At 38.1% G+C, this 57,671-nt stretch carries 47 protein-coding genes and 1 tRNA gene (2 of these 48 cut by a window edge); 26 read left to right on the top strand and 22 right to left on the bottom strand.

From position 1 onward, the window contains the following. Nucleotides 1-685, top strand: the 3' portion of a protein-coding gene (locus HDC90_RS00715) for an NAD(P)/FAD-dependent oxidoreductase (RefSeq protein WP_184462840.1). 224 nt of this gene lie to the left of the window's left edge; only the last 685 of its 909 coding nucleotides appear in the window; the start codon falls outside the window, past its left edge; it ends in the stop codon at nucleotides 683-685. 523 nt (nucleotides 686-1,208) lie between these two features. Here HDC90_RS00715 and HDC90_RS00710 read toward each other — a convergent pair. The 4 genes from HDC90_RS00710 to HDC90_RS00695 form a co-directional block, all read right to left on the bottom strand. Beyond that, nucleotides 1,209-1,293: transfer RNA gene (locus tag HDC90_RS00710), tRNA-Ser, on the bottom strand. A gap of 172 nt (nucleotides 1,294-1,465) precedes the next feature. Beyond that, on the bottom strand, nucleotides 1,466-1,912 hold the full coding sequence (locus HDC90_RS00705; RefSeq protein ID WP_184462838.1) for a DoxX family protein: 447 nt from the start codon (nucleotides 1,910-1,912) through the stop codon (nucleotides 1,466-1,468). A 68-nt stretch (nucleotides 1,913-1,980) separates the two neighbouring features. Next, nucleotides 1,981-2,805 carry a response regulator gene (locus HDC90_RS00700; RefSeq protein ID WP_184462836.1) on the bottom strand — a complete coding sequence of 275 codons (825 nt, stop codon included), beginning with the start codon at nucleotides 2,803-2,805 and terminating at the stop codon, nucleotides 1,981-1,983. Next, nucleotides 2,790-5,960, bottom strand: a complete 3,171-nt coding sequence (locus HDC90_RS00695) for a two-component regulator propeller domain-containing protein (RefSeq protein WP_184462834.1) — start codon at nucleotides 5,958-5,960, stop codon at nucleotides 2,790-2,792. The genes HDC90_RS00700 and HDC90_RS00695 overlap by 16 nt, the downstream gene beginning before the upstream one ends. Before the next feature lie 709 nt (nucleotides 5,961-6,669). Here HDC90_RS00695 and HDC90_RS00690 point away from each other — a divergent pair. The 18 genes from HDC90_RS00690 to HDC90_RS00605 all read left to right on the top strand — a co-directional run bounded on the left by HDC90_RS00690 (nucleotide 6,670) and on the right by HDC90_RS00605 (nucleotide 31,957). Next, nucleotides 6,670-8,199 carry a transglutaminase domain-containing protein gene (locus tag HDC90_RS00690; RefSeq protein WP_184462832.1) on the top strand — a complete coding sequence of 510 codons (1,530 nt, stop codon included), beginning with the start codon at nucleotides 6,670-6,672 and terminating at the stop codon, nucleotides 8,197-8,199. Nucleotides 8,200-8,238: 39 nt separating this feature from the next. Then, entirely contained in the window at nucleotides 8,239-9,243 is a 1,005-nt protein-coding gene (locus HDC90_RS00685) for a hypothetical protein (RefSeq protein WP_184462830.1), read from the top strand. Nucleotides 9,244-9,287: 44 nt separating this feature from the next. Further along, a complete protein-coding gene (locus HDC90_RS25635; RefSeq protein WP_184462828.1) occupies nucleotides 9,288-9,521 on the top strand; it encodes a helix-turn-helix domain-containing protein in 234 nt (77 codons plus the stop codon). Between the two features lie 125 nt (nucleotides 9,522-9,646). After that, complete coding sequence (locus HDC90_RS00675) at nucleotides 9,647-9,883, top strand: hypothetical protein (RefSeq protein ID WP_184462826.1); 237 nt, start codon at nucleotides 9,647-9,649, stop codon at nucleotides 9,881-9,883. A gap of 286 nt (nucleotides 9,884-10,169) precedes the next feature. Continuing rightward, entirely contained in the window at nucleotides 10,170-11,303 is a 1,134-nt protein-coding gene (locus tag HDC90_RS00670) for a DUF4221 family protein (RefSeq protein ID WP_184462824.1), read from the top strand. Continuing rightward, entirely contained in the window at nucleotides 11,300-11,707 is a 408-nt protein-coding gene (locus tag HDC90_RS00665) for a hypothetical protein (RefSeq protein WP_184462822.1), read from the top strand. Before HDC90_RS00670 ends, HDC90_RS00665 begins: the two co-directional genes overlap by 4 nt. Before the next feature lie 11 nt (nucleotides 11,708-11,718). Beyond that, on the top strand, nucleotides 11,719-12,963 hold the full coding sequence (locus tag HDC90_RS00660; protein WP_184462819.1) for a 6-bladed beta-propeller: 1,245 nt from the start codon (nucleotides 11,719-11,721) through the stop codon (nucleotides 12,961-12,963). Between the two features lie 104 nt (nucleotides 12,964-13,067). Beyond that, on the top strand, nucleotides 13,068-14,810 hold the full coding sequence (locus HDC90_RS00655) for an O-antigen ligase (protein WP_184462817.1): 1,743 nt from the start codon (nucleotides 13,068-13,070) through the stop codon (nucleotides 14,808-14,810). A 79-nt stretch (nucleotides 14,811-14,889) separates the two neighbouring features. After that, on the top strand, nucleotides 14,890-18,111 hold the full coding sequence (locus tag HDC90_RS00650) for an outer membrane beta-barrel protein (RefSeq protein ID WP_184462815.1): 3,222 nt from the start codon (nucleotides 14,890-14,892) through the stop codon (nucleotides 18,109-18,111). Between the two features lie 442 nt (nucleotides 18,112-18,553). Further along, nucleotides 18,554-18,826, top strand: coding sequence for a hypothetical protein (locus tag HDC90_RS00645; protein WP_184462813.1), 273 nt, complete (start codon nucleotides 18,554-18,556; stop codon nucleotides 18,824-18,826). 777 nt (nucleotides 18,827-19,603) lie between these two features. Continuing rightward, a complete protein-coding gene (locus HDC90_RS00640) occupies nucleotides 19,604-22,807 on the top strand; it encodes a TonB-dependent receptor (protein WP_255497427.1) in 3,204 nt (1,067 codons plus the stop codon). Nucleotide 22,808: 1 nt separating this feature from the next. Next, on the top strand, nucleotides 22,809-24,731 hold the full coding sequence (locus HDC90_RS00635) for a RagB/SusD family nutrient uptake outer membrane protein (RefSeq protein ID WP_255497426.1): 1,923 nt from the start codon (nucleotides 22,809-22,811) through the stop codon (nucleotides 24,729-24,731). Between the two features lie 19 nt (nucleotides 24,732-24,750). After that, a complete protein-coding gene (locus HDC90_RS00630) occupies nucleotides 24,751-25,452 on the top strand; it encodes a DUF3823 domain-containing protein (protein ID WP_184462811.1) in 702 nt (233 codons plus the stop codon). Between the two features lie 220 nt (nucleotides 25,453-25,672). Further along, nucleotides 25,673-26,650: a glycoside hydrolase family 43 protein gene (locus HDC90_RS00625; RefSeq protein ID WP_184462809.1), complete on the top strand. Its 978-nt coding sequence runs from the start codon at nucleotides 25,673-25,675 to the stop codon at nucleotides 26,648-26,650. A 124-nt stretch (nucleotides 26,651-26,774) separates the two neighbouring features. Continuing rightward, nucleotides 26,775-27,815, top strand: coding sequence for a family 43 glycosylhydrolase (locus HDC90_RS00620; protein ID WP_184462807.1), 1,041 nt, complete (start codon nucleotides 26,775-26,777; stop codon nucleotides 27,813-27,815). Between the two features lie 16 nt (nucleotides 27,816-27,831). After that, entirely contained in the window at nucleotides 27,832-28,911 is a 1,080-nt protein-coding gene (locus HDC90_RS00615; RefSeq protein ID WP_255497425.1) for a cellulase family glycosylhydrolase, read from the top strand. Between the two features lie 214 nt (nucleotides 28,912-29,125). Next, nucleotides 29,126-30,979: a glycoside hydrolase family 2 protein gene (locus HDC90_RS00610; RefSeq protein ID WP_184462805.1), complete on the top strand. Its 1,854-nt coding sequence runs from the start codon at nucleotides 29,126-29,128 to the stop codon at nucleotides 30,977-30,979. Between the two features lie 432 nt (nucleotides 30,980-31,411). Further along, nucleotides 31,412-31,957, top strand: coding sequence for a GNAT family N-acetyltransferase (locus HDC90_RS00605; RefSeq protein ID WP_184462803.1), 546 nt, complete (start codon nucleotides 31,412-31,414; stop codon nucleotides 31,955-31,957). Nucleotides 31,958-31,976: 19 nt separating this feature from the next. On the opposite strand, the gene HDC90_RS00600 is transcribed toward HDC90_RS00605, so the two are convergent. From HDC90_RS00600 to HDC90_RS00585, 4 genes are all read right to left on the bottom strand, one after another. Next, nucleotides 31,977-32,798: an MOSC domain-containing protein gene (locus HDC90_RS00600; protein WP_184462801.1), complete on the bottom strand. Its 822-nt coding sequence runs from the start codon at nucleotides 32,796-32,798 to the stop codon at nucleotides 31,977-31,979. Nucleotides 32,799-32,908: 110 nt separating this feature from the next. Beyond that, complete coding sequence (locus tag HDC90_RS00595; protein WP_184462799.1) at nucleotides 32,909-34,021, bottom strand: Fic family protein; 1,113 nt, start codon at nucleotides 34,019-34,021, stop codon at nucleotides 32,909-32,911. A gap of 203 nt (nucleotides 34,022-34,224) precedes the next feature. Continuing rightward, nucleotides 34,225-36,585, bottom strand: coding sequence for a mechanosensitive ion channel family protein (locus HDC90_RS00590; protein ID WP_184462797.1), 2,361 nt, complete (start codon nucleotides 36,583-36,585; stop codon nucleotides 34,225-34,227). A 287-nt stretch (nucleotides 36,586-36,872) separates the two neighbouring features. Beyond that, nucleotides 36,873-37,472, bottom strand: coding sequence for a GIN domain-containing protein (locus tag HDC90_RS00585; RefSeq protein WP_184462795.1), 600 nt, complete (start codon nucleotides 37,470-37,472; stop codon nucleotides 36,873-36,875). Nucleotides 37,473-37,918: 446 nt separating this feature from the next. Between HDC90_RS00585 and kaiC the strand changes: the two genes are divergently transcribed. Genes kaiC through HDC90_RS00565 form a run of 4 tightly spaced genes read left to right on the top strand, consistent with a single transcriptional unit; the run spans nucleotide 37,919 to nucleotide 42,047 of the window. Continuing rightward, nucleotides 37,919-39,670 carry a circadian clock protein KaiC gene (gene kaiC, locus HDC90_RS00580; RefSeq protein ID WP_184462793.1) on the top strand — a complete coding sequence of 584 codons (1,752 nt, stop codon included), beginning with the start codon at nucleotides 37,919-37,921 and terminating at the stop codon, nucleotides 39,668-39,670. Further along, nucleotides 39,670-39,957: a circadian clock protein KaiB gene (kaiB, locus tag HDC90_RS00575; protein ID WP_221451765.1), complete on the top strand. Its 288-nt coding sequence runs from the start codon at nucleotides 39,670-39,672 to the stop codon at nucleotides 39,955-39,957. Before kaiC ends, kaiB begins: the two co-directional genes overlap by 1 nt. 2 nt (nucleotides 39,958-39,959) lie before the next feature. Continuing rightward, complete coding sequence (locus HDC90_RS00570) at nucleotides 39,960-40,274, top strand: circadian clock KaiB family protein (protein ID WP_184462791.1); 315 nt, start codon at nucleotides 39,960-39,962, stop codon at nucleotides 40,272-40,274. A 3-nt stretch (nucleotides 40,275-40,277) separates the two neighbouring features. Further along, a complete protein-coding gene (locus HDC90_RS00565) occupies nucleotides 40,278-42,047 on the top strand; it encodes an ATP-binding protein (protein WP_184462789.1) in 1,770 nt (589 codons plus the stop codon). A gap of 128 nt (nucleotides 42,048-42,175) precedes the next feature. Here HDC90_RS00565 and HDC90_RS00560 read toward each other — a convergent pair whose 3' ends face one another. Beyond that, entirely contained in the window at nucleotides 42,176-42,925 is a 750-nt protein-coding gene (locus HDC90_RS00560) for a hypothetical protein (RefSeq protein WP_184462787.1), read from the bottom strand. A gap of 253 nt (nucleotides 42,926-43,178) precedes the next feature. On the opposite strand from HDC90_RS00560, the gene HDC90_RS00555 reads away from it, so the two are divergent. Both HDC90_RS00555 and HDC90_RS00550 read left to right on the top strand, forming a co-directional pair. Further along, on the top strand, nucleotides 43,179-43,355 hold the full coding sequence (locus tag HDC90_RS00555) for a hypothetical protein (RefSeq protein WP_184462785.1): 177 nt from the start codon (nucleotides 43,179-43,181) through the stop codon (nucleotides 43,353-43,355). A 10-nt stretch (nucleotides 43,356-43,365) separates the two neighbouring features. After that, nucleotides 43,366-44,634, top strand: a complete 1,269-nt coding sequence (locus HDC90_RS00550; protein ID WP_184462783.1) for a sugar MFS transporter — start codon at nucleotides 43,366-43,368, stop codon at nucleotides 44,632-44,634. Nucleotides 44,635-44,762: 128 nt separating this feature from the next. On the opposite strand, the gene pepE is transcribed toward HDC90_RS00550, so the two are convergent. Continuing rightward, a complete protein-coding gene (pepE, locus tag HDC90_RS00545) occupies nucleotides 44,763-45,458 on the bottom strand; it encodes a dipeptidase PepE (RefSeq protein WP_184462781.1) in 696 nt (231 codons plus the stop codon). A 222-nt stretch (nucleotides 45,459-45,680) separates the two neighbouring features. Here pepE and HDC90_RS00540 point away from each other — a divergent pair, with 222 nt between their 5' ends. Then, entirely contained in the window at nucleotides 45,681-46,307 is a 627-nt protein-coding gene (locus HDC90_RS00540) for a bifunctional 2-polyprenyl-6-hydroxyphenol methylase/3-demethylubiquinol 3-O-methyltransferase UbiG (RefSeq protein WP_184462779.1), read from the top strand. A 125-nt stretch (nucleotides 46,308-46,432) separates the two neighbouring features. Here the strand turns inward: HDC90_RS00540 and HDC90_RS00535 are convergent, their stop codons facing one another. The 12 genes from HDC90_RS00535 to HDC90_RS00480 form a co-directional block, all read right to left on the bottom strand. Next, nucleotides 46,433-47,041 (bottom strand): polysaccharide deacetylase family protein, encoded by a 609-nt coding sequence (locus HDC90_RS00535; RefSeq protein ID WP_184462777.1) that lies wholly within the window; start codon nucleotides 47,039-47,041, stop codon nucleotides 46,433-46,435. A gap of 2 nt (nucleotides 47,042-47,043) precedes the next feature. Next, nucleotides 47,044-47,595, bottom strand: a complete 552-nt coding sequence (locus HDC90_RS00530) for a WcaF family extracellular polysaccharide biosynthesis acetyltransferase (RefSeq protein WP_184462775.1) — start codon at nucleotides 47,593-47,595, stop codon at nucleotides 47,044-47,046. 7 nt (nucleotides 47,596-47,602) lie between these two features. Continuing rightward, entirely contained in the window at nucleotides 47,603-48,223 is a 621-nt protein-coding gene (gene xrtY / locus HDC90_RS00525) for an exosortase Y (RefSeq protein WP_184462773.1), read from the bottom strand. 79 nt (nucleotides 48,224-48,302) lie between these two features. Then, nucleotides 48,303-49,160 (bottom strand): glycosyltransferase family 2 protein, encoded by an 858-nt coding sequence (locus HDC90_RS00520; protein ID WP_184462771.1) that lies wholly within the window; start codon nucleotides 49,158-49,160, stop codon nucleotides 48,303-48,305. Continuing rightward, a complete protein-coding gene (locus tag HDC90_RS00515; protein WP_184462769.1) occupies nucleotides 49,160-50,356 on the bottom strand; it encodes an XrtY-associated glycosyltransferase XYAG1 in 1,197 nt (398 codons plus the stop codon). Before HDC90_RS00515 ends, HDC90_RS00520 begins: the two co-directional genes overlap by 1 nt. Further along, nucleotides 50,357-51,751, bottom strand: coding sequence for a hypothetical protein (locus HDC90_RS00510; protein ID WP_184462767.1), 1,395 nt, complete (start codon nucleotides 51,749-51,751; stop codon nucleotides 50,357-50,359). Then, nucleotides 51,752-52,726 carry a glycosyltransferase family 2 protein gene (locus tag HDC90_RS00505; protein ID WP_184462765.1) on the bottom strand — a complete coding sequence of 325 codons (975 nt, stop codon included), beginning with the start codon at nucleotides 52,724-52,726 and terminating at the stop codon, nucleotides 51,752-51,754. Beyond that, nucleotides 52,717-53,382: a class I SAM-dependent methyltransferase gene (locus HDC90_RS00500; RefSeq protein WP_184462762.1), complete on the bottom strand. Its 666-nt coding sequence runs from the start codon at nucleotides 53,380-53,382 to the stop codon at nucleotides 52,717-52,719. The genes HDC90_RS00505 and HDC90_RS00500 overlap by 10 nt, the downstream gene beginning before the upstream one ends. Further along, nucleotides 53,369-54,127, bottom strand: a complete 759-nt coding sequence (locus tag HDC90_RS00495) for a glycosyltransferase family 4 protein (RefSeq protein ID WP_255497422.1) — start codon at nucleotides 54,125-54,127, stop codon at nucleotides 53,369-53,371. The genes HDC90_RS00500 and HDC90_RS00495 overlap by 14 nt, the downstream gene beginning before the upstream one ends. A gap of 391 nt (nucleotides 54,128-54,518) precedes the next feature. After that, on the bottom strand, nucleotides 54,519-55,811 hold the full coding sequence (locus HDC90_RS00490; RefSeq protein ID WP_255497421.1) for a glycosyltransferase: 1,293 nt from the start codon (nucleotides 55,809-55,811) through the stop codon (nucleotides 54,519-54,521). A 4-nt stretch (nucleotides 55,812-55,815) separates the two neighbouring features. Next, nucleotides 55,816-56,544: a glycosyltransferase gene (locus HDC90_RS00485; RefSeq protein WP_184462758.1), complete on the bottom strand. Its 729-nt coding sequence runs from the start codon at nucleotides 56,542-56,544 to the stop codon at nucleotides 55,816-55,818. Continuing rightward, on the bottom strand, nucleotides 56,541-57,671 hold the 3' portion of the coding sequence (locus HDC90_RS00480; RefSeq protein WP_184462756.1) for a hypothetical protein. The gene runs 111 nt beyond the window's last position; 1,131 of the gene's 1,242 nt are visible here — the last part of the coding sequence; its start codon lies beyond the right edge, outside the window; its stop codon occupies nucleotides 56,541-56,543. Before HDC90_RS00480 ends, HDC90_RS00485 begins: the two co-directional genes overlap by 4 nt.

The raw sequence follows: 57,671 nt of genomic DNA, 5'->3' as shown, positions 1-57,671 counted from the left end.
CGTAAAATTCTTAACTGATCTTGCCGTTAATGGAACGAAAACCGATAGAGGTTTCGAGATCACAACTCAGTCAGGAAAAATATTTTCGGCTAAAAAACTCGTTTTTGCAACAGGATTAAAAGATAAAATGCTAAACATTAAGGGGTTTTCTGAATGTTGGGGAATTTCAGTTCTTCATTGCCCATATTGCCACGGATATGAAGTAAAGAATGAAAAAACAGGGGTTCTGGCAAATGGGTATGGTGCATTTCATTTGGCTCGACTCATTAATAACTGGACAAACGATTTAACCATATTTACCAATGGAAAATCTCAATTGACACAGGAGCAAACCGATGAAGTCAAAAGACACAATATTTCAATAGTTGAAAAGGAAATTAACTCATTGAAACACAAAGACGGAGTGGTTCAAGAGATAGTTTTCTCAGACAATTCAACTTTTCAATTAAATGTTATCTATTCAAGACCTCCTTTTGAACAACACTGTAAAATCCCTGAGTCATTGGGCTGTGAATTGACAGAACAAGGACTTATTAAAGTAGATGCTTTACAGAAAACAACAGTGGATAATTTATACGCTTGCGGAGACAATACCAATCCTTTACGTTCAGTGCCGTATTCTGTATCAGCAGGGAGTATTGCAGGAGTAGCCATAAATAACGCAATGACAGAAGAAGAATTTTAAAATGGCAGAATTGCACTTACGTGCAAATCCATGAGAAATAGTTAGTGCTAAAGGCAGAACGAAATGGGTTTGCACTATGCCTCGGAATGTGGTGTAATTTGTTCGGAATAATCAGGATGACAGTTTAAAAGAGAAACGCGCCGCCATTTTCCCCGAAATACCACGAAATCCTCATATACATGTCTTTACTGTTGGGTAGTGTTATCCGACGAAGTAAAAAATATTTTCGTACGTTTTATTTAATGCGTTGTTAAGCAAGTATAAAGACGCATGAAAAGACGCTATTAAACTGAATGGAATAGGCATCGGGATAGATGTTCGGGTTAAGGTTTTTTTTGTAATATTTTGATTTACAGTGTGTTGATTTTTTTTTCTGAAGGTTGGAAATCCCTAGGTTCGAATCTTTTCGTGATTTTGCCCAAATCATGGTTGGAAAATTAACTTAAAATTCAATGAATATCAGCTATTTATCTATTTGTTTGCTGCAAAAAAAAAGCATCCTTTTGGGATGCTTTTTTTTTCGCGGAGAGCGAGGGATTCGAACCCCCGGACCTGTTACAGTCAACAGTTTTCAAGACTGCCGCATTCGACCACTCTGCCAGCTCTCCGCTGCAAAAGTACGAACTTGGCGCAAATCTGCAAATGATTTCCAATCAAATATTTGCATAAATATTTTAAGCGTTGCTAATCATTTAGTTAGCACGCGTAAAAACTTTAAAAAAAGCAAATAAATGGCCAATAATAGCCATTTTAGGTGCAATTTTGGCTTTCGGGGTTACGCTAAAGCGCCTCTTCAGGGTAAATTTTTTCCCGATCTACCGATAATACGCCATTTCCTTCGATTGCAAAACAAACGAGTCCGATGAGTACGGAGACCGAAAACCAAAATTCTGAATAGGGTTTAAAAATGCCACCAGAAATATTCACAAAAAATACTGCCCCAATCAGTATCGGTAAATTAATAAGGCAGAACAGGCGGGTATACGTACCCAAAGCAATGGCCATACCGCCAATAATGTGCATTAAGATAATTAAATGTGCCAGTAAACTGATGCTGATGGCAGTACCTAAAAAGGCACCTCGCATAAGGTTGCTAAACGCCTGCATGTTGATATAAAAATCAACGCCCTTCCAAATTAAAATGAGGCCTAATAAGATTCTAAAATAGTCTAACCATTTTGGGTGATGGTGATCGCCCCAGTTTTGGATTTTCTTAAGCATGTTCATAACTTCTATATTTTGGTTAGAACAATTTACAAAATAAATAAGAGAATAACAAAGTTAACTGTTTGATTTTAAGGCTTTTTTTTATCTGTATTTTTACTGTTTACATAGTCGGTTGGCGACATGCCGAACTGCTTGGCAAAGTTTCTTCCAAAGTGCGATTGAGAGCTATACCCAACCATTTCTGAGATTTCATAGATTTTTAATACCCCTTCATTTAAAAGTTCAGCAGCTTTTTTTAGTCTGGTTAAATTAATCAGTTCATTCGGGCTCAGGTTAGAGATAGATTTGATTTTCCGGTATAAAGTTGGCCGGCTCATGTTCATCTTTTCTGCCAGGTGTTCTACATCCAGATCCTGATCGCTGATGTTTTTATTAATGGTATTCTGTAATTTCTCCAAAAACAACTCATCTGCCTTAGAATAGGCAATGCTTTTAAGGTGAACGAGGGGAGAATTGGAGAAATACTCCTTAATCTTGTTCCTGTTTTTTATCAGGCTGGAAATCTGTACCTGGAGAAATTCGGGCGAAAAGGGTTTTTCTACATAGGCATCGGCACCCAGTTCTAAACCTTCAATTTTAGATTGCAACGAATTTTTTGCGGTAAGCAGGATAACGGGGATGTGGCTGAACTCCAGGGTAGATTTAACTTTTGCACAAAATTCGAAACCGTCCATTTCAGGCATCATTACGTCGCTAATAATGAGTTGAACAATTTCGCGTTGCAATATTTCTAAGGCTTCTATACCATTTCTGGCCTGTAAAACATGGTATTTTTCTTCCAGATCATCTGAAATGAAATCAAGGATATCTTTGTTGTCATCAACCAATAACACTACAGACCTTTCCATATCTTCAGTATCTTTGATGGTAAACGTGCCTACAATTTTTTCCATTTTCCGTTCAGGTTAAATTCTATAAGTTGATGGATAGGCAGTTCTAATACAAATATATTAAAATCATGATCACTAAAATCTAAATAAAGCTCCCCGCTATGCAGTTGCGCAAGCGATTTCGAAATCGATAAACCTATTCCGGTTCCTGCCTTTATTTCTGTTTCTTTGCCCCTAAAAAAAGGTTCAAATATCTTGTCCTTAATTTCTACGGGGATCCTGTTCCCATCATTTTTTACTGTTACGGCAAACTGATCACCTTCCTGCAATGATAAGTGAATCTGTACGGTGGTTTTCCCGTATTTAATGGCGTTGTCTACCAAATTGCTGATCATTTTGTAAAAAGCCTCCACATCGATATAAGCATGGAGTTTTTTCTCAGGTAAATGGAGTGTATAGGTAATATCTTGCTGCTCTGCAGCAGGCTGGAACTGAAGAAATACATCTTTTAATATTTCAGAAATATCGGCTTTTACAAAGTTTAACGAAAACTCGCTGGTTTCGGTTTTTCTGAAATCCAATAACTGGTTGGTTAGTTTGAGCAATCTATCGGTGTTTCGCCCCATAATCCGTAAATTCTTTTCTATTGCAGGTACGGCATCGGCCTGTTTAAGCAGTTTCTCCATCGGCCCGATAATCAAGGTGAGCGGTGTTCTGATTTCATGGGCAACATTGGTAAAAAATTCGATCTTCGCCTGGTAAATTTCTTTTTGTTTTTCATGCTCAAAAACTTCCATCCTCCTGCTGTTTTTTAACGCAATTTTTCGGTGATACCTTCGCACCAAAAAGAAAACAATTCCTACTGCAGCAATTAAATAAAGCAGATAAGCCAAGGGACTGAGGTAAAAAGGGGGATGTATTTTGATCAGCAGTTTAACATTTTTGCTGCTCCAGTTGCTGCTTCCTTCTACCAAAGCTTTTACCTCAAAAGTATAATTGCCCGGAGCAAGTTTGGTAAAATAAACCTTCCTGTTGGTTTTTAAGTATTCCCAGTTTTTATAAAGCCCCGTCATTTTATAAGCATACTCTGTCATTTCGGGCGATAGATAGCTTAAGGCAGCAAAATCGATACTAAAAGAGGATTGGTTGTAGTTAAGTTCGATGGTATCGGCATAAACGATCGATTTATTAGCTACAGAATCGGCGCCGTTTAAACCCATTTCTAAACTATTGATCTGAAATCCGGTTAAAAATACGGGAGCCTCGTAGTTAGTTGCCTTTAAGTTGGCCGGATTAAAGCTTACCAACCCTTTTACGCTCCCAAAATAGGTTCGGCCATCCTCATCCTGATAGGCAGAACTGTAATTAAACTGATCGGTAAGTAATCCGTTGGCTTTAGTATAGGTTTTGCTTAAACCTGTGGCGGGATCAAAATGGATAAGGCCCCTGGTACTGCTAATCCAGAACTTATTGGCCGCATCTTCTTCAATACGGAAAAGGTAATTGCTGGGAAAGCCGTTTTTTATGCCGTAACGCTTAAATTGATGTGTTTTCTGATCAAAGCTGCAAAGTCCGCCGCCATCAGTGGTTACCCAAATATGCTGTTTGCTATCTTCAAAAATGCTGTTTACAGTGTTGTGGCTTAAACTTTTTGCATCCGTTAGAATATTACGGTAATTTACATAACCTGGTTTAGATAAGTTAAACTGAAATAAACCATCGTTAAAGCTCCCTGCCCAGATATTGCTCTTACTATCTTCCATAACCGAATCGTAAAAAATAAAGGGGAGGCCTGCAACAGGGTCGAAATCATCTTTTTTGCGGTTATAACGGTAAATCCCATTAATGGTTCCAACTAAAATTTCACCCGATCGGGTTTTACAAAAAGTAACAATAAAGTTGGTGCGTAAAGCATTTCCAACACCTGCCTGGTAATGTTTAATTACCTTTTCTGTTTTCAGGTCTAAAACGTCCAGTCCATGTTCGAAAGTGCCAACCCAGAGTTTGTCGCCATCAACCAATAAACCGTGTATATTGGAATAGGCAATGCTTCCCGGTTTTCCGTCGGGTAGAAAGTGTTTAAAAACGCCTGTTTTTACGTCGAGTTTGTTCAGTCCCGCATCTTCCGTACCGATCCAGAAATTTCCGTTACCATCTCTGGTAATTTCCCTTACATCACTTCCACTAATCGAATTTGTACCTTTTTGAGGAAAGTATTTGGTAAACAGTGAAGTATGGCTCGAATAGTAATTTACACCTCCAAAATAGGTGCCCGTCCAAACCCCACCTTCACGATCAAGGCAAATGGTATAAACCGCATTATCGCTTAAAGAATAATCATTGTTATATTGTTTTTTGATGTGGATAATTGCGCCGTTTTCATCATTATAAATGTAAATGCCCGATTCGGTGGCAATCCAAAATTCATGAGGCCCTGTTTTTTTGATATCCCGAACAAAAATTGGTGTTTGGTCGTCGTTTAACCTGATTATATTTTTTGATGCTAAAGTAACCGGATTAAAGAGTTTAACGCCCTGATTGGTAGTACCGACCAATAAATTACCGCTTTCGGTTTCTGCAATTCTCGATACCCAGCCATATTCGGTTTTGGCGTTTTTGCCATTAATATTAAATTGCTCAAAATGATTTGCTTTGGGATTATATTTTTCCAGCGTTCCCTTTCCAGTACTGATCCATACACTACCATCTTTTAAAACAGTTACCAAAGATGCATCGAAAGGTGCATTATGGGTAAAAGCCTGTATTTTCTTAGTTCGCTTTTGATATAAATATATTTTGAATGAAGATAAGATCCATAAATTTCCACGCTGGTCGCTGGCCAGGTCGATAATCCGCATCCCTTTGGTTTCTTTAATAATGGCAAAGCTTTCTTTTGCAGGATTGTACTGGTATACACCGCTGTTGGTACCTACCCAAAGGTTTTGTTCCTGATCGTGGTGGAGCGCATAAATTAAATCGTTACCTAAACTGCCCGCCTGATCCGGATCGTGGCGATAGGTTTTAAAAGAATAGCCATCAAAGCGGTTTAAACCATCTTTTGTACCAAACCACATAAAACCGTTTCCATCCTGCACACTACAAAATGCCGTATTGTTAGAAAGCCCGTTTTCTACCTGATAATGCCTAAAATAATAAGGCTGTGCCCAAAGCAGGTGGACCGAAAACAACAAACATAAAAGGATAAAGAGTTTTTTCAAGATATTTTGGTCAGCTGCATCAAATATATTAAAGAAATGCTTTGCTTTCAGGCTAATTTAAATTTGAGCAGATAAGTAGAAAGATTGAGACAGATTCTGTTTAAGAAACTCAGTTTTATAGACCTGAGAACTATAAATCACCAACTGTAAACTGATAATTGTCAACTACTAACTGATCAGGGCGTTACCTAAGCTGCGAAGGTAGGGCTTAATAGTACAACAGGCTCATGTTAAATAAACCTGATCGTACGAAAAGCCCGGATCCCGATTTTTTCTATCGGGAGAGGACTTGTAGGAATAGCAGGACTGCTGTAACCGAAATGAGCCAAGCCCCCGTTTCCAAAAAAAATAAAGACCATCTAAGTAATGTGTCATATATATAAGTGATGCGGTTAGCGGTGTCGATAAAACCTGAAAATTATAAATCGTAAACTGTCAACTGATCAGGGCGTTACCTAAGCTGCGCAAAGGTCGGGCTTTTCAGGGCTGCGCTTCGCTCCGGTACCGATGAAGGATCGGTACTGAACCCTTACAATCCCTAACGCAAAACCCGGCGTAAAAAAATGAGGTTTGATCTAATAGCACTACAATCTCATGTTAAATTTATAAAAATATCAGAGTATGTAACCATCCCAATTGTGTCTTGTACAATATAATAGGTGTATCTGTTAATTACAAATTATACCTGTCATATACAATTATCAGACAAATGGGAAAACAATTATTTTTTATCTTTTTACTAACACCTTTATTAAGTTTTTCTCAATCGAGCAAGTCATATCCTGCTGAAGTGGAAGCTGTTTTAAAGAAAGCTGGTAAAAATAGGATCGAACTGGAGAAAGTGATCACTCACTGTAAAAAAAATAGGGATCCATTAAAACTAAAAGCTGCTTACTTTTTAATAGCAAATATGGATATCCATTATTCCATTGATTATTGCCTCACCGATGGTGCCGATAAAAAAATTGAGTACAATGAATTTGCCTATCCTAATTATGATAAAGCGGTGCAGGCGTTGGAAGACATTAAGCATAAAACACCCGATATTAATGTTAAACAGGTTGTATTACCCGATATTCATCATATCAAAGCAGATTATTTAATCGATAACATTGAAAGATCTTTTCGGGCCTGGCGCAGTTCGATTGCAAAAAATATACCTTTTGCCGATTTTTGCGAATACATTTTGCCATACCGCACAAGTGTTGAGCCTTTACAAGACTGGCGCTTCAAGTATCAGGAAAAGTATAAATGGGTAGATGATAGTGTTAAAGTGCTCGGAATTAATAAGGTCTTATCCTATGTTGCTGCTGACTATGCCAACTGGTTTACCGATACTTATGGCAAAGAACAGCGCTTTGAGCCTTTGCCTAGGCTTGGACCTATGCAATTACTGTTTAGGAAAAAGGGGGCTTGCGAGGATATTGTAGATCTCCAGGTTTTTATCCTTCGTTCCCAGGGATTGCCTTCTTCCATGAATTTTATTTCTGATTGGGCTACTTCAACTGGACGGCATTTTTTGAATAGTGCTTTCGATGAGCAGATGCGAACCATTCCTTTGGATGTGACCAGTCCGATGGCTGTAGATAATAAACTGTACCGTGAGCCAGCTAAAGTATTGAGAACCACTTATTCTAAACAGCCCGGTACATTGGCTCGTTTTGAAGAGATTGAGGATATCCCCGAGGGCTACATGCAGACCCAAAATTACATAGATATCACTAAAGAATTGTGGGAGACAGCTGATATAAAATGCAAGTTATTTCCATCACAAAATAGTCCTAAGGTGGCATATGCCTGTGTTTACAATGGCGGTAACTGGACACCTACGTGGTGGGGGAAGATTAAAAAAGATTCTGTAAATTTTAGTGCAATGGGCAAAGGCGCCGTATACCTTCCTGCTTACTATATTAATAACGATATTGTTCCTGCTGGTTATCCTGTTGTTCAAGGCTTTAATCAAGAAGTGACTTTGATTCCCGATACAGTGAACAAAAGAACAATAACAATTAACGAACAAGCTAAGTATCTAATCTTCAGGCCTGGTAAAAGCTACCGGCTATATTATTGGGATAACGACTGGGAATTGGTAGATGAACAAATTGCAGCTTCAGATGCACATATTTTATCATTTGAAGACGCTCCTAAAAATGCGCTTTTCCTACTGGTTCCTGAATATTCCCAGGGGAAAGAAAGGCCCTTTATAATTACTGATGATGGAAAAAGACAATGGCTGTAATGTAAAATCAACTTATAAAAGCTAGCGAAATCTAATTTTATGAATAAGAGAATCATTGTCCGGATTTTGATGTGGTGGCTATTATTATTTCCCACATTGCTTATGGGGCAGGTACCATCCAAGCTTACAATCTTATTTAGGTATGAACAGCAGCTTAACCTTACAAAGGAACAGATTGCTGATTTGAAAACTCAAGTCATGAGATTGGATTCTTTAAAGACGGTTTCAAATCCTGATACCAATAAATTTATAAAAGAGCAATTGGTTGGCATCCTTAATCCCAGGCAATATCAAGAGTGGGGTCAGATTGTTCGCATGGCTGAAGCATCTTATTGGACCAAACTTAACTGGCAATTATTAAAAGAATCTGGCCTGGTCCAAAATACAGATAGTGCGAAACTGTATTTGCAAAATTTTAGGTATGAAATAAATAAAGCAAGTGCATTAGAAAGAGCAGTTAAAAGTAAACCAGAGTATGCCGGCTTAATTAGAGACAGTATTTTAACGATAAGACCATTAATACTTTTGAAGTTAGATGCCTATAGAAACAGACTGCCAAAATGGTCGCCCTTTGTGAATGTTTTTATGTTTCGTAAAGAGCTGGATCTCCGTGATGACCAAATAGATAGCCTGATCAGTCAGTTTAATAAGGTTCAGATCATCAAGTTATTTAATAAAGTTAGCCATCAATATGATAATGCCTATTTTAAAAAAACTGAATTTGAGCGCATTTTGAATATACTGGGGATTGAAAAAATTGAAAGGTATTTATTTGTTAAGGCCCAAAATCAAGTAATGGATAAATCTAAAGCAGATTGGCAAAGTCTTCAGAAATATGGATTATCGAAAGGTTTAGATAGTGTTAAGGTCTTTAAAGAAATTCAGGAATACGAGCTTAAATTGCTAATAGCCCAAGAGCGTTTGGCCCTCAATAATACGCAGAAAAATGTTTTTGATAAGAAAGACATTGAAGATAACCGGCCCCGAATACTAAAAGATCTGGAGCAGGCCATTGCAACCAAAAATATGAGTGAAAAATTTTAACAACATAATATATTTATAAACCACAATCAAATTAACATTCTCGCATGAAAGACGACTTTTTATATCAACTTGAAAGGATTGATTCTTTAATCCGTATGAAATCTACAGGCCATCCTCAGGTTTTAGCAGAAAAACTTCATTTGTCAGAAAGATCAATATATAATTACATCACTATTCTAAAAAAGCGTGGAGCACCAATAAAATATTGCAGAACCAGAAAGAGTTATTATTACAGTTGCGCTGGCAAGTTTTGCTTTGAGTTTATGGAAATTAAATAATATAAAAAATAAAACTTTCTTTACTGCAGGCTGCTTGCATTGAAGGTTTTTATTTTAGTGGAGTTTTGTAAGAGAGAATCTTCTGACTACAAATTCATTATTTATTTACTTAAAAAAATCAAATTATGTTAAAACAAAAATTAAAATGGTCGTTTTTGCCTGTAGTAGCAATCGCATTGATTACTGGTTTAAGTGCATTTACAAGCAGTTCAGAGGAGGAAGTAGATTGTGTTCATGCAAAATGTATTGAAGGAAATTCAAGACATTGTAATTATCGTGACTGTACTACTCCAAAATGTAAAAAGAAGGTGGAATCTTGTGATGTTGCTGGTTTTTGGGATAGTAAAAACTGCAAGTCTTAAATGATTTTTAGACCATCTGCCCATAGGTTCGGCAGATGGTTTATGATTACTTGTATGCTCTGACCATAAACCAATCAATTGATAATATTTAACATAAATTGGAGCTAGTCATTCTATACCTGCCTTATTCTCTTCAATAATTAGAATAAAACAAGTTTAAAATTGGATCAGTTAATACAAAAACCGAACTGTAACCAGTTATGATAACTTACATACACCCTAAAACCCAGTTCAAATTTAAAAACACCATTCAAATTTAGGTTTGGTTAGAAATAGTCATTAGAAAATGTTCAATAAAAAAATACTCTTTGCTCTATGTTTGTTATCTATTTTCTTATCATGTAAGAAAACAAGATACGAATATCATTTAACATTTGATGATAATTCAAAATTCATAATATCGCTAGATTCGCTAACTCCGCCGGATACGCGGATGATCCAATTCTTTGATTCTGGGCGGAACTCCTCCCTCCGACTTGCGATGTTAAACTTTGATAATCAAGTTATAAACTTACACGATGTAAATGGAAAAAAAATCAACGAACTAGACTTGTTCAAGCTTGATTCAACATCATCGAAAATATCGGGATTCCATTTCATCAATGATGATTCTTTACTCATCTATAGTGAGAATTCTAGAAATATGAAACTTATCAGTTGCAGAAAAAATTTTAGACCTGTCCTATTATTCAATCTTGATAGCCTTCAAAATAACAAAATTGGACAGCTTGACATCAGAGTGACGAGCAAGACCCCAATTATTTATGAAAATGGCATCATTTATTTGACTGGAAGAGCTATGCTACATAATGCATTAACATCTCCTCAGTCGAAATTGGTTGTTTCTGCATTCTCATTTGATCTGCACACTAAAAAGGTAGATTTCATTCCAATGTTCAATAAAGTATGGGAGGAAAGGTATTGGCATCATGAACAGTATTTTGTGAACCACACTTTCATACCAAAGCAGCATAAGATAATATACAGTCTTGCGATGAAAGATTCGATTATAATGTATGATACACAAAATAATAGGCAAAGTAAAGCAGGCATAATCAGTGAAGAATTAGGTAGTGAGAATGATATGGTTCCGAAAAAAATCTCAAATCCATCAACTATTGGATCATATGATGATTTAGTACATTACCTGGATAAGCCGAGGTATGGAGAAATCATTTTTGATAAATATCGTGAAATATATTATCGTTTTGTAACGTCTGGAAATGAAAAGAGAGACACCTACCTAATTATTTACAATAAAAATTTGAAAAAGATTGGAGAGACTAAATTACCTGAAAACTATCTTTCTGGCGCCGGCTTTTTCTTAGTTAAGGACGGATTGTTTTTGAGAAAAAGTGAGGTTGAGGGACAGGACGAAGATAAAATTGTTTTTAAATTATTTAAGCTGATGAAATCATGAAAACAAAATATTTGATATTCTCAATTGCATTTATCCTGATTCTTAGTTGTCAGAGAAAAAATGATCAACTTAATGAATTCATCATCAATACATTTCCGGATATAGAAAGCGGAAACGTTTTGGTACTACCAGGATCTGGTTGTAGTGGATGCATTTCTGATGCGGAAAATTCAATTGATTCATTATTAAAGACAAATAATTATAAAATTATTTTCTGTAAGATACAATCTCTCAAAACACTCAAAAATAGATTACGTGATAAGCGGATAAGTTTTGATGATCCAAATATATTAATTGATACTGCTGATAACTACATAAAAAATTCAGTTAAGTACAAGGACTTTTGGTCCTATCCGACACATATTGTTGTAAAGAATAGAGTGATAACTGAAATTACAAAATAGCAATCTACAAAATGAAAATTCTTATACGCTTCTTTTTCTTGTTTTGTGCCTGCTTAGGGTTTTCGACTTCATTCTCTCAGGAACCAGCTAAACTAAGAATTGATTTAGATAGGTCTTACGGCGGAGCATTTTCCGAATATCTAACCAAACTAGAATACATCCCACTTGAAAACACAAAGATTTCTCGATTTGGTCAAATTTCGAATCTAATTCTAACCGATTCTAGTTTTGTCATTACAGATAGAGATACCAAAAGTATACTCTTTTTTTCACCTTCCGGGAAATTCTTAAATAAGGTTTCAAAAAGGGGAACATTGTATCCTACCGGGGCAATATTTAATTCACAAAAAAATACCATTGATGTAGTATTTCAAGATATTGAGAAAACTAAGCTAGCATTTGAGAACTATAGTTTAGTTGGAATGTTCGTTTCCAAAGCGAACATTAATGATGTTAACATTGATTTTGTCCGTAATGGGTTATTCATTGACAAAAATAATTTTTGGCTTAGATATCAATTTTCTGAAAAAGAAACATTTCCTACGCATTACTTCACTCAATATAGGAATAATAAAAAAGTTGGCTCTGCTGTTCCCTACGATAGTTCGAATGCATTTGCACTATTCTATCTTACAAAGGAACTAGGACATTTTAATCTGCCAGTAACACGGTCTGGTAAATTCTATTTTGCAACACCTTTGACCAATAAGATTTATGAAGTCAGTTCATTGACAGGAAATACAATACCATTATTTCAAGTGATATTTCCTGCAAAATTTTCTATACAAAACTCCTTGTTAGCCATTCAGGATAAGAAAAAAATTGATAGTGCTATCCATACCAAATGGTTTAATGATCAGACTGTTTTGGGGTTAGAAAACATCATTTGCGATGAGAATAAACTAATCTTTAAAACGCACACCGGGCTTGTCAGCAGATATGGTGCAGATGGGGCTGTGATTCCGAGAAATTTCTTCTACAGATTTAAAGATAACAGACTTGTCGCATTCGAAAAAGTCAGCCCTGACCCATCTACCTATTTTTTACCATTTCATTCGCAAGGGACTATTTCAACAGAGGGCTTTTATTTCAAAAATGATTATTTGTACACCCATCTTTCATCATTAGAAATGTTTGGAGCCCGTGAAGCAACAAAAAGTAAAAAAGCCCTATATCCTGTGGCCTTACAAAATTATTTCTTAACACAAAACCGCAAAAGTAATCCGGTTATAGTTCGAATGAGATTAAAAGAGTAATGACCGGCTGCACTATGATAAATAAATTAAATCTAAAGTCAATTGTCGTAAAATCGATCTCCACAATCTTCTGTGTGGGTCTTTTGTTGCTTATAATTTACTTAATGTTTTATAATACATTTTCATTCAACTACGAAACATTTAGCAATCAGCAATACTTACTAGTGTTTTTTTTGCCTTTTTTAATTTTAGCCCTGATTTTAGCCTTAACTGCTAAGCAACAATATAGGCGGAATTTATTCCCTGGCTTAATCTTTATTGCCTTAGTTTTATCTGCACCAATTTTCACGGACTACTATAGTTTCAGTAATGAGTATTTCTTTAATTTAACTATTATTGGTCTTGCTTCTTATTGTATCTTCTTATTAAATCATAATCATTTTGTAGACAGTATAGTTGCCTGTTTTCTAATACTATTTTTAATTCAGTTATATCTCGGGTTAGACCAAGCCTTCTCGGGTGGAGATCAACAAGGATTATCAATTAAAGGGTCAATGAAAAATTCTGGTGTCTATGCGTTTTATCTGGTGTCTAATCTGCCAGTTTTTTATTTCAAATGCCTGAGATTTCAAAACACAAAAATTTTAGGAATAAAAACTTATGTCACAGCTATTTGCTCATGGAGCATTTTCATATCTGTCTTTGTAGCTGTATGCTATGTAATCGTCCTTACCCAAAGTAGAACAGCAACGGTCTGTTTGATAGGCACATCTTTCTACATTTTAGGTCAGAAGTACGCCAATGAGATAAAAACAAGCTTCGCAAGAATATCTAAAACCACCTTCCGGGCACTCGTCATGGTTAATATATTTGGTTTGATTGGATTTTGTGTTTGGCTGTTTAGATTGAAGAAATTATCTTCATTTGGAAGAATTATGGGGTTTGATATTACGATTCAACACATTCGTGAGAATTTTTGGCTTGGAACGGGAATAGGTAGGTTTACATGGTACTATCCACAGTGGCAAGCTGGTTATTTTGCAAATCACTCAAAGCCAGATTTAATATATTTTATAAGTGCCAGTGAGAGCTATATCATTTTTAACGAATATTTACAGCTTTTTATTACAGTTGGATTTGTTGGATTTACTTTATGCGGCTATGGACTCGTGTGTTTCTTCAGGTTAAAAACACAAAAAAATAGTGATTTGTTGATTGCAATTAAAGGCACCGTTGTCGCAATATTGATTAGTGGCTTCACCTCCTATCCTTTGCATGTTAATATCATGATGATGATGGTGGGCACCTATATCGCATTGGCATTTTCATTTGATATTAAGCATACCGAAAATAAAATACAACAACCTATATACTACAAAAATGCTGTAATTCTGATCTGTATTGTTTTTAGTTGTTGTGCCTTCCGTAAGGGATACTTTATATATTGTGCTAGCATAAAATGGAGTTCCCTACGCAATAGTTTTGGGGCCAAAAATCTTGTTGAATATAAAAGAATACACCCATTACTTAAAAATGACGGCAAATTCCTGATTGAGTATGGTAATCAATTAATCTCCGATAGCTCAAATATCTTTGATGCCATCGCAACGTTGGAAAAAGCAAAGAAGATTCTGATAACCCGTCAGGGAATTGAGGCTTTAACGAATGCTTACCGTACCGCAAAAAAATACGAGCTAGCAATTATCAATCAAAGATTTTTGATAAACTATTTACCTAATAGATTTCAACCAAAGTATGATTTGCTACAGTTGTATGCCTTAAATAGGGATACAGTTCATCTTTTCGAGCTTGGAAACAATATACTGTCAATGCCTGTAAAGATTCCCTCACATAGTGTGGCTAAGATCAAACAAAATACAATAAAGATGCTAAAACAACACCAGTGATATCTTAAAAGTCGGGTTAATATTGAAATACTGACTTTTTATCTGATGTTGACAGGCAAGGGTAATAAATAATTAAGGAATGATTTTTCGAAAAATTCAATTATTGTTAATATTCGTTTTTTGGGCGGCATTCCTTTATGGGCAGACGCATCCGCAAGACAAAAAACTATCAACGGCTAACGGAAGCATCGCCGGTTTCGTCGTAGACAGTATATCGAAAAATGCCTTAGAAAAAGGGGAAATTAGCGTATATAACACTATAAGTGGCAAGTTAATAAAACGTGTACAGATCAATTCGACGGGACACTATTCCGTACAAAATCTGCCTGTTTCTAAACCGCTATTTTTAATTGTTGACATTGAAAGATATAAACTACAAAAGATAAAATTCGAATTGAGCTTAGAAAACAGGAACAATAAACTTGATATCATGCTTAGTCCTGTTTTGAATAATATGGGTGTGCCCAAAGACGTAAAAACGGGAATTTCCAAAACTAACCAAAATATCATTCAAGGAGCTATACATGGAAAAGTGAAAGACAGTACCTATAGAAATGTATTGACAACAGCAACAGTTTCAGTATATAGTAATCTAGATTCAAAGCTGCTTAGTTTTCGTCTTCCTAATGAGTTAGGAGAATTTGTTATTAATAAACTTCCATTAAATACGCCGATCAAATTATTAATTACTCATATTGGTTTCACTCCGGTTCAAAGGATTTTCACATTAACTGAGGCTAAACATACGTTAGACTTCAACTGGATCCTGATGCAGCAGAATACTGAAAAAGAAAATACACTTGAGGAAATTAGGATTACGAGCGTCGCACCTGTGAGAATGAACGGTGATACCCTTGAATTTAATCCCCGTGCATTCAAAATGGATGTAAACGCTACTGCTGAAGATTTGATGAGGATACTCCCTGGTATCGTCATTTGGGGTGATGGTGATATTACTTTTAACGGTAAGAAAATTAGTTCACTTTTAGTTGATGGTAAACCTTTTATGGGAGGAGGTGACTTTACGACGGCAACGCAAAATTTACCAAAAGAAATCCTTGATAAGGTCCAGATCTATCGTCAAAGGAATGATGTTAACCCGTTAGATTCAACATTAAGTGCTAATCTTAAACTAAAGGACGATAAAAAGATTGGATTTTTTGGGAAAATTGGAGCTGGATATGGTACGGGAAATAGGTTTTCCTCAGATGCCATGCTTAATGGATTCACCAAAACGTTACAGTTAAGCACGGTCGGTGCTTTTAATAATATAAACAAGTTAGCTAATAATATAACAACTCTGATACGCAATAACAGTTTTAAAGGGGAAGGTAATACTTTAGATTATCAACCTGATTTCAGAAGAGCCGGCGTTAATACCAGTACAACCGCGGGCGCAAAATTCCAATATGATTTTCTCCCAGATTTAAAAAACAAGAAGAGTAGGAGGTTTATTGCTGATTATTTCATGAAGCGGAATAATGAGGTTATAAATGGTTTAAGATTTATAAATACTATCCTTAAAACTGACAGTATTCTAAGTAGTAATACTTCGAATCAAAGTGTCAACATAAATGCAAACAATAACTTCAGTTTAAAATATACTCAGCAGAATGAAAATTTCAATTTCGCCATTTCGGCTGACGCAACTATTAATGAAAATAGTTATTCTGGTGAAAGTACTGGCGAGCAATACCGTACCGGGACTGCTGGAAAGTTAAGCACAAGTAATGCAATGAATACTAGTCAAAGCAATTACAAGCGTTTCGTATTAGATGCAAAATTTAACTATCAAAGACAGAGAGAGGATGATGAGGTTACCGGAAAGTGGGTACGCCGGCCTTTTTCTAATTATTCTTTGAACTACAAGCTTGATTACCAACAAACAGTTGCAGAAAAAAATAATAAATCATCATTAGTTTCTGGGTTTGATCCCGGCGCAAATAAATTTTATGATAGGAGATATATGATAAATGATGATCGCACCATACATCTTCTAGATATTAATTATCCTCTTTTAAAAGAACTCTTATTTGGAACAAGGGATCTTGGAGGTCTCAATTTGGAATTAGGAAGTAATCTAACATTTAATCAAGGTGACATTATTGAAAATGTTTTTGATATTGATCCTGCCACTTTTAAATTGAACAATAACGAGATTTTAACTAATTCGAGAATAGAAAATATTCAGGATATACAACCTAGACTGAGTATTAAAAAAAGCATTATAAAGGGACTTACGAATCGGTACAGTGAAAGGTTTGATTTCGCGATTACGCCAACAATTCAGTATTTCAGCATGTCGAATCGTTCTAGCCAACTTAAGCAAAACTTCAACTATCAATATCATAAATTCATCCCCAATGCATTCATTAAATATAATAATCATCAATATGGGGATTTTGAAGTCGGTAGTAGTTTAGATTTTATTACCCAGGTTAAATATCCGACATTAGAAGATATTGCACCATTAGTTGACAGTGCGAGAGTTTGGTATATACCAAAGGGTAACCTCAATATTAAACCGGAGTATACAACTACTGTTTCCCTCAAACTCAATTTTGAAAGTAGATTGCCCAAAAACCCATATCAGATTAATATAAACATTGATGGTAATTTTACGAAAAACAAGATAGCAGACAGTACGAATTATGATGAGTTGGGAAGGAGAATAAATTCGAGTATAAATCTAAACGGAAGCAGATATTGGCATTTTGGAGGCTTCTACAGAAAAGCTTACAGTCCAAATAAAAATCATACTTTTCGTTTTAACATATGGTATGATCACTATGCTTATCTAATTCCACAATATTTAAATTCTTACTTAGTAATGTCAAGAAATAACACTAATGATTTTGATATTGAGTTAACGTATAGCTTTTCTGATATAGTTAATGTAAATGCTAAGCAAGGGTTTGGTTTTTATAAAAATTCACAGACGTCTTTTAACGATCAATATAGAGGACAAAATAATTATACCCGCTTCAGTGGAACCTTACAGTTTCCTAAGAATCTAACCTGGAGTTCTAATATAAATATCAATGCGAACAAGGCTTTAAACCAAGCTACAATTAATTATACCATTTGGAACGCCAGTTTAGCTTATCGGTTTTTACAAGGGAATCAAGCTGAGATAAAGCTTTCTGCATTAGATCTGTTGAAGCAGAACAAAGCGGTCATAAACACCACGAATAGGAACATCAGTACATTTGGATTTAATAATGTACTTCAACAATATTTTATGTTAAGTCTGTCGTATTATCCACGTAAGTTTGGTAAAAATAATACAGTTTCTGAATAATGAAGACAATATAGTATTTAACAGTTAATTAAACCAACAATTTAGCTTTAGTATGAGGGGCTTCGAAATTTTTTGTAATGAAAAAAAATCGCTATAGGCGTAAACAATGGAACTATCATTGTTAGCTGTTCAACCGATAGCCTTCAGGTAACTGGTTTTGATGATGATAAATTTACAAGGGTAGAATGGCTAAATATTCCGTTAGATATTAATGATTCCATACGGATTGTTGCATCTGAAAGTATTAAGGAAAGCGTTGAGCCGTATTTTAAGGAAGCGCGTGATTACCAAAGTTTACTAAATATATACTTATCTATGAAAAATGACTTATTAGCTGAAGGATTATTGAAATGAAAGCATTAGAAATTATTTTTAGAGGCAAAAAGAATGTAATTGCTTTAAGCCCAGATACTGGTCCTGAGCATTTTTAATCCATTATGGAATGGGGAAGTTTGAAATTGAATTAAGTCACCTTGACCGCAATGACATATGTTCGACATGGATAATAGAGAAAATTAAGACAGGCGAACACGTAGATATTGAGGTGAAAGATCTTGATTATACTACCGAACCAATAAGCAAAAAGAAAGCTTTCTCTGACCTGTACATTCCTTTTGAATATAGCAATGCTGAAATTGATGAACATAATAAGCAGAGATTAGAATACTTCTTCCTATTGCAAAAGTTTCTTAAGGATAAAGGGTTGATAGCATAAAAATCATTTCACTTTTCTCAGATTTGCCGTAGTAAAATTTTTTTACAAGTAGCAATGTTGTTTTCAATTGCCTTATAGCTACTACATAGTCATTATCTATCATGCTAAAGTGTTCTATTAAGATACTAAGTTGTGCAAAGGTCGGGCTTTGCAGGGCTTCGCTTCGCTCCGGTACCGATGAAGGATCGGACTGAACCCTTATAATCCCTAACGCAAAACCCGGCGTAAAAAATCTGTGGAATCTGATTTCAATAGCACTATAAGCCTATGTTAATAAACCTGATCGTACGAAAAGCCCGGATCCCGATTTTTTCTATCGGGCGAGGACTTGTAGGAATAGCAGGACTGCTGTAACCGAAATGAGCCAAGCCCCCGTTTCCAAAAAAACTGTTACGATTAAGATCCTGAGAAGAATTACCATTGACAGATTCCAAAACATGTCGTCATTGCAAGAGTTTATTCCGGTTTTTCGGAAAGGAACGACAGCCCGCCCCGTTTTTCGGGGAAGCAATCTATCCTGCTGATGATCCTTGCTATAAAGATTGCTTCGTCGGCTGAAAAAGCCTTCTCGCAATGACGATTCCTCGCAGAGCAGCATTTTCCGTGTTTCTGTGCCTCCGTGGCAAAACTAACTCCTCAATTACAAATCGAGACAAAATGAAGAAAGATTGATACAAATGCGTATCCCTCCGAAAAGCTAAAAACCGAATCTTTGGATAAGAATTAAATAGAACTAAATCCATTTACCTCTTTAACTAACCAAATCCCTAACCCAATATGAAAAGAAGTTTATTCTCTTATGACGGCTTTGTACGCGTGGATTGGTACTTGCTTCAAAAAATGTTTTTGAAACGTAAAGTCCTCTCCGTTATTTTTACTTCCATCACCCTGATCTTACTTTCCTTTCAACTCCGTGCCCAGGAGCAAACGGCTATTACCGGAACAGTAACGGACGAAAAAGGAGAAACAGTTGTTGGCGCCAGTGTTAAAGTTAAAGGTACCAACACCGGAGTAACAACAGATGGCAATGGAAAATTCAGAATTCAGGTAAGCGATAAAAATGCTGCGCTGATTTTTATTTATGTGGGCTACATTAACCAGGAAGTTGCGTTGGCCGGCCGTACGCAAATCAATGTTAAACTCAAGCCATCTGATAACGATTTGTCAGAAGTTGTTGTAGTAGGGTACAATACGCAGAAAAAGGAGGCCATAACAGGGGCCATTTCATCAATCAGCAGTAAAGATCTTGAAAAAGTGCACGGGGGTTCTACCGTGAGTACCGGTTTAGCCGGAAAGTTACCCGGTGTATCTTTCCGGATGCCTGACGGAAGACCAGGCTCCAGTGCCAATATTCAGATCCGTAACATGGGCAATCCGCTTTATGTTATCGATGGTATTCAGCAAGATGCCGGGCAATTTAATAATATCTCACCTAACGATATCGAAAGTATCAGTGTGCTTAAAGATGCATCGGCAGCTATTTATGGTAGCAGGGCATCAAACGGTGTAATTTTGGTGACCACTAAAAGGGGTAAAAATAGTACCCGCAATACCTTTAGTGTTGATGCTTATACCGGCTGGCAGAACTGGGTACGCTTTCCAGAAACAACTGATGCTTACCAATGGATGTTAGGTAAAGCTACTGCAGAAATGAACCAGAATGGAAGAACGGATATTACACAGGCCGAATTGGATAAATGGAAAGCGGGTACAGAATATGGCTATCAGAGCCAGAACTGGAAAGATATTATCATTGCGCCAAATGCACCGCAAACTTCTGTAAATTTAAGCGCCTCGGGCGGAAGCGACCGGGTAAACTATTACTTTTCTGCTACCCGTTTAGATCAGAAAGGGGTATACGGTACCGCGCGCGAATTCGATTTCAACCGGACCAATATCCAAAGTAATATCGAAGCTAAAATAACCGACCGTTTTAAGGTGGGCATGCTGATTAATGGTCGTATCGAAAGTCGCGATCAGCCAGGTGTACCAGGTGGAGATGATTACTGGGCTGCCCGTTTTGCCCTATTGAGAAACAGGCCAACTGAACAGGCTTATGCCAATGGCAATCCAAATTATCCGAACGATATTGGGCACAATACCGAGCAGTTTGCTGTGCAGAGTAAAGCTTTAACCGGATACTGGAAATCAGACTGGAGGGTTTTGCAAACCAATTTATCGGCATCTTACGAAACACCTATAAAAGGTTTGGAAATAAAAGGTTTGTATTCTTATTATATCGCCGATAACGTCATCAACGGGCACGAGTATACCTATAATGTATATACCTATCATCCGGAAACAGGCATTTATGAAGAAAAAGTAGGCAGTTCAAATCCTTACAGGGAGCGTAGAAACGAAAAAGTATACACCAATACCTATCAGCTCCAGGCCAATTATAACCGTACCTTTGGCAAACATACCGTAGGTGCCGTATTGGTGGCCGAGCGTTTAGACCGTTTTAGAACCTATACCTTTCAACACGCTGTACCACAAACGAATATTTTGCCCGTGCTGCAGTTTGCAGATATGGATGGACAGGATTTTGCCGACATACAGGAAGAGCAGGCCCGTATTGGTTATGTGGGCAGGGTAAATTACAATTACGACAATAAATATTATCTGGAGCTTTCTGGTCGCAGAGATGCCTCATGGAAGTTTGCGCCAGACAGACGTGTGGGTTATTTCCCTTCGGCATCTATTGGATGGAGAATTACGCAAGAAAAATTTATGAAATCGCTTTTGGGCGAAAGTAATGTTTTAAACGATTTAAAGCTTCGTGCTTCTTACGGGCAGCTTGGAGATGATGATGTGGGTATCGATCCGTTTGCTTATATCCCAGGTTATAATTACAATCAGGGCAGTGTGATATTAGATGGAAAAAATATTACCACATCAAGAGATAAAGGCCCTATTATCAATAACCTAAGCTGGTTTAAAAGCAAAATCACAGATATAGGCCTTGATTTTTCGATGTTCGGCGGTAAACTTTCCGGAACAGCAGATTATTTTTATAGAAAACGGTCTGGCTTACCGGCCATTAAAAACGACGTAATTGTTCCGATCGAACTGGGATACCCTTTAAATGTTGAAAATCTGGAGAGCGATGCACAGTTTGGTGGGGAGTTTTCTTTAAACTACCGGGATAAAATCGGCGAGTTTAACTATAATGTGGGGGGAAACATTTCCATTAGCAGAAAGAAACTTTTAGAAAAATATAAGCCACGTTTTGGCAACTCGTGGGAGAATTACAGAAGTAATGGTACCAATAGATATGCCGATATTTTTTGGGGCTACGAAGTAACCGGTCAGTTTCAGAGTATCGAGGAGATTAATAACTATAAAGTGAATATTGACGGGAAAGGCAACCGCTCTTTATTGCCCGGCGATTTAATTTACAAAGATCAGAATGGTGATGGTATTATCGACGGTTTGGACGAAAGACCAATAGGTTATACCACAACAGGGCAACCAAATGTAGGCTTTGGATTTACCATTGGTGGTTCTTATAAAAACTTCGATTTTACCGCCGATTTTTCTGGCGGAGCGATGTATTCATGGAACCAGAACTGGGAGCAGCGCTGGGCATTCCAGAACGGAGGTGCTTTACTGCAGAATTTTGCTGATGACAGCTGGCACCGTACCGATCCTTTTAACCTGAACAGCCCATGGGTGGCCGGTAAATATCCCGCAATCCGTTTTAACGACCGCGATCATAGTAACAATACCAGAAATTCGACTTTCTGGTTACACAACGTGAGGTACCTGAGGGCGCGTACACTAGAGATTGGCTATACCTTGCCAAAAAGATGGGCAGAAAAAATTAAGATCCAGAATGCAAGGGTATATGTAAACGGATACAACCTGTTCTCGATAGATAACCTTAAAGATTATGGTGTAGATCCTGAAATTGCCGACGACAATGGCTTACAATATCCGCAGAACAAGTTTTTTAACATCGGTCTTAAATTATCGCTTTAACATGAAAAAGACTAATCAAATGAAAAAATATATATACACATTCGCTGCCATTGCATGTTTAAGTTTTGCGCAGTCATGTAAAAAAGATTCTGAGTTTTTAGATAAACAGCCAACCAGTACCCTACCCATTGATGCGGTGTGGAAAGACCCTAACCTGGTGCTTACCGTGGTTGGCGATCTGTACGATCGTTTCCCGGATTATCAGACCATCGAGGCATGGTGGACTTTTACCGATTTTGACGAAGGTTTTGCCTCCGCCAGCGGAGATTATTTTCGCCACCAGAATTTAGAGTATGGGTACGACGCCTGGAGGTACTGGGACATTGGTGTTTATAGACTGGTAAACGACCTGAATCTGTTTATTAAACGTGGGCAGGAAGCTACAGCTTTAAAAGCCGAAGACCGCGACCGATTTTTAGCTGAGGCACGTTTTATCAGGGCTGGTGTATACTTCGAAATGGTAAAAAGAATGGGCGGTGTTCCTTTGATTACTGTGCCACTGGCCTATGATTATAGTGGAGATCCAAGTTATCTGCAATACCCAAGATCAAAGGAATCTGAAATTTATGATTTTGTGATTGCCGAATTGGAAGCAGTTAAAACGGTGCTTCCTGATAATGCAACCGTTCAGAGCAGGGCTACAAAAGCCGCGGCCCTAGCTATGGAATCGAGAGCTGCACTTTATGCTGGTTCCATTGCAAAATATAGCAATGCCCAGTTAACCCTTCCGGGTGGAGAGGTTGGCATACCTGCGGCAATGGCTAATGGTTATTTTACCAAAGCTTTAAATGCAGCAAAAGAAATTATAGATGGTGGTAAATATTCGCTTTACAAAAAGAACCCAAACCTGTCTGATAATTTTGCAGCCCTTTTTACCGATAAAGGCAGCAATCCGGAAGTCATATTTGCCAAAGATTTTAAATTAAAAACCAATAAAGTGCATGGTTTTACCATCGATAACCAACCCCGCTCTTCTGCCGAGGAAGCACAGGGCGGAAGGTTAAATCCATCATTAAACCTGGTTCAGTCGTTCGAAAAACTAGATAATACATATACCTCTTTAGCTACTGTTGATGGCAGTGGAAATCCGGTTTATTATACCAACATTACCGATATTTTTGCCGATCGCGATGCGCGTTTAGCCGGCACGGTAATTCTCCCTGGAACACAGTTTAAAGGTAAAACAGTTGATATTTGGGCGGGCTATCAATTAGCCAATGGCACAATTGTAACAGGCGATAATTTTGCACAGAGTAAAAGTAACGTACTTCCCGGTAACCCAGGTTCGGTGCAGGTAGTAGGTGGCGATGGCCCTGTTGATGGTTTAGAATTTAGTGCGCAATCTGGTTTTTATGTGCGTAAATATTTAGATCCGGCCACAGGATCCGGCCAGATTGGTACCCGGAGCGATGTGTGGTGGGTCCGCTACCGTTATGCCGAAGTGTTGTTAAATGCTGCCGAAGCCGCTTTTGAACTGGGTGATGCTGCTACAGCAGCTAACTACATCAAACCGGTAAGAGACCGCGCAGGATTAACCACCGCCTTAACACCTGCTCAGATCACTTTCGACCGTATTGTACACGAACGAAAAGTAGAATTTGCTTTCGAAGGTCATCAGCTTTGGGATATGAAACGTTGGAGACTGGCCGATAAGGTATGGAACGGCAATAACATGTCTGCCGCTGATTTTACCAATGCCAGTAATATCGGAAGCGCAACACGCACCAGTACCCAGGTATTTGGTTTGTGGCCATATAAATACTACAATCCGGGTAATGCAAACCATTTAAAGTATATTTTCAAGGTCATTAAACCCAGTCGTGTTACTGCGGCACATCGTTTCCGTATTGGCAATTATTACGCTTCAATCGGGCAGGATGTACTTAACGGCAACCCGAAAATTATCAGAAACCCTAATCAATAATCAGTTATATTATATAGATATGAAAAATAGATTTTATTTCATCATAGGGGCAATTGTAGCCATGTTTTTCTCCTCTTGTAAAAAGGATAATTATGAGGCACCTGCGGCCGATTTTACAGGGAGGATCGTGTATAAGGGCGAAGCAATCAATGTGGAGTATGGCCAGGTCAATTTCGAACTTTGGCAGTCGGGCTTTGGTAATTATTCTGCGCTAAAGGTAAATGTGAGTCAGGATGGTAATTATTCGGCCAAGTTATTTGATGGGAACTATAAATTGGTTTTCTCACCAAACCAGGGACCATTTTTATGGAAAAAAAATGCGGCCGGTAAACAAGATACCATAGCCGTAAATATTAGTGGTAGCAAGGTGATGGACATTGAGGTACTGCCATATTATATGATCCGCGGTGCTAGTTTAACAGCAGCACCTGGAAAAGTGAACGGGTTCTGCAAACTGGAAAAAATCATCACTGATGCCAATGCAAAAGATATAGAAAGTGTATCGCTTTATATCAACAAAACACAGTTTGTAGATGGAGGCAATAATATCGGGGTACAAGAACTTAGAGGTGCAGCTCTTGCCGACCTGAATAACTTAAATATGAGTGTAAGTATCCCTACGATTGTACCGACACAAAATTATGTTTTTGCCAGGATAGGAGTTAAAATTGCAGGAGTAGATGACCTGATTTTTACGCCTGTTACTAAAATAAGTTTTTAGTTAATGACAGTATCCACGAGAAAAATCGTCATCTCGACTGTAGCGCAGCGAAATGGAGAGATCTAATAGATTTCTCGGCTACGTTGCACTCCGCTCGAAATGACGATCTCTTAAGATGATATTATACTTTAAAGTTTCGTCATTCCCGCGCAGGTTGGGAATGACGATCAATCGAAGTATTATTGATTATCATTACCTTACCCTTAGCAAATCATATTAAATGAAACATCTTTTCGCTTTTTTTTTATGCTTCTTCGCATTTTCTATTGGTAAAAACGTGTTTGCGAAGCAACTAAACGATACCATTTACCTGGCCGATCCAACCATTTTTTTAGATAAAGACATATACTATTTATATGGCACCAGTGGCGATGTAGGCTTTTTGGTTTATGCTTCCAGCGACCTTAAAAACTGGACTAAACCGATCGGAAAAAATAAAGGATTTGCATTAAAGAAGGGCGATGCCTTCGGGAGCAAGGGGTTTTGGGCCCCGCAGGTATTTAAAAGAGGCAAAACCTATTTTATGGCCTATACTGCAGATGAGCAGATCGCCATTGCGCACAGTAATAGCCCGGCAGGACCTTTTGTACAGGAAGAATTAAAATCTATTTCAGGTACAGGCAAGCAGATCGATCCCTTTGTATTTACCGATACAGATGGAAAAAACTACCTCTACCATGTAAAACTCGATCATGGCAACAGGATTTTTGTAGCAGAACTGAAAAATGATTTTTCTGATGTAATCCCTGAAACAACAAAAGCTTGTTTATCAGGAACAGCACCCTGGGAAAATACAGCGAAAACCGATTGGCCGGTAACCGAAGGACCAACGGTAATCAAAAAAGAAAATCTTTACTATCTTTTTTATTCGGCAAATGATTTTAGAAATCCTGATTATGCCGTGGGTTATGCTACTTCAAGCTCAGCTACCGGTCCCTGGATAAAGTATCAGGGAAACCCAATCATCAGTAAAAAGGTATTGAAAATAAACGGCACAGGGCACGGTGATTTTTTTATCGATAAAAACGGCGCATTACAATATGTTTTCCATACCCATCATTCAAATTATAAAGTATCGCCAAGGGCTACAGCTATAATCAAAGCGGCCTTTATAAAAGACAAAAATGAGCATTTTCGCATGCAGATCGATCCTGAAAGTTTTCGGTTTTTAATGCAAAGTGCAGCAAAAACGTTCTAAAGATTAATTGATTGCATTTGTAGAAATATTGAGATAAAAATAGGCCGGTTTAAGAAAAGAAATCGCTTTTTTTAAAGATTAACTAATCGTTGATCAAAAAACATAAAAGACGTGAAGATTTAAAATGAATGCTTTTAAAATAAGATATCTGTTTGTTGCATTGTGTCTGTTGCACGTAGCAGGTTTACATGCACAAACATTTACTAACCCTTTATTGCCATCGGGAGCCGATCCTTATAGCTATTATAAAGATGGTTATTACTATTATACGCATACCACCGGAAACCGGGTGGATCTTTGGAAAACCAAAACGCTGGATGGTTTAAAAGATGCGGAGCGGAAAACCATTTGGCGCGCACCTGCCGGAACCCTGTACAGTAAAGAAATCTGGGCACCAGAAGTGATGTTTTTAAGGGGCAAATGGTACGCCTACTTTGCAGCTGATGATGGGAGAAATGAAAACCACCGCATGTACGTTTTAGAAAACGCTTCGGCCGATCCGATGAAAGGCGAGTGGGTATTTAAAGGCAAAATTACCGACCCGACTGATAAATGGGCTATTGATGGCGATGTGATCGAGTTTAAAGGTCAGTTGTATATGATATGGTCTGGATGGGAGGGAGATGAAAACGGAAAGCAGGAAATTTTCATTGCCAGGCTTAAAAACCCCTGGACAGTAGCGGGCAAACGGGTAAAGATTTCCACACCCAAATTTAGCTGGGAAAAAATTGGAGACCTTGGCGGGGGAGCGCACGTTGATGTAAATGAAGGGCCTCAGTTTTTGCTGCACGGCGATAAAATATTTGTCATTTATTCTGCCAGTGGCTGTTGGACAGATTTTTACGCTTTGGGTATGCTTTCCGCTTCGGCTAAAAGCAATCTGCTCGACCCTGCTTCCTGGACAAAATCAGATCAACCTGTTTTTCAGCAATCGCCAAAAGACGGTGTTTATGCGCCGGGCCATAACTCATTTTTTAAGTCGCCGGATGGAAAAGAAGATTGGATCCTATATCACGCCAATGATAAACCGGGCCAGGGCTGCGGAGGTTTCCGCTCGCCCCGGGCCCAAAAGTTCAGCTGGAATACCGATGGAACACCAAATTTTGGAACGCCGGTAAAAGCAGGGTTGAGCTTAACATCACCATCAAACCGAAATAAAAAATAATCAGATAAATACCGATATGAATTTAAAAAACTATGCGCTACTTGCTGTATTGAGCTTTAACATCAGCATGGGCTTTGCACAAAAAACAAAAAAAGACACCGAACCTGCAAAGGTTTGGTCAATAGAAAAAGCCAATGCCTGGTACAAAGAACATAAATGGTTAACAGGTGCCAACTATATTCCTTCTAATGCCATTAACCAGTTGGAAATGTGGCAGGCCGATACCTTTTCACCCGATCTGATCGATAAGGAACTGGGCTGGGCCGAAGGAATTGGCTTTAACACGCTGCGCGTATTCTTGTTTAGTAAAGCCTGGAGCCAGGACCCTGAAGGTTTTAAAAAGAGAATGGATCAATTTTTAACCATTACCCAAAAACACGGTATTAAACCGATGTTTGTCTTTTTCGACGATTGCTGGAATAAAACTTCAGCGATTGGCAAACAGCCCGAGCCTAAAACGGGTATTCACAATTCGGGCTGGTTGCAAGATCCTGGCGATCCGGCTTTTAAAGAAGAAGCCAATTTTCCAGAACTCGAAAAATATGTGAAAGATGTACTTACCCATTTTGCACATGATAAAAGAATTTTACTTTGGGATTTGTACAATGAACCTGGAAATAGCGGAAAGTTAGAAGCCACCATACCTTTGTTAACCAAAACCATAAGCTGGGCACGGTCGGTTAATCCCGATCAGCCGATTTCTATCGGATTGTGGAGCTGGGGTTTCGAAAAGCTTAACGAAATACAACTGGCCAACTCAGATATTGTAACCTACCATAACTATGAGGCACCAGACTGGCACCAAAGAACCATAGATCTGTTAAAAGCCAGCGGCCGGCCACTGATCTGTACCGAATATATGGCCCGATCGCGCAACAGCCGTTTCGCTAACATTTTGCCCATGCTTAAAACTGAAAATGTTGGCGCTATAAACTGGGGTTTTGCTGCGGGTAAAACCAATACCAAATATGCCTGGGATACCCCGCTTGCCGATGGATCTGATCCGATTGAGTGGTTCCACGAAATATTTCAGCCCGATGGCACCCCATACCGCCTGGATGAGGTTAACCTGATTAAAAAACTCAATAATAAATAAAGCAAGACATCGTCATTTCGACCGCAGTGGAGAAATCTTTTGAATTGATTTCAGTCATTCTATATAGTGATCCTCACTGCACATTAAGATTGCTTCGTGCCTCGCAATGACGACTTTTCTAAAGAAATATATGAATGGCTGCATGTCGAAAGAAAATGTTTGCTTAAATTAATAACATTGTAAAACTCAACTTTAACACACAAATTTTAAACCAATGAATAAAAAAGTATCCATCCTTTTCTCGTTGCTGGGGCTCTCGCTTTCCCTTTCTGCACAGCAGCAGAACAAATCGTGGTCGGCGGTAGGAGGGAAAATCTCTTCACCATGGGCACAGGAAGTTAATCCTAAAAATGTATTGCCAGAATATCCCCGCCCTCAGTTTGAGCGTGCTGGTAATTGGAAAAACTTAAACGGACTTTGGGATTATGCCATCTCCGCAAAATCACAACAGCCTGCAATTAACCAGGGTAAAATCCTTGTGCCGTTCGCGGTAGAGTCTTCACTTTCGGGTGTTGGCAAAACAGTAGGTAAAGATAGCTTACTGTGGTACAAAACCAGCTTTACTGTACCTGCTAATATGAAAGGCAAAGAAATTTTGCTTCATTTCGGTGCGGTTGACTGGAGAAGCACCGTGAGCATCAACGGTAAAGCAGTTGGTAAACATGAAGGCGGTTTCGATCCTTTCAGCTTTAACATTACCCCATTTTTAAACAAGAACGGAAATCAAACTTTAACCGTAGAAGTTTGGGACCCTACTGATGAGGGCCCTCAACCAAGGGGAAAACAGGTGAAAAAACCAGAAGGTATCTGGTATACCCCTGTAACCGGCATCTGGCAGACGGTATGGATTGAAGCCGTAAATAAAACACATATCGATCATATTAAAATAACACCAGATATCGATCAGCAAACGGTAACGGTTACGCCAATTTTAATGGGCGCCGGTGCAGGCAGTCAGGTTAAGGTTTCGGCATGGGATGGCGCTACAAAAGTAGCTGAACAGGTTGCTGATGGCAGTGGCGCCATCAGTTTAAAAATTGCGAACCCCAAACTCTGGAATCCTAAAAATCCATTTTTATACGACCTTAAGGTTGAGCTGATTGCTAACAATAAAAAGGTTGATGAGGTGAAAAGTTATTTTGCCATGCGCAAAACCTCCATAGGTAAAGATCAGAACGGTATTCAGCGCATGCTGTTAAACAACGCGTTTGTTTTTCAATATGGTCCCTTAGATCAGGGCTGGTGGCCAGATGGGCTTTACACCGCACCAACAGATGCCGCTTTAAAGTTCGACATAGATAAAACCAAAGAAATGGGTTTTAATATGATCAGAAAACACATTAAAGTAGAGCCTGCCCGTTGGTATTACTACTGCGATAAAGCCGGTATGCTGGTTTGGCAGGATATGCCAAGCGGCGATCTCGGTAACGGCTGGGAGAACCGCCCTGGTATTTTAGACCATGGATCGGATAAAAACCGAAGTGCCGAATCTGAAGGATATTACAAAAAAGAGTGGAATGCCATTATTGATGCACTTTATAATGTGCCCTCTATTGTGGTATGGACACCTTTCAATGAGGCCTGGGGACAGTTTAAAACAGTTGAAATCGCCAAATGGACAAAAGAGAAAGATCCTTCAAGACTGGTGAATACGGCCAGTGGAGGCAATTTCTATCCGGTAGGCGATATGATCGACCTGCACAATTACCCACATCCGGCCATGCCTAGTCCTGATTATTTTGGAAAAGATTATGCCCTTGTACTTGGTGAGTTTGGGGGGCTTGGCCTTCCTATTGATGGCCATGTGTGGCAACAGAAGAATAACTGGGGTTACCAGAGTTTTAAGAATAAAACGGATCTGTTTAATAAATATGCCCAGTTTATGAAACGTTTAGCAGAATTAATCCCTTTGGGGCTCTCTGCCGGAGTATATACGCAAACTACCGACGTAGAAGTAGAAACCAATGGATTGATGACCTACGACAGAAAAGATATTAAATTTTCGGAAGTGCAGATGAAAGCCTTGCACGATAAACTTTATGAGATCAATGTGCCAGTAAAGCAATAGTATTATCAATCTGTAAATCGCTAAATCATTAGCCTGTATATCAATCCGGGCTAATGATTTTTTAAGCTAAATGGCAGCGGAGTTTTGTTTACCTTTCTCTACCCCCTTGTTTACCCTTCTCTACCTATTCTTTACCCTTTCTGTACCTTTTGTTTACCTTTTCTGTACACCAAGTTAACCCCAGGTTAACCCTTTGCTTACCCATTCTTTACCCTGGCCTTACCTCATTCATTACCTAAAGGGTAAAGCCAGGGTCTATTTTAGGTTTAATTTAGGTTAACTACAGCCGATGTTGCCTGCCAGCAAGTACCTCTAAGTGGTATTGGTTGTATTGATCTTACACCGATCAAGAACCTTTAATTCATATAAAAAATAGCTATCTTTCGCTAAATAATAATCTTAACTGCACTAATTCTTCCTTAAGTTAACCAGATGAAACCACTCGATTTTTCTACTTTTCCTGTACTCGAAACTGATAGATTGATCCTTCGGAGACTTTCGTTGGAAGATGCTCCCGTAATTTATCAATTGCGTTCGGATGTTGAAGTAGCCACTTTAACAGGTAAGGCCCCCTTTCTGCATATTAACGAAGCCATTGCGTACATCAATAAAATTGATAATCTGATCAATAATGATGAATCTATATACTGGGTTGCTTCTTATAAAGGTGATCAGGCCATGATAGGTGCAGCCTGTCTTTGGAATTTTGATATCCAGAACGAAACCGTGGAAATGGGGTATGAGTTGCTTCCGGAGTTTCAAGGTAAAGGTATAATGGTCGAAACCATTACCTGTGTCATCAAATATGCATTTGAGGTAATGGGTATTAAAACCATTGTGGCTTTTCCATCCATTGATAACCCACCTTCTATAAAATTACTGGAAAAAATGGGATTTGAAATTGCACCGGGCGATTATCAAAATACCCATATCGATGTTCCTGGTATGCGCTGTTATATACTTACTTCAAGGGAATAGATTTTGGCTGTCGGCCGGGTTAATTCTTTTCCTTCCAATTTTTAACTTTCAAATCATCACCAACTTTTAGGGTGCCCAGGTGATGGTGAAGCAGGTTCTGCCCGAACATGATTTTTTTGCCTGCCGTCCGGTAGCTGGCCAGTGTTCTTAAAGGTTCTTGCCCTTTCTCACCGGTTTGTTGATCAATCGTAATGAGCACACACCTCGCACATGATTTTACGGCTGAAAATAAAACTTCGCCGATGTAAAAATCTTTAAAAGCGTCCTCAATATGCGGCTCTCCTCCCGTAAAAACAAAATTTGGGCGGAAACGGTCCATAAGAATGGGGTCTGCAAGCTTTTCATTCAGTGCGTTAAGCGAAGACTGGCCTATGATGAGGCAAGGGTAACCATCGGCAAAGCTCACGATTTCATCATTGGAAGCATAATCCCGATCAACCAATCGCTTTTCAGTTAAAGGCATTTTTACCAATCTAACTTCAAAGTTCAGAAAATCAGAAAACCAACGGCTTACCGTTTTATTTACCTCAAGCGCCGTAACGGTGTCATTCCAGATTACAACTGAAATCTGTTCTCCGGTATCTTCATCTAAAGAAAAAGATATACCTTGCTCAGGTAATATTTTATGAGAAATACTTAGTTTACCATCTGTAATATTTACCTGTAGCAGTGCTAGTTCAAAATGTTTCCGTTGGGTAATAAATGTGCCTTGCTCGTCAACAAGCATCCATCTTCTGTCATATTGGAGGCCCCTTTCTTCAAGTTTTGCCTCTTGTAAACTGATGCCCCCCAGCGATTTAATGGGGTAAATATTGATTTCAGAAAGGACAAATTTGTTCATGCTTTAAAGGTAAAAAACACATTTAGATTTATCTAATTCATGCATTGGAAATGATAAGATGGATTTGAAGACGCAGATTTCTATTATCCATCAGTTTGTTGAAGGTCTTATTATCCTTTCAATATTTGGATAAGATCATCGTTGATGTAAAATACTTCTCTACCATCTTTGGCTGCAGTCAATATTTTGGCCGCTTCAAACTCCTTAAAGTATTTAGTTAGCGTGGTTCTAGAGGTAATATTAAGCATGTCTCCTATTCGTTTAGGTTTAATATATGGTTGACTAAAAATAGCTTCGTTTATTTCTTTATTATACCATTTGATCTTAGATTTTCCGTGGATTAAGGTAGCTTCCATTTGGTTTAGTATGCTTACAATCAGCTGATTGGTCAATATTGCAGTTTTTTCTACTGCGTCAAGCATGTATAGTAGCCAGGGTTTCCATGAATTCCGCTGCGTAACTGCTGCCAGATGATAATAGTAATCATCCTTGTTGAGAATAATATATTTAGATAGGTATAATATAGGTTGCTGTAATAAATTTTTGTTCACCAGATACAAAAGATTTAGAATCCTGCCAGTTCTTCCATTCCCGTCAGAGAACGGATGTATTGCTTCAAATTGATAATGGGCGATACACATTTTTATTAGTGGATCTGAGGGGTATTTAATATCATCGTTCAGGTACTCAATCAGATTATCCATTTTATTTTCAATTATTTTTTCCCCTCTAGGTGGTGTATATATAATTTCGCCTGATCTAAACTCACTTTGGCCCCTTCTGATTACTGTTAGGCTTTGTGGGGGCCTGAAACCTGCTGTGGTATTCTTGATCTGACGAAATGTGCTGATGATACAATCATTATCTATTTGCCCATTCACCAAAATCATTTTGTATCCTTCCCAAAGTGCTTCACGGTATCGTAACACTTCTTTAGTAGCTGGTTTAATGTTTTCTTCTCTAGGTGTATCAGAAACAGCTTTGTATAACTCGTCTTCAGTAGTGAATATATTTTCAATTGCAGTTGAAGTCTGCGCTTCTTGTAGTACAATGGTGTTCACTAACATAGTTGGATTAGGTAAACGATGGAGGCTACTGTTTGTTGTTGCTAATGCCCTCGATGCCGTTACTAATTTTTTTAAAATATCTATATCATCTTCAACATTTTTGGAAGGAGGTAATAGCGGGAGATCATTAAACGGAAGTATTCTATCGTATGCCATAAAGTTATTTTATTGTGCTGCCTGGACATGTGTACACCATTCTTCTCAAATCTGAACAAAAAGTTATGAAATGTTCAGATTTTAACTAATTATTAAACATGTAGCAAATCTATGCAAATAGTATGAACATAAAAGCACGATGTGTTCATTTTTTTAATGAAAATGAACACGTTTTTGGCTACTAAATAAAAAAGCAATCGTTATTATAGAATTTCAATCCCTTTTTGTTCGAACACTTCAAAGATCTGTTGATTGATCATGCTCCGTGTCAAATCTGCTTTCGTTATATCCTTGCACCAGAAATAAATATTGATGGTACTGTTAAGTTTACTCACCGGACTGATCATAATAATAGGTTCTTTACTGATAAAAACATTACTGTTCTCTACAATAATTTCCCTGATCAGACCAACTACTTCGGTAGAATTAAAAGGTTTTGCAATCAATAAAGAAATATCTACCCGCATCTGGTTATTGCTCAGTGTCCAATTGATAATGTTATTGGATAAAATGGAACCGTTCGGGATAATAATTTCAGCACCTTCGTCGCTAAGTAAGGTACTGGAGCGTACACCGATTTCCTTTACCCTTCCCTTTTTATTGCTCAGTTCTACAATATCGCCTATGCGGATGGTTTTATCAAAAATAAGAATAATACCAGATACAAAATTGCTTACGATATTCTGTAGGCCCAATCCAATTCCAACACCCAATGCACCGAGGATAACCGTAATTTTATCGATGGGTAACCCGGAGGCAGCAACAGCAATTAAAAAGCCACCAATTAATAACACCAAACGGGTGACCAGTAATTTCGAACGCTCTCCTTTGTTATCGTCAAAACTATCATCTCCTGTATCGCCAAAGAAATAAGCAATGTATTTCTGTAAAAAGTTGGCAATCCAAATGATGCCCAAGAATAATACAATGCCGCCAAAGGTAAAAGAGAAACTGCCTATAGTTCTTTTTTCAGTCAGAATTTCCATTACCGATTCGTAGAGTCCGTTAAAAATATTCAGGTTGGTGGTAAATATAACAAACCAGATAATGGTAGCACCAATACCCGTAAGCCTTTTAAGTCCGGTAATTACGGGTTGCCAATCAAAATACTCTGGAAATCCCTTACGGATCCGGCTGCTTTTCATCTGTAGTAAAAAGGCTTCTACCAATACTTTGGCCAGGATGGTTAGCGATATCGCATTTAAAAGCGAACTTACCCCGGTTGAATAAAAAATCTGTGTGAGGGTAAAGCGGCCAAATAGATTACAAAACGTGGCGATAATAGCAAAGCCAACATAAATAAAACCCGTGGTAAGGATCATTCTGTATCTTTTGGTTTTTTCATCGAGTATTTTCCATACCATAATGCCATAGGCAACTGAACTGGTGGTTAAGAACAGCAGCAGCCAGCGCTGGTATCTGGGCGGCATACCCAAAAGACGTAAGAAAACAGGGGCAAGAAGGAGTATTACAAATATGCACCAATAGGAAAACAGCTTTGAGTTTAGCTTTTTACGAAAAAATACAGTGAGCAAAATAGCGAGTATAACCTCTACCGCTTCTATATAAAGCGCAGGCGCCCTTAAATCGAAAATAGGTGCCAGTGCAAAGAGCATGATAAAGGTGATTAAATAAGGCTGCGGACTGATGAGTGAAAAACCATCGAGCGTTTCTAAACGGCCCCGCTGTTTTACACTTCTAAAATTGAAGAACACCCAGAAGAAAAATATGGTACAGGTAAAAAGCAATAACAACCGGCTGCTTCTGGTGTACACAAAATAATAGCCAGATATTTCTTGCTCTCCTTTAATAAACCTACGAAAACCCATGCTTTTATTGGCCCGTTTGTTTACCGATTCCCATAAATAGCGGCGCTCTTTACCAAAAGCTTTAATACTTACTGCCTCGAGCTGGCTATCGGTAAGGTACATGAGCTCTTTAATATTGATCAGGTTAGAAGAAGTTCTGGCCTGCAGGTTATTGATGGATAAGGTAGTCGTTTTCAGCAGGCTATCCATCATTATACGTTTCTTCTTTAGCTCTGCAAACTCACTTTTAAACATAACCTGTACCGCAGGAACCGTAAACAATTTAATCAATACGGTATCTTTGCGCAGGTTAAGGATTTCGGTTTTTAAAGCACGTAGCTCCTTTTCATACTCATCAAGGTCTGATAAACAATCTTTGTTATTGTGCTGTAGTTCTTCCAGCAGGGTTTGGTCCATCTGCAGGTTTTGCAGGTTTGGAGATCTATCGCTCTGTGTTAACCGACTTTTAAGCAGTATCAATGCCGCTTCATCCTGGGTTAAATGTGCTGCTATAGGTTTAAGTTTCTTAAATGAACCAACAGTTACCGGAACTTTATTAACGGTTTCAAATACTTTTTCCAGGTGTGTAAGATAATCACCCTTGGTTAATGTAGTAGAATCGGCCAGAATAGATACATCCTGGCCTTTATATGCAGGTTTATCTTTCTGCGCAAAAACATGGCTTGAAAAAAATAAGATGAAAAGTAACAAAATGGCCTTCTGGAGGGCTGGGTAAAAAGAATTTCTTGTAATCATCTAGCTTAAGCAGTATTGAATATTATCTTTTATAGCACATATAGTTTTTCAAAAGTAGGGATTAGAATTGATTTTCTATATCGATTGATTTAGCAGCCGGATATTCAAATAGCTGATGTCTATTTTATTCTCAACTTTATGCTATGCTGAAACCGATGGTAATTTAAAACTGGTATATCGAAACCGAAAGCCCTGAAAAAACAGGTTAATTTTGGCTTCTGCAAATACGCTTAAAACAAAAACGGGCTGCAAAATATTTTGCAGCCCGTTTTTATATTGTTATTAACTTATTTTGCCAATGAAGCAGTTTGTTCTGTACCAGCTACTGGCGAACTCATTTGTGTTTTCATTGCTGCAAATCTGTCTAAATTCAGTTTTGGTGTGCTTCCCATTACCAAGATATGTTCTCCGGTAGCGCCGCTTAATTTTAAATCTGCACGGCCTTCAATTACAGTATATAAACTTTCTGTATTTGAATTAATTTCGGCAACTGCATTTCCTTTCAAGAATAATTGAAGATATTTCGAATCCAATTTACCTGCAGTTTTTACAACGGCATTTTCTGAAGCCTGTACTCTATAGATGTTGTTCACATAAACAGTAATCTTAGCTGTATTTTTATCTGTCGAACTGATTTTTAATGCATGTCCATCCTGGATCACTTTTACTTGGCCAGTGTTATCATCGTTGTAGCTTACACTTTCTTTTTTTCCTTGTATTAATGTAATTTCTACATTTCCGCTTACAATAACCTGGCTGATGTTTTGTGGTGCCGATACTTTGCTTGGCTGTTTCTCTCCTGCCATTACATTTGTTGAGAAAATAGCAGAACTTAAAACGATAGCTGCCAATACTGATTTTGTTAGGGTTTTGATTGAGGTTTTCATAATGCTGTTATTTATATTTTTGATTAATATTTTGTGATTGTTTTGTAAATAAGACGCCACTACAGGCAAAACGTTGCAGCAGAAAACCCGCAATTATACCAACACAGTGTAATTCTCGACGAACGGGTTTAAAAACCGGGCGAAAAACAGTTCATTTTTAAACATAATTCCTATTTGAAATGAGTTTGGCCCTAAGTTTTGGAATTAATAAGGTCAGTAGTATCTGTTTCCAATCATTTTAGGGCAAACTGAAAATCAGCGATACTATGGTAAATCTCTGGTGAATTATTGGTACATCTAGCAGCAATCTTTGTTTTTATAAGCTCAACCTCAGGGTGGATATGTGTACAGGTTGCAAACATTTTTTAATATCCCCTGTTTGTTTGGAAAGAACTCATCTGAGGTTATAATTAAATAATGGATTTAAGCTTTAAAAATTTAAATGAATGGCTAAATCAAAAAAGCAATTGGGAACACCCTCATCTGGTACAATTCCCAAAACACTTACTGGTATCTCCGGACTTGATGAAGTTACGCTGGGCGGCCTGCCTTCAGGAAGGCCTACACTTATTTGTGGCGATGCGGGCTGTGGCAAAACACTTTTTTCTATAGAATTCATTGTAAAAGGAGCCTTGTATTATAATGAGCCAGGCGTATTTATGGCTTTTGAGGAAAAAGCCGAAGAACTTAAAGCGAACGTAGCCCCTCTCGGATTTGATCTGGAACAGTTAGAAAAGGATAAAAAGATAAAATTAGATTATGTACACATCGACCGTTCCGAAATAGAAGAGACAGGAGAATATGATCTGGAGGGACTTTTTATTCGTTTAGGTTATGCAATTGACAGTATAGGTGCAAAAAGAGTGGTGCTTGATACGATTGAGAACCTATTTTCTGGGTTGAGCAATGTTGCAGTGCTACGGGCCGAAATCCGTAGACTTTTTCAGTTCCTGAAATCGAAGGGCGTTACCGCAATCATAACAGGAGAACGTGGTGGAAATGGGCTCACCCGTCAGGGTCTTGAAGAATATGTATCAGACTGTGTGATTTTACTTGACCATAGAATTACCAATCAGATTTCGACCAGGCGGCTTCGGGTTGTAAAATACCGTGGATCGGTACATGGAACGAATGAATATCCATTTCTGATAGACGATGAGGGTATCTCTGTGCTTCCGGTTACCTCTTTGATGCTGAACCATGAGGTTTCTTCGAAAAACCTGTCTTCAGGTATTCCTGCGCTTGATAAAATGCTGGGAAATTCCGGCTTTTTTAAAGGGAGCAGTATATTGGTTTCAGGTACGGCCGGAACGGGGAAGACCAGTATAACGGCCACATTCGCTAATTCTGCCTGTTTACATGGTGAAAAATGTCTTTTTTTTGCATTTGAAGAGTCTCCAAAACAGATCATCAGGAACATGCATGCTATTGGTATCGATCTTCAAAAACATGTAACAGAAGGCTGCCTGGAGTTTTATGCCTCACGGCCTACTTTATATGGCCTTGAGATGCACCTGGTGGCGATACACAAAGCGATCAAAAAATTTAAACCCACAGTAGTGGTGCTTGATCCGATCACCAACCTGATAACCATAGGATCTGTTAGTGAGGTGAAAACCATGCTTGTACGCCTTATAGACTTTTTACAGAGTGAGCAGATTACGGTAATGTTTACTGCCCTTACTTTTAATAATACGGTGAACGAACAGACCGATGAGGGTATATCTTCACTTGTTGATGCATGGTTATTGATCAAAGATATTGAGAGTAATGGCGAAAGGAACAGGGGATTATATATCATAAAATCCAGGGGAATGAAACATTCCAACCAGATAAGGGAATTTGTGATTACCGATCAGGGGCTAAACCTGATGGATGTATATCCTACAGAGCATGGTGTGCTTACCGGTTCTGCAAGAGAGGCCCGTATGCTTTTGGAGCAGACGGGCGAAATTATCCATGCCCAGGCAATTAGCCGTAAAGACCGCGAACTTGAACGTAAACGGAAAATTTTAGAATCAAAAATTGAAAGTTTAAGATCAGAATATGAGTCTGCAGAAGAAGAACTCAATAAAGTTTATGTAGAGGAAGCCTTAAAAAAGCAGATTATGGGCGAAACGCTGAGCAAGATTGCCGATCTGCGAAGGGGAAATACAGATAGTAAAGAAAAAAATATAAACAAAAAAAGAAATAAATAGTGGGAAAAGCATACGAACTCCGGTTGTACGTAGCTGGTAAAACGAGTAAATCGGTAGCTGCGCTGGAAAACCTGAAGAAACTCTGCGAAGAGCATCTGAAGGGAAAATATAGCATTGAGGTGATCGACCTTTTGGAAAAACCACAACTGGCTGAGGGCGATCAGATATTTGCGATTCCGACATTGGTGAAAAAAGTTCCTGAACCAGTCCGCAAAATCATTGGAGATCTTTCAAATGAGGAAAAGGTACTGGTGGGATTAGATATACGTACAAAGCTTAATCATTAAATATGTCAATAGGAAATCTGGTTCATCAAGATAGTAAGCAAAGCGTCGAATTTTTTTCGCTTAGGCTTTTCATTGCTGGTGCATCACCGGTTTCCACAAGGGCAATTGTGAATATTCGCGCAATCTGCGAAGAATTTATTGCCGGCAGGTACGAGTTAGATATCATTGATGCGCATCAGCAGCCATTGCTGGTTCAGCAGGAAGATGTTGCGGCCATTCCGATGCTGATCAAAAAATCACCTATGCCTATCAAAAAGCTGATCGGCGACTGTTCTGATCGCGAGAAAGTATTGAAAGGATTAGGGATTAGCTATTAAGTTATGCAGAAGACAAGTGAACATATCAGTCTCGAGCGTGCCTATGAGGAACTTCGCATGCAGCTAGAGGAAGCTAACGATATTATTCATGCCATCCGATCAGGAGAAGTTGATGCGTTGGTTGTAAATGGAGAGAATGGACACCAGCTTTTTACGCTGAAGAGTGCTGATCATACCTACCGCATCTTTATCGAACAGATGAGCCAAAGTGCACTAACCCTTGATGCATCTGCTCATGTATTATACTGCAATTCGCAGTTATCCAGACTTTTAGGGCTGCCTTTGGAAAAAGTTATCGGTTTAAACTTTTTAACATTTTTTTCAAAAGAAGACCAAGCTACTATCAGGGAAATAATTAATGTTGCTTGGAAAAAGGACATCAGGACAGAAGTGAATATCATAAGCAGCTCAGGTGCTTCCTTGTCCGTTCAGCTTTCTTTAAAGGTGCTTCATCTTGATGAGGGTACCGCGCTAAGCATCATTATTACGGATCTGACCGAGCTGAAGAAAAACCAGCTGCTTTTAGAAACCAGGAACAAGGAGCTTGAAGCAGCAAGAAAAAGGGCAGATGAGCTCAATGAAAATCTTGAAAATATCGTCAGGCTAAGAACACGGGAACTGGAAGCAATTAATGAAGAGCTTGCAGCTGCCAATGATCTCCAGACAGAAATCAATAATCAGCTCAACAATGCACTTCATGCACTAAAGGAAAGTGAAGATAACCTACAATCTGCCTTCGATGCAGCTGAGCTGGGCAGCTGCAACCTGGATATTAAAACAGGACGTGTAGAAGCATCAAAAAGATTCAGGGAACTCTGCGGTTTGCCTTTAGAGGAGGAGGTTAGCTGGACAATGGTGATGGGATGCGTTGATACCGAGTATCTTTCAGATTTCGAGCAGGTTTTTAAAGATTGTATCAATCTTAGAAAACCATTAGATTATACCTATCCGATCAGTGATCTTGTTTCAAGTGAGCGCCGTTGGGTGAGAGTAGTTGGAAAGGCTAAAAAGGGGAGTGGTGGCGATTTTGATAGTGTTTATGCGGTTTTAATGGATGTAACAGATCAAAAACGAGACGAACAGCGGAAGAATGACTTTATTGCAATGGTTAGCCACGAACTTAAAACACCGCTTACTTCCATGAAAGGTTATATTCAGGTGATGCAATTGAAAGCCAAGAGTAATCAGAACGGCTTTGCAGATAAAGCGCTTCAGCGAGCGGAGCGTCAGGTGAATAAAATGACAAGCATGATTAATGGTTTCCTAAACCTTTCGCGCCTGGAGTCAGGGAAAATGCTGATGGATTTTCAGCCCGCAGAAATGTCGGTGCTGCTTGAAGAAGTGGTTGAGGAGTATATTGCAACAGTAAACAGTCACAATATAAAGTTTACATTTCAGCCAGGTCTTTTTGTGAGCGTAGATAAAGATAAGGTTGGGCATGTGATTAATAATCTAATCAGCAATGCGATGAAATATTCACCTGTAGATAGTGAAATAACTGTTGAGTGTTATCCTGAAGGTAAGACAGCTGTATTCCGGATAACGGACCATGGAATGGGAATAGATGAAAATGATATTCCAAAACTGTTCGAACGGTTTTACCGGGTAGAGAGCAATCGAATGACCACTGTTGCCGGGTTTGGAATAGGGCTTTATTTATCTGCAGAGATAATTCAGCGGCATGGCGGGAAGATATGGGCAGAAAGCGAGATAGGGAAGGGATCTGTTTTTTATTTTAGTCTGCCTTTAATCAATCCTCCAGCGAGCCTTTAGAACGAAATCAATGTATTCCTATCTACTATCGTAAATCTCCCTATACACTTGCCAAGCTGTTTTAGAAAGCGAATCGCCTGTGCAGTGTTGGATACGGAACGGTTTGGTTTCTTAATGACTATGACAGGTTAAAATTTAATGGATAGTTTTTCTGAAACAAGAACATTGTTTTTATAATACTCGAAGAACCAGGTTCCGTTCTTTTTTAGAACTATGCCGTTCTCATTACCATTGTTCGAAATATAACAATCGGCTACTGAGGTTTTTAGTAGGGTCATTACAATTTTAGGGGTTGCATCTATCAGTTGGTAACCATTGCTTATGGGTTGTGCGTATAATAGCGCTTCTGGTTGCTCCGTTTTGATAGCAATTGGCTGATTAACAGCTGAAGGCACTGTTTTAGTCTCTGTGTTTACATTGGCAGGTACTGCACTGGTAACCATGGTGGGGCTGCCTGCTACATACTTAAAATCGTTAAAGGATGTAAAAGCGTCTTTCAATGCCAGATTGTAAGAAGTTTGATATTCCTTTTCCCTGCTTTTGCCTGCCTTGCTTTTTACCACAACAGCGCCCTTACAATCTTTAAGTAAAAGCGTAAGATTGGTAACAAACATACTATTGTTTTCCTGCAGTTCTGCCACCAGCGCCTTACATCTATCGCTTGCAATTTCTTCGGGTATTTCAGCATTATCAAAATACACCGTAAAACCTTTTTCCTCAAAAAAAGCTTTAGTAAGGGTATTTAAGCCATATTGATTAACCTGCTTAAGAAAACTGAATTTTTCGGGCACAATAATGTATTTATAATTGCTGGTATTAGGCTGTGCCTGTACAGAAAAAGAGATGGCTAAAAGGATAATAAAAAGATATCTTTTCATAATGGTTATTGGAGTTTGGATCAGATTCCGCCTCAATTTATAGAATGAAATGGAGAAAATCAAATTTATCGTTCACTAATACTATCCGTATTCACCAAGCGGTAAATTGGTCACATCTCACCAGCAAAAAAAGCAATGTTTACACAATCGGTTGCATTAATCGATTCAATTGTTTATTATTATGGCGATTAATGATTAAAATCTAATCATAATACTACGCTTGTAGCGTGTAATAACCAAATATTCCAGAAAAATGGAGGAGCGCCAACTCATTAAATTAGAAGCCTGGTTAAAAACCTGGCGTATTTCCTGTCTGAAGATTGTAGCCAAAAGTTTAAAGAAACTATCGGCCTGGATTGCCATTAAAGAACAACCAGCCTGGTTGTTAAAATCTTTTTCTTATTGCCAATTAAAACAAATTATAACCTAAATCTGAACAGATGCTTAACATTCAAACCACAAAACTATTCTGGGCAAGTTGTCTTGCATTACTCGTTACCTCCCTTTCCTTCGGCATCCGCGCTGGTATAATGAACCAGCTCGGTATCGATTTTCAATTAAGTACTTCCCAATTGGGCACCATTACGGCTGCAGCCTTCTGGGGATTTCCGCTGGCTATCATTGTTGGAGGTTTTGTAGTCGATATAATTGGCATGAAACGCTTGCTGGTCATGGCTTTTGTTTTTCACCTGGCTGGAATTGTCCTGACCATTTTTGCCCAGGGCTACTGGAGCCTGTTTTTATCTACCTTGCTCATCGGCATTGCCAATGGTACTGTAGAGGCCGCCTGTAACCCATTGGTAGCCGCTTTATATCCAGAAAATAAAACGACCAGGTTAAATCATTTTCACTTATGGTTTCCCGGAGGCATTGTAATCGGCACATTGCTGGTTACCTTGTTTGTTCATCTTGGACTGGGCTGGAAGGTACAGGTGGCCATGATGATTATTCCTACTTTGATTTACGGATACCTGTTTTCGAGGTTGGATTTCCCGGTTACCGAAAGGGTATCGTCTGGTTATTCGAGCTCAGATATGTATAAAGCAGTACTTTCTCCTTTGTTTATCTTTATGTTCATTTGCATGTTCGGTACGGCCATTACCGAGTTATTTACCGGGCAATGGATAGGCTTATTGCTTAAAAACGTAACCGATAATGCTATTTTATTGCTTACCCTTACCACAGGGATCATGGTAATTGGCCGGGGTTTTGCCGAACCTGTAGTTCACCGCCTTGCACCTCAGGGCGTACTGCTCTTATCTGCAATATTTGCCGCAACAGGGCTTTACATGCTGAGCACCTTTACCGGAAATTCTGTTTTCTTCGCTGCGATTATTTTTGGTATAGGCGTTTGTTATTTCTGGCCAACGATGATCGGTTTTGTGGCAGAAAATGTTCCCAAATCCGGAGCACTTGGCCTAAACCTAATGGGGGGTGCAGGGATGTTTGCTGTTTCTATTTATACGATGTTTATGGGCAGCTTTTACGATAACCTGATCGTTAAACACTTACCCTCTGGCGCCTCGCTTAGCGATTATTTAAAAGCCCCTGAAAGTTCTGCACAAGGGCAGGCGCTTGCCAACGCTAAAAACCTGGCAGGCCCCGAAATTTTGCAGGCTACGCTGATTATCCCCATAATATTAATTGTGGCCTTTGGCGGATTGGTGATATACCTGCGTTCTCGGAAAAAGAGTGCTGCTATAGCATAACAATTATAAGAGATAATTAATAAAGCTTCTTTTAATAAAGAATAATGTCTACAAGTTTATGATGCTAAACTAATCATAGCTTGTAGATATTTGAGTTTTTATTTTTCGATCGTTCTTCAATAAATTAATTATATTAACGTACTTCCTGGTGGGCACTCATATGGGGCTTTGCCTGCTTCAAAAATTCTCGTGTATTCGCTTCCTTCCGTAGTGATTTTGTCACCTAATATCCTAATCCAATTGCCTTCGCGTAAGCCGATTACCTTTATGTTGTTCTGTGTTAGAAACTCCATAATTCTAGTTTCCCTTGTTTCTCCGTTATGTTTTAATTCGGGGTTTGGATCGAGATAATGAGGATTAAGGTTAAAGGGAACCAGGCCTATGCATTCGAATGAGGGGGGATATACAATAGGCATGTCATTGGTGGTTTTCATATTCATACCGCCTATATTGCTTCCGGCGCTACAGCCTAAATAAGGTTTGCCCTTTTTAATGTTTTCACTTAGGTGTTTCATTAGCCCCAGCTCATGAAGTGTTTTTACCAGAAGAAAGGTATTGCCTCCGCCGGTAAAAAATCCTTTGGCTGCATCGATAGCGCTAATGGGATCGTTAAATTCATGAAGGCCTTTAACCCTGATATTCAGCTTCGAGAAAAAATCCCGCGCTTTGTCTGTATATTCTTCGTGCGAAATACCTCCGGGCCGTGCAAAAGGGATAAATATAATTTCATCTAATCCAGCAAAGAACGTAATCAGCTCATCTTTTAGGTATTCAAGATAATTACCGCCAAACAGCGTAGAGGTAGAGGCTAGGATAACATTCATTTTGGTAGATTTCTTTTCCAGTTTTAAAAGCTTGTTTTGCAAAGTTAAAAAATGAATAGACTTTTGGGTTTAAATGGAAATTCAGTTCGATTTTAAAACAAGAAAAAAATATTTTTTATTGTTTATCTCTCCACTAGTAAAATTATATTTGTTTACAAATATTATGATCCTCAAAAGAACCATCTTTCGGAGATTATTAGTCGATCAATCCCGATTTTTACTATGGAACTTCTTCTCGATAAGATCAAAAATAAATTCAGGCGTTTGCTCTACACTTTCGTATTGTCTAAGTTTGGCTTTGGTAACCGGGTATCTAAATCAATATGGGAAAAACAGTTTGGAGGGAAAGACTGGGATTATCTTTACGCTGAAGCTGAAAAAGATCATTATTTAGCTATTGTAGACCTGTTTAAGAAGTATGGATCGGATAAGGTTTTAGATGTGGGCTGCGGACAGGGTGTTCTTTATCATTACATTAAAGCAGCGGAGGCAGGGCCATTAAATTATCTGGGAATCGATATATCTGGCAATGCAGTTAGAAAAGCAAAAGCTTCATTTCCGGAGACTAACTTTCAGCAGTTAGATTTCGATTACCAAAAGCTGGAGGGAAAGTTTGACGTAATCATCTTCAACGAAACCCTGTATTATTTCAACAGACCATTATCAATCATTCAAAAATGTATTGATGAAAACCTCAACAATGGTGGCTATTTTATCATATCCATGTGCGATTTTACTGGCCATGAAGTAATTTGGCAGAAACTAAAACAACGGTATCATTTTCTTTCCATTGAAGAGATCATAAACCTGAATCAACAGAAATGGAAAATAGGCTGCTTTAAGCCTTAAAAAAATTCTGAAGTGAAAGGAGGGGATCAAACAGCGTGCGCATGAGCTGATAGCTTTGGCTGAGTTTAAAAGAAATGGATTTGGCCGTATCCGATTGGTGTATGCCGATCCTGCGCAGGGCAAAATTACTTTCTTTCGCCTGGTAAATAGAAAGGCCATACCTGTAACCAGTCTGCCTTAAAAGTTGTCGGTAATTTTTTGGTACATCCCCATAAGGGAAGGTAAAGGTATGTACTTTTTTTTTCGGTTAATGTTTCAATAATCATTTTAGATGCCGAAATCTCTTCTGTAAAATTTTCAGCGCTAATTTGGCTAGCCCTTAAATGATGTTGGCCATGGCTTGCAATTTCCATGTCTTTGCTGCCGAGATACTGTAATTGTGCTGTCGTTATTAAAGCAACTTTTGAAAATCCCTGCTCAGCCATATCCCAACTATTATAACCCCCAATCTGGGCCGTTGGGATAGAGAAAACGGCTTTCATGTTCCTGTTGAGTAATTCTGGAACCGCAAATTCAAAAAGTGCTGCGGGGCAGTCGTCAAAACTCAGTATTACTGATTTTTGATGTATAGCGCCATTTCTTTCTTCAATTTCTTCAAAAGTAGTGGTTTTAAGTCCTTTATGCTCAATAATATCAAGCAGAAGTTTAAATTTTTCAGTGTCAATGCTCCAATCAGCTATCCCCGGGTCGGGAAAATCATTAACATGATGAAGCATGATAATTGGAACAGGCATTTTTAATGAATTTCGCGCTCCTTAATTTTAACTGCAGGGTTGCCTTGATAAATTGAATAAGCAGCCAGTGCCTTTGTGGCTACACTGCCCATGGTAAGTACAGCATGGTTATGCACCTTTACACCCGGGCATATCTTTGCTGATGCTCCAATCCAAGCTCCATCTTCAAGCGTAATGGGCGCGGTAAACAAATCGAAACTTGTTTTACGGTAATTATGGTTTCCGGTTATCAGCATGGCCTGTTGCGAGATACAGCAGTTATCGCCTATGTATATAAAGTCTAAATTCTCGATGTAGCAGTCTGCAAGCCAGCTATAGTTACCGATAACGAGTTTCCATGGGTATTTAACATATATACCTGGCTTAATCCTGACTTCTTTTCCAATTTTTGCCCCAAATAACCTCAAGAAAAAAACAAGGATACTACTTATTGGGATAAGCTTAGTTTTAAAGAAAAACACATCCGTGAAATACCATAAAAACTGTTTTAAAGCCGAGGCTCCGATGTGGAAATTGCCTGTGTTAAAGTTTTTATTTAGTTGTGTCTTGTTCAATGTAGAATTAATCTTGCTTAGATTGATCGGTCTTTTCGTTTTTTCCCCTGTTAACTCCTTTTGTATTTTTCTTGATCCAGAGGTATAACATTACAAATATGCAGATATATACAATTACGTTAAAGATCTCGTGATGGTAAGTAAAGTTTTGCCTTTGCGATTCGAAGAGGCCAAGCAGAACACCTAACCCTGCAATGCGACAAACATTTAAAATATAAATCGTCACAATCCCGATAGCCAGCATTTTAAAGGTAGATTTCCATGGAGCTGGAAATGCCAGTACAAAGGCCGCTAAAAAACTCATCACGCCAAGGCCGAGACATGAATAATTAATCCGGAGATAAGGCCCTGCAACAACCATTACATCCGTTTCGTTATAGATGGCGTAAAAACCGAAGGCTTTGATAATCCATACCGCAGGAACAATTAATGCTGTTCTTAAGCCTTGTATATAATTGAAATGCTGAGTAATGTAATCATTGTAATATCTTGCACCCGGTGTAGTTACGCTGTTCATCAATAGGTTGCCCTGACTAAACAAAATATATAATATGAAGAGCGCGATTATAAATTTGATCGCTTTTTTATTTGCTTGTTTTCTGGCTTCTTTGGTCTGGATTTCGTTCATATCTTCTTCGGATGTACAAAGGTAAGTTTTTCTGATTTAAAGCGTGATGATTACAATGTGATGGATGTAAGGATATAGATCATGATTCATTCTGCTTTCGCAAAGCCAGAATTTTTCTATCTACCAGTTTTCTAAACCAGAGCCCTTGCAGATAATGGAATTTTCTGGCCGTTTTATTATCGAGTATGCCGAATTGAAATACCATGCGGTAGCTATAGTATAAATAAGGGCGCAATCCCAATGGAAATTTCCACCAAAGCCTTTTTAACCAGGCTTTCTTTTCGTCCGGATTACCCCAGATATTAGGTTTTAATGTTTGGGTCCGTAGCTTTTGCATCCGCTCTATTTCTTCCTGGGCAATCAGATCGCTATACTTTTCGTGTTTTTTAAACCAGAAATCGATATTATTCTCTTTAAGATTTTCTTCCAATAAGTGGCCCTTTTTCCATATGACGGTTTTGCCCGGGACAATAAAGCGGTGATCCATATTCTCATTTAAATCTGAATAACCGATTCCGGTTCTGAACATCTTTAATAAATAAATAGGGTAGTAGCCTCCATAGCGGATCCAATTGCCCTGAAAATAGTTTTTCCGGTTAAAGTAAATTCCGTTTATACCTTCAAAATCTGCGGCATTAAATTTTTGGAGGTAATCAAAAAGTTCTGGCGTTACCACCTGATCTGCATCCAGTCCAATAGTCCAGGGCGTTTTAACGTCGAAGTTTTTCAAGGCAAAATCCCATTGTTTAGGATGATTGATAAAAGCATTGTTTTTTACTTCTGCACCATATGTTTTGGCAATGTTTAACGTTTCATCGCTACTTCCGCTATCCAGAATAAAGATATTGGCCTGTAGATCTTTAATGGAGGCCAACAAACGGGGAAGATGAATTTCTTCGTTAAAAGTTAGAATGATAAAGCTGAATTCCTGGTTCATTAAGTCAATCTTTTATACAACTCCAGGTATCGTTTTGCCAAAACTTTATCGTTAAAATCTCTCCTGATGATTTCAGGTGCAGATTGCTTTATCTTTTCTCTCGCTTTTTGTGCGTGATACGCGTTTATTAATTTTTCTTTAATATCGTTTACTTCCAGTGTGCACACCCAGCCCAATTGCTGTCCGCGTACATAATCTGATAAACCTACTCGATCAGAGATTAAAACAGGTGTGCCTGCACTTAAACTTTCTATTACAACATTGGCAAAATTTTCGTTAAAAGAAGTTAGTACCAATAAATCGTGCTGTGCCATTAAACTATATTTATCCTCATCGTTTACCTGTCCAATCCAATGGATAAGCTCGTGAATACCTAAATTTTTGGCTTTTATTTTTAAGCTTTTTATGTATTCCTCTTTCCCCGAGCCAGCGATGGTTAACTCCCAGCTTATCTCCAGTAGTGATAAAGCATCGAACAGCAACTCAAGTCCTTTTTTTTCTTCAATGCGCGACAGGAAAATCAAGCGGAAAACTGTTGTATCGTTATTGTCAATTGCCAGCGGAGAACTGCCAACTGATTCCTTTACATTAACCAGGTTTGGGATTACCGTAATGCTTTTCGGCGTAACAATTTTAAGTATATCTTGTTTCTCTTGTTCGCTAGTGGCGTGGATATGGCAGTATTGTAGCAGTTTTTTTCCGATGAGGTTATGAAGCAGTTTTTTAGAGAATGAATTGCGGTTATTCTGGGTATAAGTGGTGAGCATTCCTCTGGGCGAAAGTACTACCGGTATTTTGTACCATTTAGCTATCCAACAGCTTAAAACCGAAACCAGGTTCCACCAGGCATGGATGTGTATTACCAAGCTGTCATTCTGAGTGTAACGAAGAATCTCTTTCCTTAATCTCCACAATAATCCAGGCGAAAAATGGCTATGATCTTTAGTTAAACGTTTAAAATAAATAACGGATACGCCATCAACTGAAACGGATTTGTTTGTAGTTACATCCAGTTCGTTTTGTCCGTTTGCAGTAGTAGTAAGTACCTGGAGGTTAATATCGCCATCGGTCATCCGCTCATCGCTTTTCGCCGCCCGCTTAACGCTAAGCGTTTCGCATAGTTTACCAACGCTTTGTATAGGCCCTCCATAAATATAGGCTGGTTTGTAGGAGGCTGTGATTTGGATGATTTTCACTTAAATCTTGATCTGTTGCAAAAATCTTTTAAGCGCAAAACGGCGGATGAGTTCATAGATCAGCAGGTACATTAACAATCCACCGATGAGCTTATTCAATGCAGACTCAAACAGGTAAATCAGGATAAATAATGGTATAATCATAGCTGTACCGATTAGTTTATCAGGGCTGCTGGTCATTACATATTTATAAACTAAACCAATGAGTAAGCCATAAACAAATAAACTGATAAACATTCCTGGCATTCCAAAATCTATATAGTTTTCCGTCATGTAGCCTAGGCTGATAGATGTGGCAGACTCGGCCCCAGCTACTTGCATTCCTGAATATTTTCGCGTTGTTTCCGAATCATCAATTATTTGTTTATTCGGGAAAAAAATTCGAGGCTGAAGTACCCGGCCAATAGCATCTCCCCAAAGGCGACCATGAGTATGAGGCACCACTCTAGGTACATAATCAATTGTGGCAGAAAAAAAATCTATATAAGAGAGGCGTTCAACCGTTTGTTTGAAACCAGCGTCAATGTTGCGTTGATCAACATTTTGTACCAGTTCGTTAAGTTTGGACAGTGATTCGCTAGTTGTTCTTATTGAGTTTTGTGATACCGTTCCTCCATTTAAATAATTACGATATTCTGGCTTTACGTATTGCCAGATAATAAGCATATATACAAACATCAGGCCGAGGGCTGCTAATGGAAGTATTTGTTTAAAGTTTAGATTTTTAAAGTATACAACTGCTAAACCACCAAAAAGAACTAAAAAATAATCCTTGAAATTTGAGAAAAACCCCGTTAAGCTCAAGACTATTTCCAGACCTGTAATTAGAAAAAATAATTTATACTGCCTGGTAAATAAGGTACTCATCATAAAAGTGAAAAATATCATCCATTTAAAGTCAGCAAGTTTAGTAACCGGTTGCTGAAGCCCACCCGTTGAATAGGAGTAGTTTAGTATAAAGGGGTATAATAGCGTAACAATTAGGTACATGGGGACCAGTTTTCTTGAATCGTACCTTAAAGCTATCTCCGCATAATCGGTTTTTTCTACTTTGTAATTTTTAATAATGAAATGAATACCTGCGGAAACAGACAAAATTCCAAATAGACTTGCATAATAGGTTTTTTCAATGTTCTTGTAATTGTCAAATACTTCTATAAAATCCAGCTGCATAAAATTAGCATAGAATATTTTAACAGTAACTGATAGCCATTGTAGACAGAAAGCCATAAACAAAAAGGGACTTTCATCGACCTTCCATAGCAATTTAAACAGTAGGAATGGCAATAGTATAGCACAACCAGTAGCTAGCGGATTGTAGCTGGTAGCAGCATAAATGAGCAATAAAAACATTAATATGATCCCAGCTTTCCCTATTTCTTTAAAATTATCCATCTATCTGTCTAAAACATTAATGTAAAACTTATTATCTAGCTTGATTGCCCTAAGTGTCCTAACAATCATCCATCTTAATAACAGCCCGAAAATACTGGTTTCAGTTTTCAATAGATGAACCAATTTCCTGCTTTCGCTAAATTCTTTAACAAACAGCAGATATAGCAAGTCGTTAAAGTAGGTAGGCTGTGTTTTCCACCGCCAAAAAAGTTTTGCTTTTTTAAATTCATTTTCATCATTTCTGAGCAATGAAACAATTGCCTTTTGGATAGGGATATCTTCTTCAATTCTTAAAGCTATACTTTTAAAATTTCTACTAAGCTGGCCACTATGTAAGCGTAAATAAGTCAGTTTTTCTGTAATTCTGCCGATACTTCCCCGAGCTGCCAATTTAGTCCATAAATCGAAATCGGCACTTAAGACTAATTGTTCGTTAAACAGACCAACGGCATAAGCATGATTACGGTTTATGGTTACATTCGAAATATTTCCCGGTATACATCCCCACTTTGACGAGATTTTAGCATAAAGTTTGGTGTCGATTAATGCTGGAGTCCCATCGATTTTTTCAAAAGGCTTTATAATCCCCTTTTCATTAATATATTCCACGTTGTGATAACTCATGGTAAGATCTTGGTGTAGCTGATGAAAAGAGATACATTTTTCAAGGCAATCAGGCATCATTACATCGTCCTGTGCCCATAAATGGATCAGCGGCCCATTGCTTGTTCTGATTAGCTTATTTAATGTTTTAAAAAGGCCTAGATTTTGGTTATTCTTAAAGATTTTTACTCTATTATCAGTAATCGTTAGTTGTTTTAAATATAAAAAACTTTCGTCTGTTGAGGCATCGTCACAAATAAGCACTTCGTAATTGGATATGGTTTGGTTTAAAATGGAAGAGATAGCCTCTTCTAAATAGACTATTCCATTATAAACAGGTAGTACGATAGAAATCTGTGGGATTATTTGCATTCCAATTCAAAGATAAGTTCGGAGCCGAATAAACCTGGAGACAACAGATATAGGAAATTATTGGTGAAATTTATTGCTTTTAATCCAATTCTTCGGATCAGACTGTATAAAGGTGGTAAACCGTTTACAGTAGATGACTTGATATTGAAATTATAACTCTCGAATAGATGTTTAGCCGATTTGATCGTATACCACCGTAAGTGGGTATAATCCATAATGCCATCATTCGTGTATTCAAACTTACCGAATAAAAGCTTAGTCCTGGTTTTGTAATACATAATATTGGGTAAGGCGATGAGGATGGTTGCCTTATTTTTTTTTGCCAGGGTATAGATATCAGCTAAAAGCTTTTCTGGAAATGCAATATGTTCTAAAACGTGTGAGCATAATATATAACTATACTCGTTTTCTTTGACTTCGCTTGGCAGCCCACTTTCCAGGTTGAAGTTATAGGTATGTCTGCAGTATTTCGCAGCAAGTCCAATCTCATCTAATGAAATAGTAATACCGTCAACAGTATGTCCACTTTGTTTCAATAATCGAGCATTATCTCCTGCTCCACAGCCTAAATCTAATATTAAACTAGGTGATTTTTTGATTAATTTAATAATGCCTAGGTTACCGCCGTTGGTATATGTTTTATCAGATACTTGCATAAAGTTGCTGGATAAATTTTTGTGATTGTTTTTCAAAAGACCAGGATGCAATAATTTCTGAGGAATTTTGGCCTAGTTTTTTTAGTTTTTCTATATCATTTAGTAAAAGAAGTTTCTCTTTGAGGTCGTCTATTTTTTCCGATTTAAATATAAAACCGTTGTAATTTTCCTTCACTAAATCTTGCCAACAACCTACTTTATTTGAAACTAAAACTGCTTTTTTCGCAGCCATAGCCTCATTTACCGATAGCCCCCAGGTTTCATTGGGCCCTTTAGAGGGTAAACAGAATAAATCACAGGCTTGGTAAACCACTGGCATGAAGCTTTGATTCTGAAAATCGAGAAAATGTATTCGTTTAAAGTTTTGGTCATTTTGGGCCGTTTTTTTTAAAAAATCTTCTAAATGACCATTGCCAACAAATAAAAGGTGCATTGTTGAGATATTAAGTTCAAGAAAAGCGTTCAACAATAATGCTGGATCTTTTTTCTCTTCTAATTTTCCTGCAAAAAGAATTAATACATCATGGGTTTCAATCTCCAGTTTAGTCCTTAAGGTTAGCGCTTCGCTATTACGGTCTTTACCAAACCGATCATTGTCTACGGCGTGAGGGCAAAAAAACAGCTCTTTTTCCTTTAAGCCAAAATGTTTAAAATAGTCTTTATTTGCAATGCCTACATAAAAAGCCTTATTTACTTTACTATATACCCAATTTAAAAGTATTTTTCGTGCTGTTTTTTTTAGCATCGATTGCTTATCATTTAAATTGGAATCGCCTCTGAACCAGATCGGAATCTTTTTCTTAAAATACATCATTGCCTTAAGGTGGCTGTAATAGGCCCATCCGTAAAACAGTATTGCATGAGGTGCGAAGCTTTGTATCTCATCTATCAGGTTTGGATTAACAATGCCAGTGAAACGGTTAGGACTGGGATTTTTAGCTCTGTTATCGATAAAACTATAATTATAGCCAGATAGGAGAGGAATATCCCATTTCACATCCCGTTGAAAACCAATATCGAAATGTTGATCTGAATTCCCAAGTGTGTAAAAAACCTTTAAATCACATTGCTTTGCTAACCTTTGAAACAAAGGACTGTAATACTGTATAGGATGCGAAATAATAATGGCAAGTTTTTTATTCATTGACTATTTGATCAAAGAGGTTGCATTGTCTCTCAGTTGTTGCCTTGGCACAGTATTTTTCAAATTCTTTCCAATCTGTTTTAGGCTTCTGCATACTGTTATTCGCAACGTCCCTTAGAAAATTAAAAATGGTACTAACCGCAGATTTAAAGTGCAGAATATCTGCGACATAACCTGCCTTGCAGTCGATAATTGAAGATGAGGCACTACTTTCAGGGTTAAACACTGCAAGAATAGGTTTTTCGATCAGAATGTACGGATATATTTTAGAAGCTGTGTAGGCGGGTTTTTTATGTCCAGGGATGAATAGTGCATCTGCACACTGTAGATTAAAAATACTTTCATAAAAAGAAATGCGGTCGGTCTGCTCGGTTACGTATTTACCCACACCTAATTTTTCTGCTACACTATATAATGTTTTGGTACCACTGCCCAGTGGGGCATAGCTTGTTCCGATAAAGTGAAACCTTATTTTTTCAAAAAGGTCGTTTTCCTTTTTTAATCCGATCTTAAAACCTTTCATTAAAAGCATAACCGCCCATTGCATATCAAAGCCTCCTCTGCCAACATATACAATGTGTTTATATTCGGGGTTAAGATCATATGATGGCTTTAACTGCTCTTTATAGTCCTCAGCAATTTCCAGATCTTTTCTAAAAGCACCGAAAGTAATGGTGGCTGAAGGGATATCCCTTAAATGAGGATACCTCGTGATAAGGTCGTCAAGGTAAGCATCTGAAACGGCCATTAGTCCATCAACGGATTTCATTGCGACTGGTTCCAGGTACTTATCCAACCTGTAAGAAAACCAATATTTTTTTGGCCGTTTGTGCTTGGGTTTATCTTCGTAATAGTTCGTGAACCAGGGATCTTGAATGTCTATAATAAAGGGAATTCCGAATTTTTTCTTCCAATATGGTCCTAAAATACAAACAGGAAATTGGGTAGTCGAAAAGAAGATAAGATCAAAGTGTTCACTTTTTAGAAGCTTATCTACATACTTTTTATAATGCCAAAGCGATCTTAATGCAATACTTCCCAAACCGATTTTTATTGTCCAGTTCTTTGGAAGTGCGTCTATGTGATGGATTTTGATGTTTTTAGGGATAGACTGATTTAATAAATAATCGAAAACAGCATCAGTATATTTTTCTTTAACAGAAACTACTTCTGCTTCCCAACCAAAATCTTCGTAAAAAGGTAAGCTCATTCTTACCCTTTGCATATCTGCCGCATTTGAAGGAGCAAAATACGGTGATATGATCAGTACTTTTTTTTTGTGCATTTAATTATTTAAATATCTTCGAGAAAAATGATGGATATGGACCTCTAATTAAATGTAATCCATATGCATTCCTGATATTTTTTTTATTTTGGTTTGCAAAGGGTAGAAGTAAGCTCACATAATATTTTAATCTAAATAAACGGTTATTTTTCCATTTGTCCCAACCCTCACCATTTATAAAATATTCGAGTATAGGTTGGTAGTTCCATCTGGAATCCAGTTTGTAAATCTTATTTCTAGTAAATAGTACATCATTTAATATTCCCTGGTCGAACGGTCCCCAGATTTTACGGTCGCTGTCGTCTTCCACTCCATAGGGGTATATGCCTTTTTCGTAAGCAAGATCTAAAAGTGGCTGAGCTTGTTTATCGAAAACCAAAAATCCTGTGTTTGCGGTCCATTTTACATGTGCAGCCTTTGTATGCCGTTGTTCTGCATCCATACATGCACCAACAAATCCACTCGGAACCTCTTCCATTGCAGGCGCTTTTTCGCTGAAAAGCAAATCATCATCAACAACAATATACCTTTTGAACTGAGGTAGTATCTGATGTACCTGGAGCTTATTGAAATGAGGCGGTCTATTAAGTGGATTGTAAGGTTTTTTTAAAAGTATACTGCTGTAACCATGTTTGGCAGCCCACGCGCTGAGTCGAGGAAAAGTATATGAACTCAAATGCTCACGGTTTCCTATCGACACCATAACAGCTATCGTATCATGTGCTTCAATCATAATTTAAAATTTGATTTTAAAGTATCAAGAAATTTAATCTTCTCTAAATCCCAATTGAAAAGGTTTTCGCCCAACCAAATGTTGTATTGCTTTGCTTTAACCAGCCTTTCGGGGAAAAGTTGATAGTTTTTTAGCAGGTTGGATAGTGAATGCATATCGCTATTTTGATATAAACCTCCCATGTTGGGGTATTGCCTAAACAAATCTGTTTGTGCAGAGGTGTCGCTTGCTACAACAGCCAATCCGGCCTGGATATAAGTAAAGATTTTATTGGTTAAACAGATATTTCTATTTAGGGGAACACTAAGTTCAGATGCAATACCAATATCAAAATTGGTGGCCATTTCAAATATTTTGTCAGGAAACACAGGGTCATAAAAAATCAGGTTTTCTTTTTTTAAACCTTTGTTTAAGAGAAACTGTTCAATCTCTACTTTCATTTTTAGGCTAACATCTCCTAAAAGGTGCAGTACGGGCGATTTATCTTCCAATAGCGACATGGCCTCTATAATATTTTCTAGACCTCTACCTGTACCAATAGTTTGTGAAAACCAAAAGAGCTGGAGTGCCCTGTCTTTTTCATCTGTTTTCTTTTTGAATTGCTGTTTGGGGAAAACATTTAAGATTGTTATAAATTGCTTTAAATATATTTTCTCGTATGCTTTTCCGATTAAAGCACTCGCAGCAGTTAAATGGCTGGCAAAAGGTATGTACAGGTTTTCGATATGAACTAAGCTTTCTCTTTCAGTGTTGCTAAGCCCTTCCTCCCTATGAAAGTCTTCGGCGTCAAATCCAAACCTGGCATTCTTCTTTCGTGCTGCATCAGCGGCTATTGCCAACGCACCAGAGTTGTGCGCAATATAAAGGTCTGCTTCTATTTTAAGTGCCTGCCAGTATTGCCAAAGGTAATGTCTGTTAAGCGTTATTTTATGTAATGTCGTACATTTCGTAAATGCCTTGAGTAAGCCTTGGGATAATTTTTGGACAACACCAGAAGAAATACGGAGTAAGTTCTTTTTCTTCACCCAATTTAAGCGGTTATAGGTTAAGCCCGGATATTTTAAGAGAAGCTGCTCATCATCTGTTAAAAGATAATCCATATACTGGGTAAAAATTATATGCACCTT

Origin of the sequence: Pedobacter sp. AK013 (assembly GCF_014205835.1) — a bacterium.
Lineage (GTDB): Bacteria > Bacteroidota > Bacteroidia > Sphingobacteriales > Sphingobacteriaceae > Pedobacter.
This window is presented reverse-complemented; position numbering and strand designations above follow the sequence as displayed.

Bases quoted from the DNA above. Each gene is read 5' to 3' on its own strand.
- HDC90_RS00660 (WP_184462819.1), top strand. From the start codon at position 11,719: ATGAAAATTCTTATACGCTTCTTTTTCTTGTTTTGTGCCTGCTTAGGG.
- HDC90_RS00650 (WP_184462815.1), top strand. From the start codon at position 14,890: ATGATTTTTCGAAAAATTCAATTATTGTTAATATTCGTTTTTTGGGCG.
- HDC90_RS00510 (WP_184462767.1), bottom strand. From the start codon at position 51,751: ATGGATAATTTTAAAGAAATAGGGAAAGCTGGGATCATATTAATGTTT.
- HDC90_RS00630 (WP_184462811.1), top strand. From the start codon at position 24,751: ATGAAAAATAGATTTTATTTCATCATAGGGGCAATTGTAGCCATGTTT.
- HDC90_RS00620 (WP_184462807.1), top strand. From the start codon at position 26,775: ATGAATGCTTTTAAAATAAGATATCTGTTTGTTGCATTGTGTCTGTTG.
- HDC90_RS00570 (WP_184462791.1), top strand. From the start codon at position 39,960: ATGTCAATAGGAAATCTGGTTCATCAAGATAGTAAGCAAAGCGTCGAA.
- HDC90_RS00595 (WP_184462799.1), bottom strand. From the start codon at position 34,021: ATGGCATACGATAGAATACTTCCGTTTAATGATCTCCCGCTATTACCT.
- HDC90_RS00555 (WP_184462785.1), top strand. From the start codon at position 43,179: ATGGAGGAGCGCCAACTCATTAAATTAGAAGCCTGGTTAAAAACCTGG.
- HDC90_RS00665 (WP_184462822.1), top strand. From the start codon at position 11,300: ATGAAAACAAAATATTTGATATTCTCAATTGCATTTATCCTGATTCTT.
- kaiC (WP_184462793.1), top strand. From the start codon at position 37,919: ATGGCTAAATCAAAAAAGCAATTGGGAACACCCTCATCTGGTACAATT.
- HDC90_RS00500 (WP_184462762.1), bottom strand. From the start codon at position 53,382: ATGCAAGTATCTGATAAAACATATACCAACGGCGGTAACCTAGGCATT.
- HDC90_RS00685 (WP_184462830.1), top strand. From the start codon at position 8,239: ATGAATAAGAGAATCATTGTCCGGATTTTGATGTGGTGGCTATTATTA.
- HDC90_RS00615 (WP_255497425.1), top strand. From the start codon at position 27,832: ATGAATTTAAAAAACTATGCGCTACTTGCTGTATTGAGCTTTAACATC.
- HDC90_RS00590 (WP_184462797.1), bottom strand. From the start codon at position 36,585: ATGATTACAAGAAATTCTTTTTACCCAGCCCTCCAGAAGGCCATTTTG.
- HDC90_RS00565 (WP_184462789.1), top strand. From the start codon at position 40,278: ATGCAGAAGACAAGTGAACATATCAGTCTCGAGCGTGCCTATGAGGAA.
- HDC90_RS00520 (WP_184462771.1), bottom strand. From the start codon at position 49,160: ATGAACCAGGAATTCAGCTTTATCATTCTAACTTTTAACGAAGAAATT.
- HDC90_RS00655 (WP_184462817.1), top strand. From the start codon at position 13,068: ATGTTTTATAATACATTTTCATTCAACTACGAAACATTTAGCAATCAG.
- HDC90_RS00485 (WP_184462758.1), bottom strand. From the start codon at position 56,544: ATGATTGAAGCACATGATACGATAGCTGTTATGGTGTCGATAGGAAAC.
- HDC90_RS00560 (WP_184462787.1), bottom strand. From the start codon at position 42,925: ATGAAAAGATATCTTTTTATTATCCTTTTAGCCATCTCTTTTTCTGTA.
- HDC90_RS00635 (WP_255497426.1), top strand. From the start codon at position 22,809: ATGAAAAAGACTAATCAAATGAAAAAATATATATACACATTCGCTGCC.
- HDC90_RS00585 (WP_184462795.1), bottom strand. From the start codon at position 37,472: ATGAAAACCTCAATCAAAACCCTAACAAAATCAGTATTGGCAGCTATC.
- HDC90_RS00640 (WP_255497427.1), top strand. From the start codon at position 19,604: ATGAAAAGAAGTTTATTCTCTTATGACGGCTTTGTACGCGTGGATTGG.
- HDC90_RS00700 (WP_184462836.1), bottom strand. From the start codon at position 2,805: ATGGAAAAAATTGTAGGCACGTTTACCATCAAAGATACTGAAGATATG.
- HDC90_RS00600 (WP_184462801.1), bottom strand. From the start codon at position 32,798: ATGAACAAATTTGTCCTTTCTGAAATCAATATTTACCCCATTAAATCG.
- HDC90_RS00495 (WP_255497422.1), bottom strand. From the start codon at position 54,127: ATGCTAAAAAAAACAGCACGAAAAATACTTTTAAATTGGGTATATAGT.
- xrtY (WP_184462773.1), bottom strand. From the start codon at position 48,223: ATGAACGAAATCCAGACCAAAGAAGCCAGAAAACAAGCAAATAAAAAA.
- HDC90_RS00645 (WP_184462813.1), top strand. From the start codon at position 18,554: ATGGGGAAGTTTGAAATTGAATTAAGTCACCTTGACCGCAATGACATA.
- HDC90_RS00610 (WP_184462805.1), top strand. From the start codon at position 29,126: ATGAATAAAAAAGTATCCATCCTTTTCTCGTTGCTGGGGCTCTCGCTT.
- HDC90_RS00505 (WP_184462765.1), bottom strand. From the start codon at position 52,726: ATGCAAATAATCCCACAGATTTCTATCGTACTACCTGTTTATAATGGA.
- HDC90_RS00625 (WP_184462809.1), top strand. From the start codon at position 25,673: ATGAAACATCTTTTCGCTTTTTTTTTATGCTTCTTCGCATTTTCTATT.
- HDC90_RS00690 (WP_184462832.1), top strand. From the start codon at position 6,670: ATGGGAAAACAATTATTTTTTATCTTTTTACTAACACCTTTATTAAGT.
- pepE (WP_184462781.1), bottom strand. From the start codon at position 45,458: ATGAATGTTATCCTAGCCTCTACCTCTACGCTGTTTGGCGGTAATTAT.
- HDC90_RS00605 (WP_184462803.1), top strand. From the start codon at position 31,412: ATGAAACCACTCGATTTTTCTACTTTTCCTGTACTCGAAACTGATAGA.
- HDC90_RS00490 (WP_255497421.1), bottom strand. From the start codon at position 55,811: ATGCACAAAAAAAAAGTACTGATCATATCACCGTATTTTGCTCCTTCA.
- HDC90_RS00550 (WP_184462783.1), top strand. From the start codon at position 43,366: ATGCTTAACATTCAAACCACAAAACTATTCTGGGCAAGTTGTCTTGCA.
- HDC90_RS00540 (WP_184462779.1), top strand. From the start codon at position 45,681: ATGGAACTTCTTCTCGATAAGATCAAAAATAAATTCAGGCGTTTGCTC.
- HDC90_RS00705 (WP_184462838.1), bottom strand. From the start codon at position 1,912: ATGAACATGCTTAAGAAAATCCAAAACTGGGGCGATCACCATCACCCA.
- HDC90_RS25635 (WP_184462828.1), top strand. From the start codon at position 9,288: ATGAAAGACGACTTTTTATATCAACTTGAAAGGATTGATTCTTTAATC.
- HDC90_RS00670 (WP_184462824.1), top strand. From the start codon at position 10,170: ATGTTCAATAAAAAAATACTCTTTGCTCTATGTTTGTTATCTATTTTC.
- HDC90_RS00535 (WP_184462777.1), bottom strand. From the start codon at position 47,041: ATGCCTGTTCCAATTATCATGCTTCATCATGTTAATGATTTTCCCGAC.
- HDC90_RS00675 (WP_184462826.1), top strand. From the start codon at position 9,647: ATGTTAAAACAAAAATTAAAATGGTCGTTTTTGCCTGTAGTAGCAATC.